This is a genomic window from Paenibacillus ginsengarvi (genome assembly GCF_003626695.1).
GTDB classification, from domain to species: domain Bacteria; phylum Bacillota; class Bacilli; order Paenibacillales; family NBRC-103111; genus Paenibacillus_AB; species Paenibacillus_AB ginsengarvi.
On sequence record NZ_RBAH01000004.1, the window covers coordinates 229,778 to 287,448 of the forward strand.

The window sequence follows — 57,671 nt, forward strand, 5'->3', positions numbered from 1 at the left end:
CGTCTCTAAACGCGACGACGAGCGTATCGCCGGCACCGTCGTATAAGCCGTACCGGTGTACCCAGGCATCTTGGGTCCAATTCGACGATCTGCAGTTCGTCATCTGGATGTCTCTAATATACTTGCCGGATTCAATTCGGAAATTATCGAACAAATTGCGGCCGTAACGGCCATTCCGGTGAGCCCAGCAGTTGGACAAGCGAATTCTCCACGGCGGCACGTCATTCTCCGGATCTTCCCGGGTAAACCAGAAACCGTGCCCGTAGTTGATATCCGCTCGGCAGTTGACGAAATTGTTATCAGGCCCGGCGATCATGACGCCTACGTCCGCCCCTTCGAAAACGCAATTCGCGAACATATTGCCCGCTGCGTTCTCCAGCTTAACGGCGCAGTTCGGTAAATTCACTTGATCCCCGGAGTAATCCCCGCCGAATTCCGTATTTGTAATCATATTGTCATGCCCGCTCAGGCGAACGGTCGCCCTTCGTCTCTCATCCGGAAAGGGAAAGACGCCTTTTCTGCTAACCCCGAAAATTTTGCAATTGTGCATACGCAGCGTCCCGCCGCCCTGCTGCCAAAACGCTTCGTGCTTGAACAGGAAAAAGTCGCAGTTGTTAATGATAACGCCGATTGACCAATGGAGCACGATGCCCTGCGTGTCTTCCGTGCCAAACGATTCCAAACCGACCAGGGTAAGGCCGTCGAACGTAATATTTTCTACCGTTGCCCCAGCCGAGAAAAAAATTTTACCAGCGCTCCATGACTTGATGACCGCACCCTTCCCCCGGTTCGCAAACCCCCAAACATTGTGCCCGGGCCCCCTTAGCGTAATAAAGGAGTATAGCTGCACGCCGGTCGCCCTGTAGACGCCTGTCGGAAAATACAGGCTGCCCCCGCCGATGCTGTTCAAATAATCGATTGCGGCCTGGATGGCTGCCGTATCGTTAGTGACACCGTCTCCGCGCGCTCCGAAATCTTTGACGCTGACCGATTCGCGCAACCGATCTCCTACGGTTCGTTCAGTCAAGCCGGCTGCAAGCCTATAAGAAATGTCGTCGGCATTGCAATCGCAATCGTTCCCGTAAACGCTGCCGGTAACGTTTTGCTCGGCGAACGTATGGGTGACGAGGCTTCCGGATACGAGGGCGGCTCCGGCAATGCCTAGCGAGGTCAACAGCTTTCTGCGACTGAATGTCTTGCCGCCCGACATTTCCGATGCGGCTGTATCCCGCTCAGTTTCGATCAACTCCACTGCCTGCTCTTGTCCATTGTCCGCACGTTCGTTTGGCTCATTCATCGTTATTCCTCCCCGCAATTGGCGAATGGATCACTTCGATTTGGCTTCCGCGAGCCCTTTCGTCGCCGCTTCGTCGGCTTGCCGCAAAGCGGTATTGACATCCTTTTTGCCGGTCAGCACATTCATCATCTCAGGCAGCAAATATTTATCCTGCACATTGACGCTGTTGACGAGGCCCGGCGCTCGGCCTTGCGGCTCGGGAGCAAACTTTAGATAATAATACGCCGGGATGTTCTTGCCCTTGTACAGCGGGTCGTTCTCCAAATAAGCTTTCTTGATCGACTGGTTCGACAGTACGGGGAACAAACCGTCCTTCGACATCTTCGTTTGATAGTCGTCCGACGTCATGTAAGCGGCCACCTGAAAAGCAGCCTTTTGATTTTTGCTTCCTTTGACTAGAAAGTTGTACCTCGGATTGGCCTGCATGCTTACGCCCGGCTTGTCCTTATAGATCGGAGTCGATACGATATCCCAGCCGAACGTCCAGGACGGAATATCGAGCGGCATAATCGTCATCCCGGATATTCCGGTTTGGAACAGCTTACGGTCGGCTTCCTTGGAGGCGGTCTTCTCGTCAAAGGTTAGGCCCGGAAGCGTGTAAAAGCGCAGCCAGTTATCGATCACCTTCCGCCAAGTTTCGTTTTGAAACGTCGTCTTCTCTTCCTTCGGGTCCAAATACGGCAGCTCGAACGGATTCAAGGCGAAAAAAGTATCGCCCCATCTGTCGGTGAAGCCCCGGTACTGAACGCCTTGATCTTGCCGGTTCAGCTTCTTCGCCAGCTCGTAAATATCGTCCCAGCTCATGCCGTCCTTCGGGTAAGAAACCCCGAATTTATCGAATAACGATTTGTTGTAATATAAAGCGTTTACGTTGATATTCAGCGGCAATCCGATGATGGCCCCGTTCGCCGTTTTTTTCATAATATCGATCGTGGCGGGATCGAGACGGTTCGTATCGTACTTCTCGCTCGTTACCAGCGAACCGATATCCTCGACCAGCTTCAGCGAGTTCATCTGATTCGGAATCGAGCCTTTCGTCCCGATAAAAATGTCCGGGATCGTCCCCGTTGCCACCAGCTCCTCGATATAGCTTCCTTTCGCCGCTGCTATGCCTTTGACGGTAATATGCGGGAACTTTTGCTTGAGCGGTTCTACGTAAAACTTATCGAATTCCGCCTGGCTGATGGAGTTCATGTAAAACATAAGCTCAACCGGCTTGTTCTCCTCCGCCTTGCCGCCGGCATCTTCGCTTCCCGTTCGGGCCCCGCAGGCAGAAATTAGCGGTATGAGCAGCATGGCGGCCAGAGCGCTAGTTTTTCTCGACATTCTGATCTTCCCTTTCCCCGTCGATTTGGTGGGTAAAGCGTACTTCCACAAACTCGCGTTCCTCGTCTTCGGCGATCAGGAGCCGGCATGCTCCGTCTTCAAAGCTCCATCCGTCCGCGGAAAGCTTGCCGCCGTTCACATAAACGGCTGCGGGAGCTTGCTCCGTATACATCCGCAGATCGAACGTCCTTGCAGCCGGCATTCCCTCGTAACTCCCTGACCGGCGGCCAATACGAACCTTCGTTTCGCTTCCTGTCGTACGGCAGGAGAATGTCGTCGTTGCCACCTCGTTTTCCAAATACCGATACGTTGTGCCATCGTCTTCGTACAGCCTGAACTCGCTATCCGCCCCGGGGTAGATGTGCACGCCGATCTGATTCACCGGCTTGTGTCCTACATAATCCATGTCCGGCCATGTCGGAATGACCGCTCCCGCCTTCACGAACAACGGCCCTCCCCGATCGTCCGGAACTTCGGCGGTAATATCCAGCGGTCCGGCGTACCTGCGCCCGCTCCAGTAATCGATCCATTCCCCTTCCGGCAGATGAACCTCCCTTGTAAAGGCCGCCACGAGCAAATAATCGCCGACCATATATTGCTGCAAACATTCGTCCGAACGAGGATCGTCCGGATATACGAGCGGCATGGCGCGGATGATCGGCATACCGGTTCGAACGGCGTTATGCGCCGCCGAGTACAAGTACGGGAGCAGCCGGTACCGCAGCTTCGCATAATAGGTGAACAGATGCAGCAGCTTTTCGCCGAGCAGCCACGGATGCCTCCAATACGCCCAGCTGTTCACCTGCGACCACGGCTGTAAAAATCCGAAATGAATCCCGTCCGCCGTAAAAACGTCCATATCGCAGCTTGCGTGCGGATGGCCGGATAAGCCGTGATTCAGCATCGACACTAGCGGTCTGGGACCGCCTCCCGTATCTCCCGCCCAAGTCGCCGCATATTGTTGAATCCCCACATATCCGCCGGACGAATAGATCATCGATCTTAGTCCCGTATGCTCCTTGAAGCCCAGGTGCATCTGCTTATTGAGCAAGGTCGGATAAACGTTATGGACCTCTTCGTCATCCATTCCGTTGCCCCATTTTCGATCGGGATGCTCGTTGACTTGTCTCGCGCCATCCATCTTGAATGCCCGGACGCCTTGATCGACGAACGGCTGCAAATGGCGGAACCACGGTTCGTCCCGTTTGGTGAGCGTGTCGGCGTATACGGGAGCGTGCGCGCGCTGGTCCTGCTCGAAGTCGTCCGGACTAAAATCGCCGTCGGCGGGTTGCGCTTGCCCCGCCTCGCTGCCGGAGGCGCTGGCCAGCCGCTCCTCCTGATACGTCACATCGTAATCGCTGCATAGCCACAAGCTCAGCTTGAATCCGAGCCGTTCCAGGGCGGCTATAAACGTATGAGGACCCTTCGGCGCCCATGATGGGATGTAGAAACGTTCCGGGTGCCACTTCTTGTCGACCGAATAATCGTAATGCTTCTGCATCCAGCCCGGCTCCAGCCCGATCAGGTCGCAAGGGATGCCGAGCTGCCGAAACCGCATCGCATCGTCCAGCATTTCCCGAGCGCTTTCCTGCTCGTTGCACACGAACGTAAGTCCGTACGCCCATAGCGGGAGCAGATGCGGCTTCCCCGTTATTTCGGTATACCGATCGAGCAGCTTCGCGTAATCCGGCCCGGCGATCCAATAATAGTCCAGCTCCCCCCGCTTGGCGGATACCCGCCAGCGGTCATCCCGGCTATGGCCCAGGTCGAAGAAGTGCCGCCAAGTCGTGTTCAGGAAAAATCCCCAGCCTCGGCTGCTCATCAGAAACGGAATCGGGGCATAACAATCGACGTTTTTCACCCACATTCGGGCTCTGCGCCCCCGCTTTTGCAGAACATCTCTGGATTCGTCCCCCAAACCGTACAGCTTCTCTTCTTCTTCCAGCACAAACTGCTGCGAAAAACCCGAGTTCCGATTCAGCTTCGGACCTTCCGCTTCACAAAGAATGCGCTTTCCTTCGCGATCGCGAAAAACGATCCCCCCATCTCCCCTGCTTATCGACAATTCGGCGTGCGATGTTCGAAATATAACCCGGCCGCCGCTTTCTTCCCGTGAAAAGTCCTTTTGCGGCCACTCGTTTTTGACGATGCCGTAGCGGATCATTGTCGCTTCCGGGAAGCTTTCCTGGAAGCCGTAGCGGATGCGGAATATAGGCCCGGATAAAGGCTCCACGCGAACGATCCCGCCGTTGTCCAGAACTACATCCGTTTGATGCTCGACCATGCGGTTTAATCCCCCCTTTATTTGGCTGTCTTTATTGTATAAAGCGCCATCCGGCCCCTCAAGGTGCGTACATTGCATGTTACGGTACGTGGATGACTGAGTTTGGAGCACTATGGTATGATTATTGCACGCGGTCCCGTTTACACCTTTTTCCTATACTGGAGGAGTGTTGAATTGCCTACTTCGCCGGATTATGTTCAGTTTCGTACCTTAGGCGGATCTTGGATTCGTGTCCATGTATGGAATGCCCACACGTTTCGCATCCGTATGAGCGAATGCGACGATTTCCCGGAGCCTGCTTTGAATCGTTATGGCATCCTCCCCTCTCCCGAGACCGCTGCAGCCTATTCGGCTCTCGATGAAAGCGTATTCCTAACGCTCCATTCCGAACTGGCCGCTCTCCAAATCGATAAACGAGACGGCACGATCGCGTTGTTGCGCCCGGATGGACAGCCGCTTTTGCAGCATGCCGCTTCGCCGATGCTATCCTCCGCTGACGGATATTCCATGCAGTTTGTACTCAGCGACGATGAAAAACTATACGGACTCGGCGATGAAACTCGAAGCCGGATTCAAAAAAGAGGCCATATTGCCTACATGCACGCCGAACCGCAGCACGCTTACGTGCCGGTCCCTTTTCTGATGAGCAGCCGGGGATGGGGGCTTCTCGTCAACACGACTTGGCGGCAATGCATCGACATCGGGGGCTCCGTCTCGGACCTGCTGCATATTAGGTGCGACGGCGGTGAACCGGACTTTTATTTGTTTGCGGGCGAACCGTACGCGCAGCTCTTGAACCGTTATACCGATATTGCCGGGAAGCCGGCATTGCTGCCGCTATGGGCGTATGGACTGACCTTCTCCTGCAATCAGCAGGCGAATGCCCGGGACGTAGTCGAGGACGCCCTGAACTTCCGCAGAGCCGGCATCCCGTGCGATACGCTCGGGCTGGAGCCGGGCTGGATGGAGACGTACTACGATCATTCCAAGGAGAAAAAGTGGCACCCCGAACGTTTTTCCATTCCCGCCTGGGCTTCGAAAGGGCCCCGAACGTTCTTCGGCGCTCTGGATCGCATCGGCTTCAAGCTAAGTTTATGGCTATGCTGCAATTACGATCTAAGCCGGCACGAGGAGTTGCTCTTAACCGGCCAAGCTGCGAGCGAGGAAGGACGGGAGGAAGCCTGGTATACCCATCTGGCCAAATTCGTCGAGCAAGGCGTATCCGCCTTCAAGCTGGACGGCGGCCACAGACCGATAGCCGAGCCGGAGCGGGAATGGGCAAACGGAATGAGTCCCGCCGAAATCCACAATCTGTATCATCTGCTGCTCGTCAAGCAGATGCATCTCGGGTTCAAGCAGCAAACCGGCCGCAGGGCGATGATTTATGCCATGAGCGGCTATACGGGAATCCAGCAGTATGCCGCAACATGGGCGGGAACCTCGGGCGGAGGGGCCGAATCGCTGGTATCGATGCTGAATCACGGCTTGTCCGGTCATATCCATACGACGTGCGATATGGATATTCACTCCGCCGAAGGCATTCACTTCGGTTTTTTGCAGCCGTGGTCTCACCTGAACAATTTCGCTTACTGGCAGCATCCTTGCCTGCTAAATCCGGAGCTGCTTCAGTTGTTCCGCAGTTACGCCAAGCTGCGCTACAGCCTCATTCCTTACTTGTATTCCGCTGCGCATACGGCGGTCCGCACGGGGATGCCGATCCTTCGCGCCATGCCGCTTTGTTTTCCGAACGATGCGAGAAGCGACGAGTTGTTCCATCAGTATATGCTCGGCGACTCCTTGCTCGTAGCCGCATTCGGCGAAACGGTATATTTACCGGCGGGAACCTGGATCGATTACTGGACGAGCGAGCGGCATACCGGGCCCAAGGAGCTCCGCTACACCGTTCCGAAACAAGCCGGAGGCCCTTTATTCGTGAGAGCCGGCGCGATTATACCCGTATGGCCGGAAGTCGAGTGCGTCGGGACCGTCTTGCCGGATAACATTGGCGTGCATCTATACCCTTGCGCTTCGGGGGAATTTACGCTTTATGAGGATGACGGGATTACCTACCGCTACCTGGAGGGGGAGCTGTCCGAGACGAAGCTGAGCATTCACGCTGGGGAGGAAAGCTTTACGGTGCAAATCGAGCCGAGATCGGGCCGCTTCGAAGGCATGCCGCAAAATCGCGGCTACCGGTTGTACGTTCACCTGGAGGGGAAGCCGTACAAGCTCTCGGTCAACGGACAACCGCTCAAAGAATGGAATCTTAGGCCGGACGGGGAGCATGTCCCGGGAGGCTGGTATTTCGACCCGGAGCTGCGGCAAGTCCATCTATTCGCGCAGGAAGACGAATCGAAGCAGGCTCCTCTCCGGATCGACGTATTGTTCGATGCAACCGAACGCAGGAGCTTTACGGCGGACGGGAAAGTGGCAGGCAGCCGCGCGGCGGATTCCAAATCCATATGGAGCGTGTGGGAGCGGGAGCTGGAAGTCGGTCTTGTATCGGGGGACCTGAGCCGACTGCACGATTCGCTTGATTCGATTTGGCAAAATCGTCTGGAACTCGGGTGGAACACGAACGAAGTGAAGGAGTATTTGCTTTATGTAAGCGGAACGTTGATCCGAATCGCCGAACGAAACGGCTGGAGAATGAAGGACGTAGCCGGAGACGATTATAACGAGCTGATCCATTTGCCTTTGCTGACGCTCAGCGAGGGAACCTTGTCTCTGCTGCGCCGTGTCTTGCAAAAGTTCGCCGATCAGTTCCGCGTTGGACCCGCGCCGGCGAAAAATCCGCTGATCCGGCAAGTAACGGCGCTTATCGAACAATCGCCGGCCCACGATATTCCGCTTCAGACCGTTGCGGAGTTATTGCATGTGAACTCGTCCCACCTCAGCCGCACGTTCCGAAAAGAGCTGGGGATGCCCTTCTCCGCGTATGTATTGGAGAAAAAAATGCAGCGGGCCAAACGGCTGCTGCTTGAGGGCGAACGGATTATCGAGGTTTCGGCGGCGCTCGGCTATAAGGACCCCAGTCACTTTATCCGGGTATTCCGCACGTACTGGGGGATTACGCCGGGCGAATTAATTGCCCCGATCAAAAAAACGAAAAATCAAAGGAAAACCACACTCCTTTAAGCCCGCGAACGTTACTAACCTGCCGTGTCAGCGAAATAGACTGCGGGCTCCCGCAGTCTCGCATGTTTCGCCAATCGCAGTCCCTTTTGCAACACCTCCCGGCCATTTCCTGCACATCCCCATCGCCATACCGAGTCCCTTCATGCCGCCCAGCGGCTCAAATGAGTCGCCACCGCTTTCACCGGACAAAATCCCATATAAAACGGACGTATCCCGTGACAGTTTCCCGTTCTTGTCCAGACGATGCCTTCAAGAAGAGGAGGATTTACAAAATCTTTAATTGTAATATTGTAGACAATATTACATATGGTTTCTATACTAGCCTATGTACGGCTATGAACGAAACTACTACTTGGAGGAATCAGAACATGTCTCGCAACTGGAAAATTGCAAGCCTCTTCCTCATGACAGCCTTGACCGCGGCATGCAGCGGACAGGGAGCCCAGGGAGTCGACGCCAAAACCGGAGATGCAGGGGCCTCGAATCCGCCGGCGGCAGCGAAGGAGCCGGTAGAGCTGACGTTTTATTACATGTACGCCGATTCGAATTACGAGGAATTTATGCGGGAGCACGGCAGACTGATCCAGAAAAAGTATCCGAACTTTACATTCAAATTCGTTCAAAATACGAAAGGGACGACGCCGGAAGATATCGTCGCCACGAAGATGGATGTCGACGTGTTTATTGCGATCAATTCGAGCATGATGACGATCAAGGACTTGAAGCTTGACAGCGACATTACCGATCTGGTCGCGAAGCACAAGTTTGACCTGGGCAGGCTCGAGCCTGCTGCTCTAAACGTACTTCGCAGCATCGGCGACGGAAAGCTCCCGGGCCTGCCGTTCAAAGTAAACTCGCTCGGCTTGCTGTACAACAAAGATTTGTTCGACAAGTTCGGGGTTCCTTACCCGAAGGACGGATGGACATGGGACGATGCGCTCGAGACCTCCAGGAAGCTGACCCGAAACGAAAGCGGCGTGCAATACCGCGGATTCGGCATTCGCCCGCTCGGCAATACGATGCTGCTCAACCAGTATTCGTACAATATGATTCAGAAAGACACCTTCAAAGCGACGATCAATAACGATCAATGGAAGGGGTACTTGTCGAAGCTGATCCCGATGTTCCAAATTCCCGGCTACGATCCGACGGCGGACAATATGGCCGACGCGAAGCAGGCGGACATGTTCTTCAAGGAGCAGACGCTGGCGATGCTCGTTACGATGAACTCGGACTTTCCGAAAGCCCATCAAAACTTGAATATCAATTGGGATGCCGCCACATTCCCCGTACTCAAGGAAAAGCCGGGAGTAGGCTCGGCCCCGGATATCGTCTACTACGCGCTATCGGCGACAAGCAAACACAGAGACGAGGCCTTTTTGGCCATGACCGATATTTTATCCGACGAAGTGCAAATGTCGCGAAGCAAGCTGGGCAACCCGACCGTCTTGAAAAACGAGGCGATCCGCGCCGCCTTCGGCTCGGAAACCTCTGACTTGAAAGGCAAAAACTCGAAAGCGCTCATCCCGCAAACGTATGCGGACCCTACCCTGTACACGAAATACAATACGAAAATCGTAGTTCCGCTCGTCACGGCCTACCGAAATGTCATCTTGGGGAAAGCGGATCTGAACACCGCGCTGCGGGAAGCGGAAGAAAAGGCGAACAACGACATTCAGGCGGTTATCGGTTCGACTGCGGCGAAATAATCGGGAGGAGGACTCTAATGACGGACATTCACATTCATCTGGGCCGCGAAAACGGACGAATCAGGCGCTTGCACGGGGTCAACAACGGGCCCGTCTGCTATGGCTCGCTGCTGGACGTAACCCATTACTACAAAAAAGCCGGTATTCCGCTCGTCCGGCTGCACGATCCGAACTGGCCGAACGCCCGCGAGGTGGACATTTACACGATCTTCCCCGATTTCAGCCGGGACCCGGCCGATCCGGCAAGCTACGACTTCTCGCGTACGGACGAATACATCCGTACAGTGCTGGAAACCGGAGCCAAAATCGTCTACCGGCTCGGCGTCAGCATCGAGCATACGAAACAAAAATATTACGTGGATCCGCCTGCGGATTTCGCCAAATGGGCGCAAATTTGCATCGGCATCATTCGCCACTACAACCACGGCTGGGCGAACGGATTCCGCTACCAAATCGAATATTGGGAAATTTGGAACGAGCCGGATAAACCGGTCGGTAAAACGAATTTGATGTGGGGCGGTACGTGGGAGCAATTTTACAAGCTGTACGGGACCGCGGCGAAGGCGATTAAAGAGTTCGATCCGAGCCTCAAGGTCGGCGGCTACGGGGCCACTTCCGTGAAAGTCAAATCGTTTATGGACGGCTTTCTCGCCTATTGCCGGGATCACGAAGCGCCGCTGGACTTTTTCTCCTGGCATATTTACGGCTCGGACTTAAACCGTTTCGCAACCGAATCGCGATACGCCCGGGAGGAGCTGGACCGGTACGGCTTTAGCCGAGCGGAGAGCCATCTGAACGAATGGAACTATTTCGACGGCGACTTCAAAACGATCTGGCTGCCGGAAAACGAGTTCGTCCGCAGAGGCGTGTTCGAACGGATGAAAAACCACATCGGTGCATCCTTCGTGGCGGCCGCCCTCATGCAGATGCAGGACTTGCCGATCGACGCGGCCAACTACTACGACGGCCAGCCAACCGCGCTGTTCTGCGGATTGTTCGACTATTACGGCGTACCCAAGAAAGCTTATACGCGGTCGAGGCGTTTGAGCAGTTGTGCGAGCACCCCAAACGCAAGGAGACGTCAATCGACGGTTCGCTCCCCGGCATCTATGGCTGCTCCGGAACAAACGACAACGGAGAGGCCGCCGCTCTAATCAGCAACGTAAACGGCCCATCCCGCCACTACACGATACGGGTAGAAGGGATCGACGATTCGCAAGACTTCATCTGCGAGCTGTTTGTTCTGGACGACCAGATCAGCATGCAGCCCGCCTATAAGCGTACGATTCGCTCCCGGGAACACGAGATTCGCTTGTTTCTGCCCTCCCATTCGGTGCTGCTGCTGAAACTGAGCCGCGACTCATAACCTGTACGCAAACCGGCCTCCCTGTGTAACGCTCCAAACGTTCACCGGGAAGGCCGGTTTGCCGTTTCTCCAAACGCTCGCTCCCTCATTTCAAAGCTGTGCCTTCCTCGCTGCTAATGGTATCCTTTCCCTTCGCCGCCCCAGAATGTGGCGATGTACCAATGGTTGCCGAACGGGTCCCGAACGCCACCGCTCCGCTCCCCGTACGGCATATCCGCAGGCTCATACAGCGAGACCGCCCCGTGCTCCAGCGCGCGGCGATAGATGTCGTCCGTATCGGCGACGAAAATATGCATCGTGGACGGCATGGCCGGGAATCTCTCGCTGCCGTCCGACACTTCGACGAGCGTATCGCCGATCAGCAGCTCGGCGTGCTGGATCGAGCCGTCCTCCCGCTGCGAGCGCTGCAGCTCTTCGGCGCCAAAAACGTTCCTGACGAACTCGATCCAGGCGGCCGCCCCCTCCACCTTGAAATAAGGCGTAACCGTGCGATAACGATGCGGCGTATAACCGTTCGACATGTTCTCTGCCTCCTTCAGCCGTTTGCGGCCTGCATATACTGTATATTTTTACCTTTTAATCCTACTACAAATAATCGCCTTTATCAAGAACGTACGTTCGAATCGTCTCAGAAGGGGCCAAACCAGACATACCGGACTTGCGATGGCTCATACATACTTAAAGTGCAGCATCAGAGATGAGCTTGTCCGATCTGAAAGGAGCATGCCAGAATGGACGATCGTTTACGCAAAAAAACGGGCGCCCCCCTTCCCCAGCCGATACGCGCCGACGGAGCCGGCGCAACCGATCCCGGGCCGCGCGACGTGCTCAGGGATGTGCAAAATCCCGATATGCTCGTTCCGCCCGTCACCGACGCGGGGACAATTCCGAACATGAGATTTTCGTTCTCGGACACGCATATGCAGCTTAATCAAGGAGGCTGGTCGCGGGAGGTGACGGTGCGGGAGCTGCCGATCGCAACTACGCTGGCGGGCGTCAACATGCGCCTGACTGCTGGAGGCGTACGGGAACTGCATTGGCATAAGCAAGCCGAGTGGTCTTACATGCTGCTCGGACGGGCGCGCATTACGGCGGTCGATCAGGACGGGCGGAATATGATCGCCGATGTCGGCCCGGGCGATCTGTGGTATTTTCCGCCTGGCATTCCGCATTCGATTCAGGGGCTTGAGGAAGGCTGCGAGTTTCTGCTCGTCTTCGACGACGGCAGCTTCTCCGATATCGACACGTTCTCCATCTCCGACTGGTTCGCCCATACGCCGAAGGACGTGCTGGCGGCCAACTTCGGCGTACCGGAGAGCGCGTTTGCTGGTATTCCGACAGAGCAGGTTTACATTTTTCAATCCGAGGTGCCCGGTCCGATCGAAACGCAGCAGGTAACCGACCTTTACGGCACCGTTCCGAAAAGCTTCACCCATCGGCTGCTCGCCCAGGAACCGATTATTACACCGGGCGGCTCCGTCAGAATCGTCGACTCGTCCAACTTCCCGATATCGAAGCGGATTGCGGCCGCGCTTGTGGAAATCAAGCCGGGCGCCATGCGGGAGCTGCACTGGCATCCGAACAACGACGAATGGCAATATTATTTGACCGGCAAAGGACGCATGACCGTATTCGCCGCGGAGGGCTCGGCCCGCACATTCGACGTCCGCGCCGGCGATGTCGGCTATGTGCCGTTCGCCTTCGGCCATTACGTGCAGAACACCGGCGACGAAAGCTTGTGGTTTCTGGAAATGTTCCAAAGCGACCGGTTCGCCGACGTGTCGCTGAACCAGTGGATGGCGCTCACGCCCCGCGAACTCGTCCGCGACAACCTGAACGCCAGCGAACAACTGCTGGACGCGCTCCGCAAGGAAAAGTGGCCGGTCGTCAAATACGGCCATGCCGTCAAAGGCTCCTCCGGAGGCAAAGACGAAGGAGGCCCGTCATGATCATACTGGCTGATGGAAGCGGCGGAATCGATCCGGCCGGCTTAACCGCCGTCGAACGAGACATCTACGAGCAAAAGACGAATAGCCCCACGCCGTTTCACTTCGAATCGGCAGAGGCGCTGCGGTTCGAACTGCGTTTGCGCGCGAATATCGTCAAAGCCGCGATCGCTCTGGAGAGGAGCCATGCCGGCTTCGCCACGTTCAGCAAATCCCGCGCCAACCGCAACTACTGGAAGCGGCTGGACAACGGCGGCTTTTTGCTCCATCCGAACGTGCTCCCGGCCGATGCGATCCGGGATATATACGAGAACGGAGACGCCTACGGCTTCGAATGCGCAACCGCCATCGTGATCGTTTTGTACAAGGCGGTGCTGGATACGATCGGCGAAACGGCGTTTAACCGGCTGTTCGGCAATTTGCAGCTGTATTCGTGGGAGCATGATTCCGACATGCCGCTCGTGACGCAGGACAATAACCACGAATCGTTTGCCGGAGACGTGCTGTATTACAGCAATCCGGACTACGATCCGAGAACGCCGCAGTGGCAAGGGGAAAATGTAGTGAAGCTGACGGGGGACCGGCTGTTCGGCCACGGCATCGGCATCGAAGCGGAGGATGTCATCATCCGGCATTTGAACAATCACCGGAGACCGGGAAGTAAAGTGTCGGCGTATTTGTTCGACCGGATCACGTATCCGGATTTTTACGCCATCTACCGCGAAACGAAGGCGGCAAATTCGGGTGCCCCCTACATACGGCGGTGGCCGGACGGCTGGATCGCCGGTCGGGTGGGCTCGAAAACGCAAGTGTTTACCGGACAGCCCCCGGTTCTGAACGCCTAGCCGGAACGGGTACAGCGCCGCTTCCTGCATCTGCACCCGCAAAGCCGGTCCGTCGCGTTAGTCAAGCCTTCGCCGCGTTGCGAAAACGGATGATCGAGAAGTCGATCGTGGAGGCAATGACGCTTTCCCGGATCGGGTGCAAGGATGAAGTAAACCGGACATCGAGCTTCGCCGCCAGCAGCTTGCCCAGCAGGTCGCCGACCAGCTCGACCTTTACCGGAACGACCGTTTCCCGCGAAACGTAGTAGCCGGCGGAGCCGTCCATCATCTCGAACGAATCGCCCGCGAACGTGTACATGTACAGCTTCGTTTCGCGTATCCGGTCCAGCCAGCCGCTTTCGACGACAACCACCTTCTCCGCGACCGTATTCGCCAGAAACGCCTTGGCATCCTCTTCGGTCGTCCAGTCGGCTTTCCAGTAGATCACCCTCGGGCAATCGCGGGGAAAAAAGTAATGCGGGCTGCGCTCCCGGTCGAGTGCGAACACAACCGGCGGCAGATGCGGAAACGCAGGCGCGGGTCTCGGCCGGAATACCTCGATATTCGGCTCTTCGCTGAAATGATACAACTCCACGGACATTCCTCCTTCGATTATGGGCATAGGCAACCTATCATACCCCGAATCCGGCCCCGAAGTAAGAGAAAAAATTGTTATATTGAGCCGTTCCCGAATAAAGCTGGGTCGGGTATCGGCAATTCGCGGACGCGTGATGCCGAACCGTCCGCCCCGAGCCCCTCCGCTTCTCCACTCGGCGGCCTACGGATTCATCGCCATGCCGCAAGCGTCCGCCGCCCTCCGGTATATGGTCTCCAGCTCACGAAGCTCGACAAGATCCGGATTATGCTCGAACGTCACATGAAACTCCGAATTGCGCTGCGCAAGGTATTGCAGGTAGCGGTAAGCGTCCCCGCAGCTTTCGTCCTCGTCATGGGCTTCCCGTACCGGAAGGTGATGCGTAAACGTATCGCCCTCGTAGCGCAAGTTGCTGTAATGGACCAAATACACGCTCGGCGCAAGCCGGTCCAGCCAAACATACGGATCGAAGCCATGAAAAGCTCTGTGCGTCAGGTCCACTCTCGCCGTATCAACGACCAGCCGAATGTCCGGATGCCGCAGGAACATTTCAATGAACACATCCTCATAATCGCCGAAAAAATCGTGCTCAAGCAAAATGCGCTGCTTGTACCGGTGCTGCAGCTGTCCCAGCTCGTGGAACAGACGCTCGGATATGTCGCGGAAGGCGGAGCGCGTCAGGGCGCCATACCCGTACCGGCTGGACGAATCCGGCATTTTCGCATACAGCTTGCGAATCGGCGGCTCGAAAATCGGGAAGAACGGGTAATGATACAAAAGGTAGTCGGCACCGTACCGGGAAGCAAGCTCCGTCTCTTCCTCTACCTGCCGCATTGCCTCGCGCCATTCAGCCGGATCCGGCGAATTGAGCCGGGGCAGCTTGTACCCGCGGCTGCCGAGTATCGGGCCATGAACGCCGTACTTCAAACCCCGCGCCGCGCAAAACGATTGCAGCTTCTCCAACTGGGCCTTGCCGGAAAACTGACTAATTTCCAGTCCGTTCAAAGCCCCCATGCCGTACTTCTCCCATCGCTCCTCGTTCAGCTCGTGCCACATGCCGAACTGCAATCGCCTCACAAAACCGCCCCCATCGCTTCAACTGAACAGCGTTTTCTTCATCAATTGGACGCGGCGGCTCGCGTTTTGGTTGAGTTACGATTGATGAAATCAATTCGAAACCATACTATGATAGAAATAACTTCCTGCTGTTGTGAACGAGCAAGAAATCACAGGGACACGGAAGTGTTGGAACAGGAGGAACCAGACATGAATCGCAACCATACCCATGTGCCTTACGGCTATGAACCGCCGGAGGAAACGGCCAAAGGCACTCTTTTCGTTTACGACAGCTTCGCCATTTCCGAAGAAGAGGGGCATCCTGCGGACGACGGGCTCGGCCTAAGCGGGCTGGAGCAGCTCGCCTCCTGGGCGGAGCGGCGCTTCATCTCCCGCATCGCGCTGTACGTTCCGCACGAGGAGACGCTGAAGCGGATGGGCGTCCGTTACCCGGAGCCGCTGTACAAACGTGAATCATCGCTGCGCGAAACGCTCGAAGGGCTGAACGTATCCGTTCCGGCCAGCGTCGATGTCTGGGAGCAAAAGCGCAAAAAGTACACGCCTATGGATACGGCGCTGCGCTATATGGGCGAGCGTTACGCAGCTCCTTACTTCGTCGGCTTGTCCGGGGAATACGCGAACCGGTTCGCCTCCTATCACGGTTTCGAGGAATGGATTCGCAAGCTGCGGCTTGTCATTGTCCACTCCGAAGCGGCGGGGGCGTTCCATCCCCATCCACTGCTGGCGAAGCACGAGAACCGCTGGAATCTGCTCCCCTGAAGCGGCCCGGCGCGGGCTACGGGAGGGTTGTACTAGCGCCTGGAGTCGCGCCGGACAGAGCCCTACCTTTACCGCGATGCCAAAAGACGCCTCCGGCCCGCTCGCAAGCGGTTCAGGAGGCGTCTTGGTTTTCATTATTACTTTTTGCTTTGAATCTCCGCCTCGATGGCAGCCTTGATTTCCTCGGTCGCTTCGCGCAGCGCCGTATTGACGTCCTTTTGGCCGAGCACATACTGCTGATATGCTTTGTTCAGAATCGGCCTCGCCTTCGATTCATATTTGGAGAAGGATGGAATCGGAGCGAGCTTGCTCACGTAGAACGCCTTCGCGTTTTTTCCTTTCAGGGGCGGCAAATCTTTGCCGATGTCCATTTTGATCGCATCGTTTTTCATCAGCGACGGCCGTCCGGTTAAAGCGCTTTCCTTCTGCACTTGATCCGCGAACATTTCCGCCACGACCTGGAAGGCAACGTCCTTGTTTTTGACGGTCGGCGAGATCATGAACAGCGGAGCGATCATCTGCGTTGCCGTCGCCGGCGCCTCCTTGAAGAAAGGCATGCTGACCATATCCCAGTTGAAGCCCGGGTCATTCGCCTGTTCGATCGCGATGACCAGATTGTTCGCCACATACATCGCTACCGTCCGATTTTTCATAAAATCGTTTTGACCGCTCCCGTACGTTTGCTCGGTCAGCGCATTGCCGGGAATATCGTAAAACCGTTTCCAATTTTCGAACAGCGACTTCCACTTGTCCGCCTGCTGCAGCGGCATATGGGTCGACGGGTCGAGTATATTCAGCGACAGCGGATTGGCGTCGAGCAGGAACGAATGGCTCATCTGCATCCCCCGGTACTGCGTTCCGTTGTGCACTCGCGTTACTTTTTTGGCTACTTCAAGCGCTTCGTCCCAGCTCATGCCGTCCTTCGGATAAGGAACGCCGAGCTGATCGAATATATCTTTGTTGTAATAAAGCGCGGCCGTGTTGTTATTGGCCGGGAGCCCGTAAATTTCGCCTTTCGGCGACAGCTTGCGGACCGAATCCATAACGCCGTCCTGGAAAATGCCGAGTTCGAACTTGTGCCGCTTGATCAGCTCCGTCATATCGTATTGAAGCCCAACGTCCACAACTGCCTGCACTTGAGTCGTCGTCGTATGGATCAGATCCGGCGGCGTGCCCGCCGCGAGCAGGTCGGCGAGCGACGTCCCCTTTCCGTTTTTGATATGCTTCAGCGTAATATACGGATACTTCTTTTTGATCGGCGCTTCGATCAGCGTTTCGAATGTCAAATCTCCAATCCCGGCCAGGTTGTAAAAGGTGAGCGTCACCGGCTCGGTGCTGACGGCCGGCGGCTTCTCGTCCGCCGCTTTCGTTTCGCCCGCGCCGTTCTCAGGCTTGGCGGAGCCGCAGCCCGCCGTTATCGCGAGCAGCGCAGCGAGCCCTATTGACATTGTCCTTTTCCGAATACGCATTGTCGACTTCCTCCCTCGATTGTTTTTTTGTCCCGCCGGCTTTGCCCCCATCAGCTTTCATAACAACGGATCTCGTACAGTTCGGCCGATGGCGATCCGTTTGTCGCCGTTATAACGATCTTCAGCCGATCCGTTCGCACCTTCGCCGCCAGCTTATGCCTGCGGTGACGCTGGTAATTGCCCTCGACTTGCAGCAGCTCGCGCCATACGCCATCCTGCCAAGCCCAAACCGCATAATCCCGCGGACATTCCGGAGCTTTGTACGCGGCCGGATAAAAGCGGAAATCGCGCAGCAGATGGCCGGGGAACGTCAGCTCGATAATCTGAAGCGTTGCCGGCTCCGGCCAGCGCAGCTCCACCCATCCCGGCAAGCCCGCCTCGGGATCGGAACGCCACAGATTCGTTGAGCGGTGAGGCCGGGTGACGCCGCTTATAACCTGCTCCGCCCGGTAACAGCGCTGGCCCGGCTCGATCCGCAGCGACATCGCGACGCCTTCCTCGAACCGGCGCATGCGGCCGCCTCCCCGCTCTGTGGCGGAAACGAGTCCTGGCTCCGGCCGCTTCGCCCGGTGCCAGACGAGGTTCGGGTTCGCCGCGGCATCGAGGCGGGCGTAACCTTCCGCCATCCAGCCTGCGGGCAGCCGAACCGGCCACTCGATCCACTGCCGTTCACCGGGCGGCACGGTCAGACAAGCCTCCGCAGCGGGGTTTTGCGGCCGAACGCGGTATTCCCAGATGTGCTCGACCGGTGTCAGGCAAACTTGCAGCGTCTGCTCCCGGTCGCTTAGGTTGCTGACGCAAACGGACAGCTTCTCCAGCTCGCCCCCGTCTACCGCAATCCACTGGCCCCGCCGCTCGCGCAAAACGTCCCGGCCGCTTGCCCCGTCATGCGTTTCCCCGGCGTCTGCCGGCAGCATCGCGGACATCACCGCTTCGCTGCTGGCGCTAACGCTCGCACTCCGGGCCAGATCGGACGGGTCCTCGTTCCGGCGGCCGGGCAGAAAGCAGCCGTCCCGCAGCAGCGTCTGCTGCACCTCGGCAATCGCCTCGGCGGTAAGCCGCTTGACCGGCTCTCCGCGCTTCAGGCTTACGGCAGCCGCCGTGCCGACGGCCTGCCCCATCAGCGCCGTCGTCCCCATCACCCGCACCGAGCCGAGCGCCACATGCGTGACGCTAATATTTCGCCCGGCCATCAGCAGATTGCTTGCATCCCTAGCCATGAAGGCGCGCAGCGGCAAGCCGAACGGCCCGACAAAGCTTTTGTTCATATGGACGGAATGCTCGTGTCCCGCAACGGCGGTAGGCTCGCTGACATCGGCCAGCAGTCCGCCGGGACTGTGCAGATCGATAAACCATCCGCCAAAGACAACCTCGTCCGCGAAGGCGGTAACGTTCGTCAAGTCGTGCTCGGTCACGATATATTCGCCCATAATGCGGCGGCTCTCCCGTTTCCCCGGCACTTGGCCGATCCAATCTATCGCGTAATTCGCCGCCTTCAGCTTCAGGCGCGGATCTTTGTTTTTGACGAAATCCCATACGCCGAGCAGATGCCGGGTCAACTCATGACGGATCGTTTCCCCGTCGTAGATCGTATGCCAAGGCACCCCCAGCTCGAGCCACCAGTAACCGCCGCCCGGCTCCGGAATGCGCCCTTTCTCGTAAAAAAACGAAGCGTCCTCGTACGAATGAGCCCATTCCGGCCGCTTGAACGGAGCCGGACGTCCCGTATCGACCGCGCGGAAATAAATCGAGCTTCCCATCACGTCGGCGCTCGGCAGCGCAGGAGCGTGCGGCTCCATGAATTCGTCTCTTCCTTCGCTGCCCATTCGCCATTCGCAGCCGGCCAGCTCGGCCACGATCCCGTCTCCGGTACAGTCGATGAACAAGTCCGCGTGCAGCGTCAGCTCCGTCTCGCTGGCGGCAACCCGCCCCGTCACCGAACGAATCGTTCGACCCTCCGCCACGTCCACAGACGCGATCGACGTATTCAAATGCACCGTAAGTCCGTCCGTACGCATCGCCATATCGTACAAAATCAGATCCCATACGCTGTTCGTCCATTGATGTTCATGGTTGGACGCCCGCTCCTCGATCAGCAGCTCGGAAATGATCCCGGTTTCCCTCGCATAGGCGTGAAAGTTCGCCGCTCCTTGCGGGCTCACCCGTATTTCCGAGGAGCTGTTGCCCCCGAGTACCGGGCGGTCTTGCACCAGGCATGTTTTTGCACCATGTCTCGCAGCGGCGACCGCCGCGCAAAAGCCGGCGAGTCCCCCTCCGCAAACGACCAGGTCGTATCGTTCCTCTCTCGTTCTCATCCGATTCCTCTCTTTTCTGTTCGGTGCCAAAAGCTCCGGTATGCTGGTTGCTCCGGGCATTGCGTCGGTACCGGTTCAGTCTCGGTTTCTCAGCAGCTGCCGGAAATCGGAAGGACTGCACCCGTTCTCCTGCTGAAACACCTTGCTGAAGTAATTCGGGCTCTCGAAGCCGAGACTGTAAGCGATTTCGGAAATCGACACCGACGTATCCCGGAGCATATGCTTGCTTTCCTGAACTTTCAAATGGCGCACGAACCGGCTCGGCGACATCCTGTAATATTTGTGGAACAGTCTTCGCAGATGGACTTCGCTGACCGACACCATGTCGGCGAGCTGCTTCACAGTCGGGAACCGGGCCGGATTGTCCTGCAGCATTTTCACCGCAAGTCCGAGCAGGTACGCCTTGTGATCGACATCGATCCACGCATCGGCCTGCTGCGGTTCCTTGTAATTGCCGGCGCGCAGAATATGGACGAGCAGGGATTGCAAAATGGAATTGGCCCCCATCTTGTACCCGATCCGCCGCTGTTCGATTTCCTCGACAACCTCCATCATATGGGTTTCCATAAAGCGCATGTCGAGATTGGACAGCATCGTCGGCACCCCCGGCAAGCTCCGGTACCGGTATCCGGTTCTGCTCTGAAGGGTGAACAGCACGCTCAGCAGATGAAGCTCGCCGGAAGCGACGCTGCGGAAGTGGACGCTTTCCGCCGCCGGAAATAACACAGCCTCCCCTTTCTTCACCGTATAGGGCTTGCCCTGGATGTTCGCCGCAACCTCGCCTTTTTGTACAACCCAGAGCCGGATATGCGGATTTTTTTTGTCCCGGAACGACCAAGTGTCCGGCAAATATTGCAGCCCTGCCCAGTACACATTCACATCGACATCCCACAAAAAGCTTTCTGCGCTCATCTTACCTCACTCCGATTTCAGTATAGGGCGATGCGGGCCAGACCGGAAGAAACAGAAAGAACCGGTTCGGGTAAAAAACGAACCTGTTTTCGTTCGTATTGTACATAAAATAAAAAAGTCGTGCCACAACCGAAGTCGTGACACGACCTTGATCCGCGCCGCTCTGCAGAGGCGCCGAACCGGACGTGGGCAGCCTTATGTTCCGGCAGCCCGCTTGCATATTCCTTATGTCAACTCACGATGCAGCAGTTCCTGAAGCACCGGAGTCAGCGTATCGGCCATCCGCAAAAAGCCGAGGTCGGTCGGATGCACCCCGTCGACCGTGCATTCATTGTAGCTGTCCGTCCCGAGCAGTGCGGTGCCGTCGAAGAAATGGATGTTCGCGTCACCTTGGCTGCGGTACATCTCTACCGTGTCCATCTCCACCTTCTTCATATCGAGCCGCAACCGCAGCAGCGCCGGCTCGAACCGTTCGCGGGCATATTGGATTTTGGAGACGACCAGGATCGGCACCCCGGGATGCGCCTCGCGGTAAATCCGGATAAATTCGGGCAGCGTCCGTTTCATAAGCTCCACACCGACGGCATTGGCCTCGTAATCGAGCACGAGCAGAGCGGGATCTTCGATCTCGGTCAGCACGCGCGCAACTTCGGGTTCTCCCCTGCCGTTTCCGGAGAAGCCGAGATTCACGAATTCTAGCGGAATACGGCGGCTCAAAATGTTCGTATAAGCCATCCCCGGCCGGGTCGCGCAGCCCCCTTGCGTTATCGACGTCCCGTACACGATCACTTTCTTGCCAGTGCGGTACGGAAGCGGCTCCTCGATCCGCGAGCCTGCAGCGATCCCGATCGATACTTCCTTTACGCCTTGATACAGAGGAAAGTTGAGCGTAACATGCCGCAGCTCCGTATTCGGAAACTCGTATAGAACGACTTCATAGGACAATTGCGTATGGTCGTAGCGCGTCGTGCCGAAATATTGCTGGTCGCCGGGCTCCCCCAAATAAATGTCGAAGCCGCATTGCCCGGTTGCGGGCATATGATACATGTTCGCTTTGCCCGTTAGCTCCACGCGAATGGCAAGACGGGGCGAATCCGTCCGGAACGCGATCTGTCCGCCCGCCGTCGAATTGGCCAGCTGGTTCACCGCCGGCGGCAGCTCGTGCTTGGGCTGTACGGGCATTCTCCGGTACACTCCGTCCTGATGAAACCACGGGAAGCCGGACAAGCGGAAAGGCCGCTCCTTCGGCGACAGCCATTTCAATCCCAATTCTCCCGTCTGCTCCAGCTTCATATTCGGGTCCAGCTTCTGCGCGTCCACCCGATTCGATTGAGTCGTTTGCTCCGCCATCGTTCGCGGCCTCCTTGGAATGATTGATCCGAGTAAGTTCCCAGGTTGTTGTTTCGGTTAGCGTTGTTTCCATCCCGATTCTACCATATCCTTTTATTAGAAATCGATTACAATTTAAAATTCAACGTCACAGAACCCCAGGAAAAACGAAAAGAGCCGGAAACCGGCTCTTGAGATTGTTGAGAAAGGCGCAAAAAGAGGTAGCGATGAAGGCAAGAGGTTGGGGAATGCGCTACGCTTTACGCACATTTCCCCAACCTCTTTTGGACTATTCCATTCTCTTTTTGACTCGAAATATTGCGCCTAAGGAGTCAGGCTTTCCACCAGCGACACGTCGTCAAGCCACGCCGGCCCGCTCGCGGACTGATTCATCCGGAAATTGACGTAAACTTGCGCCGTCCCGGCCGGGATCGCAAGCGGCACTTCGCGGTAAGTCCAGTCCGCGCTTGCCGGAACAACCGGAAGCTGATACGAGATCGTAGCCCCCGCGGCGTTCACATACCGCACCCCGAACGATATTTGTCCTGCTGAAGCTTCATGCTTCAGCCATCCCGACAATTTGTAGCTTTTGCCCGCAACGAGGGGAATCGCGGACGAGGCGATGAAATTGTTGGCATTCGCCGTATCCGGAACCAGCTTAACCGAACGGGCTCCCCCATGAGCGGAGGCATCGTCCCAGTAGCCTTTGCCCATACTCCAGCCGGCAGGCGAGCTGCCGTTCGCCGCAGAGGTCTCGAAGCCCGGATTGTTCACCATGTTTCGTTTGACGTTTACGGTCAACGGCCGCGTATTGAACAAGTGTCCGCCCACGCTCGACTGTATGGCCACCGTATAGGCGCCATCCGCCGTATTGGCCGATTTCAAGTATACGGAGCCTTGTACGGTAACGGACCCGTCGGCCTGAAGCTGGACGGCGGCAGGCAGGCTTAATCCGATTTCCGCCGGCACATCTGCGCGCAGTTCGGCCGTCACGGCACTGCCCGACCGGTTCGCAAGACGCACGCTGAACGGTACATTTCCGGGTCCGGTCACCGTTACGTCAGCCGGCACGAGTGCCGTTTCGAGCAGCGGCGACGTGCCGAATCCTTTCGCGGCACCGATATGCAGCCGCACGCCCCGGTATTGAAAAGAAACCTCTCCCTTAGCGTTATAAACCGCTTGACTTACCCCCGGCGGCACCGCGAACGTCAGCTCCTTCTCGTAAGTTTGACCGCTCTGAAGCGTACCGATCGCCCCGGAAGCAGAAGGAAGCTGGAATGACTCAGGGAACCGGATTGTCCACGCAACATCGTTTACGTCCGTTTGCCCCCTGTTGACCGCCCGAACGATCACCTTGGCCTCATTGCCGCCGATCGCCTCTTCCGGAACGATATCGAGCCGCAGCCCGACTTGTGCAGCCGCAAGGGGCGACATCTTCCCGATCGCTTGATTCAGTAAGCTGGTCATTGCGTCCCGATTACCGCCGAGCCCGGGATCGGATTGCCCTTCTATCCACGATTTCAGCTGCTCCATCGTTTTGACCGCTTTAGCCGCATCTGCCGCTATGTCGTTCAGATCGGACGCCGTCCCGGCCAGTTGTTCCGCTATCGTCTCCATATCCTCGGCCAGCCGCGAAACTTTATTCCGCCAATGCGGGTGCGAGGACAGCCCCTCCGCTTGCCCGAGCAGCGAAAAGGTCTGATCGGCCATTGTCCTGTAAGGCGTAAGTTTGTACACCGACGTTTGCCGGGCATCGAGCGTAACGTTCAATTGCCTCGTCGGATCGTCGTATGATGCCGGATAATCGCCGTACAGCAGCTCGGCATGGTAGCCGGTTTCGGGTAAAGCGACGGAAACGGCTTTCGTTTGATCGGTCTTGTTGACCGCAACGACATACAGCTCTCCCGCCTTGTCCCAGACCGCCCATTCCACGCCGTCCTCATTCCGGTGATCGGCAGGCGTCAGCCGCGACAAGTCCGCCATCAGCCCGAGCTCGGGAGCAAACCGCTTCAGCCCCGGCCACAGCGCCGAGTCCGCAAGGCTCCAGCCCGGATCGTTCAGCGCGTAATAGCCCAAACCGGTCGCCCCGGCAAGCAGCGATTGATACGCCATATTGCGCACTTCCGCGATCGTCGGCAAATACGTCCACGCCGACGGGGGCGGATAGGCGAACGTTTGCAGAATAGACCATACCGGTCTTCCCGCCTTCGCCGCTTCTGCCGCCCGCCGTACGTCGTCGCCAACGTTCGCGATCGGCCTGTTCGGCAAAGGGTACGAATCGACAGTCAGCACATCCGGCACGCGGCCGTAGTTGGCGTATTCATTTCGATCGCCTTCCACCGTATAGACCGGGTGCTTCGGATCGAGCGCGCGTACGATTGCGTAGGCCGCCGCCGTCTGCTCCGCGGTTACGCCGTTACCGCTTGGCTCATCGATCGTCATCCAGGCGAGAAGCGCTGGGTGGTCTTTGAACTCCGCGACGTATTGCGCCATTTTCGTTAAATCCTGGGTGATGTTCATGTAATAGTAGAGCGGGAACAATACTTTCAAGCCGTTCGCATGGGCGGCATCCATCGCCTGGCGGATCGCGGCGGTCGTACCGGCGTTCACGCCTTGGACCGTATTGACGCCAATTTCATGCAGCAGCGGATACTGCTCCACATTCGCATGATAAGCAATAACCGGGAAGAACGGCTCGCCGTCCACCCTTATAAGTCCGCCAGCCGGCAGCGTCGTCGGTCGGTTATACCGGTAAATGCGCGCCGATGCGCGATCTATGACGGTCTGATCCGAATCCGACAGCACCGTCTCCACCTCGTACGGCGTATTCAGGCTCATGCCGCGCGGATCGAAGGTCAGCGTCATGTCCGGCTGCGCCGCCATACCGTACACCGAATGGATCACCGTCCCGTTGACGGCATCCGTTATTCGAATTCCGATCGTTTTGCCCGTATAAACACCGTCCGTGAACCGGTTGCGGATTACCGCCTTGCCTTCCGTTACGTCCGAGTAGTAGACGATTTGGTCTGTCGACATCGTCAAATTGACCAGCTTTACGGCGGCATCGTCGAACAACACCGTCCCGGTCCCCCACAGCCGCAAGTACACGACAGCGACGACCGCCCCTTCCGGAGCTTGCAGGCGGAACTTGTACGGCTGCCAATCGCCGGTCGTTTCGCGAATATACGGACCGAATTTCTCGAATACCCAATTGGCCGAGCCGCCGGACTCGCTGCTGTAAAACTCGACCTTCAGCACGACTCCCTTGCCTTGTACGCCCGACGACTTGAACCAAGTCGAGAACTCGTACGTGCTCCCCGCTTCCACCGGCACCTTCTGCAGCACCCATGGATTCGTCAAAGCCCCCGAGCTGACGGATGCCGCCCGGGAACCGGAATGAGCTTGGGAAGAAAGTGCGACGCCGGAGACGCCCCAGCCTCCCATCGCCTGCCAATGCTCCGGAACGTTACCTGAAGCTTGCTCGAAGCCCGGATTTTGCATCAGGTTCGGATTGAGGTTTTCCGCTCCGGCCCGTTCCGGCCAGCCGAGCGATAGCAGCAACGATTGCGCCAGCAAGCAGACGATAAGGATGAGATTCGGCAGCCTTTTCTTCGGATAGGTCATGCTTTGCCCTCCTTCGAATTGTGAAAGTCTTCATTCGTTCACTTGCGCTGTTTGTATTCGGCTATTTTCTTCTTCGCGTCTTCCTCCGCCTGGCGAAGCGCCGTGTTCAGGTCAACCGTGCCGATCTGGGCCTTCGTTGCATATGAAGTATACACTCCGGCGAGCTCGGCTTCGATCGGCGACAATGCCGGAATCGGAGCGAATTTGTTGTGGAACACCGACTTCCAGTTTTTATCTTTGAAAGGAGACTCCTTGCCGAGCTGCTGGAGAACCGCCTGGTCCTTCAGCACCGGGATGAGACCTTTGCGCGCAAGCTCCGTTTGTAATTCGTCGGACGCCATATATTTGAGCACTTCCATGGCGGCTTCCTTGTTCTTCGCCATCTTCGTAATGCCGAAGTAGCTCGGGTAGGATTGCGAGCCTACTCCAGGCATCTCCTTGAAGGTCGGAAGCGAGACGAAATCCCAATCGAGTCCCTTGAACTGCTCCTCCCACGTTTGCACGAGATGGGACATGTAGCCGAACATCGCTACGTTTTTCGTTTTCACGAAATCGTTCGCATCGGGGATTTTGTTCGTTTTCTTCAAAGCCTCTTGGGCGCTCGGCTCTTGAACCGGATCGAGAAACGTGGTCTGGAACAACTTCTTCCAACGCTCATCCGTATTGATCGTCGGTGTATCCGTTTTCATATCCGTGGTTCCAAGCGACAGCTGGTTCATCCGGATCGAATGGTTGGGAGAGTGGGAATAGCCGATATACTGGGTACCCCCGTCGTTGCGCGACAGCTTTTTGGCCAGCTCGTTCACTTCGTCCCAAGTCATGCCGTCCTTCGGGTACGCAACGCCGAACTTGTCGAAAATCGTTTTGTTGTAATACAGCACCAGGTTCGTCGTCGTAATCGGCAAAGCATACAGCTTGCCTCCGGACGCCTGCTTGACCGCATCGATGACCGTCGGCTCGAAGCGCGATAAATCGACGCCGCGTGTTGCGATCAGCTCGGTCATATCGTACTGGATGTCGCTGCCGAACGCATAATTCTCGAAGTTGCCGATCGTCTGGAAAAAAATATCGAACCGGGTGCCGGCGGCAAGCAGGTCCGGCAAGTTCGTCCCTTGACCTTTCATAATGTACTTGATCGTATAATTCGGAAATTTTTTGCGCAGCGAGTTGCCGAACTTGTAATCGAAGCTTTCTACCGGGTCCCCGTTGTTCGAGTAGAATACGATCTCCGCAGGCTCGGAAGCGACGTCCGGCTTCTTCCCTTCCGATTGCGGCTGTGCTCCTTTGCTCCCGCCGCCCGTTCCCTCTCCCGAGCAGGACGCGAGTAGTGCGCCGATCAGAGTGAACGTCAGCAAAACATTCCAGCTTTGCTTCCTTTTCATCGAATAGCCTCCTTGGCATCATCATGTGAACTTGCGCTTTTTCATGCTTCCCCTTATATGCTGCATCCGCCGCTTTCGCGTTCCTTTACGGAACGTATCGTTGCTCACCCCCTTCGCGAAAACGGGCGACTTTAAACCGGAGCTCAAAGAAACGCAAAACATAGAAATCGATTTCTATCAGGACAAGAAGAGGTTTATTTCCCCTCCCAAGGAATCGTCCAGCTTCTCGCCGTCAATCGGCAGCGTATTTCTTCATCCAGCCACCGTTCGCCGTCGTCTCCATTGTCAATATGTCAAGTGTGCGTTTCGTCATTTGCTCGATCGAAGGCCCTATCGTCGTAAGCGGCACATCGAAAAAAATAGCCTGCCTCGTCTGCTCGCTCACTGCGGGCTCGTCGTTAAGCGCCCGGGAAACGGTTACATAAGTGACGCCGCCGATATGGCGATATCTTAATCGTGACCATGCCGCACGCTTCCTTCTCTGTTTGTATATACGAACAATTATAGATCTCGTTTACGTTTTTTTCAATATTTAAAGTTAAATTTATTGTTTTAACTTTAATAACTTAAACGTTTATTACCAAAAAAAGAGCCGGGTTTCCCCGACTCCGTTAATCCGCGCTATTCGTTTTGCATCATGAAAAATGAATGAACCAAAGTTCACTATTAGCGAACCTCATTGCGCCAATCTCTTGCTGGACGAGCGAACTCAGCTAATAGCCGAACCAATTTTCAGTATGAATAAACTTAAGTTCAGTAATAGTTACTTTTGGTTCGCTGTTTCTTCAACGGCCCGAGATTGGTCCCAAACAGCGCTGTGAAGTTCACTAATAAGCAAATTAGGCCGACACATCGATGCGCGCTTCGCTGATACGGCCCGCCTCGACGGCGGCGATCGCTTCGATCGCGCGGCGGAACGGCATGAGCTCCATGCCGTTAATGCGCTCCCGTCCGTGCGTAATCGTGGGAATCGGCGTCCGTATCGCCGTGGACGGGAAAATGCTTCGCGGTCGCGCTCCCGGATGAGGCGGGCGATATCCTCGCCCGCTTCATAACCGTGGAAGCCGCAATGAATCATTTGCCCGATCTTTTGCCGCAAAGTCATCGCGGATAAAGCTGACTGAGTCGTATCATTCATCCCCTGGACCCGCTTAGTTCTTAACGTGTGCAAACCGGCTGCATCGTTCGGCTTTCGTTAGGCCAGCTCGCGATGCAGCAGTTCATGAAGCACCGGAGTCAGCGTATCGGCCATCCGTAAAAAGCCGAGGTCGGTCGGGTGCACGCCGTCGACGGTGCACTCGTCGTAGCTGTCCGTACCGAGCAGCGCCGTGCCGTCGAAGAAATGGATGTTCTCGTCTCCCTGGCTGCGGTACATGTCGACCGTTTCCATCTCGACCATCTTCATGTCGAGCCTTTTTTGCAGCAGCTCCGGCTCGAAGCGCTCGCGGGCGAACTGGATTTTGGATAGCACCAGAATCGGCACGTCAGGGTGGACCTCCCGGTAAATCCGGATAAATTCCGGCAGCGTCCGCTTCATCAGCTCCACATCGACCGCATTTGCCTCGTAATCGAGCACGAGCAGCGCCGGGCGCTCGATCTCGCTAATGACGCGAGCCACCTCGGGCTCGCCCCGGCCGTTGCCGGAGAAGCCCAGATTGACGAACTCAAGCGGGAGACGCCGGCTCAAAATGTTTGTATAAGCCATCCCCGGCCGGGTCGCGCAGCCGCCCTGCGTAATCGACGTGCCGTAGATGACGACTTTTTTGTCGCTGCGGTACGGAAGCGGCTCCTTCACCTCACTGCCCGGCACAACCCCGACGTGCACCTCCTGCACCCCTTGGTACAGCGGGAAATTAAGCGTCACATGGCGAAGCTCGGCCTGCTTGTAATCGTACAGGACACACTCATACTCCGTCTGCGAATGATCGTACCGCACCGTCGCGAAATATTGCTGGTCGCCCTGCTCGCCGAGGTACATATCGAAGCCGCATTGTCCGGTCGCCGGCATGTGATACATCCCCGCCTTGCCGCTCAGCTTGACGCGGATCGCCAGCTTCGGCGAGTCCGTCTGGAACATGATCTGCCCGCCTGCCGTCGAATTGGCCAGTTGGTCTACTGCCCTAGGAAGCGTATGCTTCGGCTGCATAGGCAGCCTCCGGTACACGCCGTCCTGGCTGAACCACGGAAATCCGGACAAGCGCAGCGGCGCTTCCTTCGGCGACAGCCATTGCAATCCAAGCTCCCCGTGCTGTTCCAGTTTCATATTCGGATCAAGCTTTTGGGCGTCCACTCGGCCTGATGGGATTGTTTGTTCCGACATCGCAGTGACCTCCATAATTTGCATAGTAATCGTTTTCCCGTCCTTGATTGTACTACAGTCTCAGCCCTGCCATCGAGGTTTTTTTCGTACGATGCCGGTCATACGGATTTTGGCTGAGTGCAAATAAACAGTCCCGTTTGCTTCGTAATATGGATATAGCCTTGGTCGCTCTTCTTGGTTTCCAGAAATTCAAGGAAATTGGACAGCCGCCCATCGCGCTCGATCGCTTCCCTCAGATGGCTTCCGACGGAAAACATATAGGCGGCCAAATCAGAGGCGCTAGTCACATGCAAATCGGATTGGAACGGGAGCAGCCGGACTTGTCCAAAATGGCTTTGCAGAAGCGCGCCGCCGTTTTCCATGCCAAATGCGATCGCGTTCTCCGGCTTCGCGGAAGCGAGTGAAGAATCGAACTCGCGGACGAGATCGTACAATTCGATCATGTGGCGATGGCCGTTCGTAGCCGCATAAAACGACCCGGACGGTTTCAAAATGCGCCTCACTTCCGTAAGCGCTTTGCCGATCTCGGGCACGTGATAGAGCATATGGTTGGCTATGGCTATATCGTAAACGCTAGATTCAAGCTGCGTATGCTGAATATCCGCGATCCGGTATGTAAGGCGATCCTGATCCGCCTCGCCCACTGTTGCTTGCGCTTTTTGCAGCATTCCTTCAGACATGTCGGTCAGCAGCAGCTTCCAGCCGCCGTTCATTCGGCTTTTGTTTTTGCCCCAGAGCGCTCCGCTGCCGCAGCCAAACTCCACAATGCGGCTGGTCTCGCCGAATGCTATATGGTCAAATACCCACTCATGCCAGTCGGCCGAGTTCGTGCTATACATTTCGTGCAGCCGGATGCGGATGTCCAGATTGGAAGAATCGCCATACTGCTTGTTCAAAAACGACTTCGAATTGGTAATCATCAGTTTCCCCTCCCTCGTATTTCCAGCTTAACAAGGAAAGCGGGCGGGCGCAATGGTGCAACTCGGTATCGTCACCGCGTCTCAGCGCTCCTTCAGTCGTTACGAGTACGGTTACGCTGGCCGCGACCTGAATCGCCGAGTATAAAAATGTTTTTCCTCTACTTTTGCAAAAAGTGAGTGTGCTAATGAGTTAGAATTTAATAAGTGGACATCCGTTAAGAGAAGAGGAATAATGAACTTAACAAGGAGGCATTCACATTGGGTGAACAGCGACGACGGTATAACGAAGAATTTAAACAGCAAACGGTGAAATATATGCAAGATCAGGTGAAGAGCTTGCCGGAGATTGCGGATGAACTCAACATTCCGCTAAACACCTTGTATCAATGGAAGGCCAAATATCGTAAGTTCGAGAATAAGTCGGTCCCAGGCGCAGAGAGAATCCGCGAATTAGAACAGCTTCTCAAAGAGAAGGAGCTCGAGGTAACGGCCAAAGATCAGCAGCTCGCCGAAGTGGAGGAGCAACTGGCCATCGTAAAAAAAGACAGTGCCCATCTTCAGCAAACCAAAGAAGTAAGATTCCAGTTCATCGAAGCTCATCGTTCCGAGTTTCGAGTGGAGAAGATGTGCGAGGTTTTTGCAGTATCCAGGAGCGGCTATTACAAATGGATTCAGAGCAAAGCTAACGAGAACAGCTACAAGAAACGCAGGGCGCTGCTGCTGGCGAGAATCACGCGGCTGTTTCTGGACTCCAACAAGCGGTATGGGAGCCCGCGGTTGACGAAACTCCTTCAGCAAGAGGGCTGGACGGTATCCGAGCGTTTGGTCGGAAAGCTCATGAGGGAAAGCGGCTTGCATTCCTCCCTAAAGAATCGTGTAACCGCAACCGACTCGAACCACGATCGGCCGGCGCCCCCAACGTGCTGAATAGAAAAAGGAGCCCGGTTAACCCGAGCTCGCTCCATTATTTATACGAATCCGCTGGTTACAGGCACGCTGCCGCCACTACGTTGTGGAAGCAGCCCCGAAGTCTGGCGACGGATTTCTCCCTTCCGAAGTGAACCCGGTTTGTGAGCAAGACGGCGAAACAGTCCAGCGCCGGGTCCATCCAGATGCTCGTTCCCGTAAACCCGGTATGCCCGTAACACGAGGGCGACATCAGGTCCCCGGACGCGTCGAACGAATCGCCCTTCAGCACCCAGCCGAGCCCTCGCGCTGCCGGCAGCTGGTCCGTGCAGCTGCGGGTCGCCGCAGCGACGGACGCTTCGCTCAGCAGCCTGCCGGTGTCACCGATGCGGCCGCCTGCGAGCCACATGGCGGCATACTTCGCCAAGTCCTCCGCCGTAGAGAAGAGGCCGGCATGCCCGCTCACCCCGCCCAGCGCCAGGGCATTCTCGTCGTGTACCTCGCCTAATTTATGTCTGCCGAGCGCCTCATTGTACTCGGTCGCCGCAATACGCGGACGTTGCCCCTCGGCCTCCAGCGGCAGGAAGCGCGTATTGTTCATGCCGAGCGGAGCAAATACGTACTTGGCAGCAGCTGCATCAAGCGGCTCGCCCGTCAAGACCGATACGATTTCGCCGAGCGTGATGAAGCCGAGATCGCTGTACACCGCTTTCGTTCCAGGCTCGTAGTCGAGCGGTCGGGAAAACACATGCTGCTTGATCTCCTCCGGCGTCCATCCGTGCGAGTACATGTTGATATGGGAAATGAGGCCGGACGTGTGCGTCAGCAGCTGCCGGACCGTAACCGCTTCTTTTCCACCGGCCGCGAACGCAGGGATATACTCGGCTACAGGGTCGCTCAGCCGCAGAAGTCCTCGCTCTACGAGCTGAAGCACCAGCGGCAGCGTCGCCACAACCTTCGTCAGCGAGGCGCAGTCGTAGATCGTATCCGTTCGGGCCGGTATAACGGCCTCTCCCGCGTGGTCCGTCACCACCGCCGCAGTATGAGCTGCTCCTGTCGCGTACAGGCCCGCGATCCGGCCGTGCCGCCCGATAAGCGCTACCCCGCCCGGCGTATCGCCGCGTGTTACCGCGTCATCGAGCAGCCGGAAAGCGTCGCGCAGCTTTGGTTCGTCCATATTTGCAGCCGTGGCGCCGGGCTGGATTTTTTCCATCGACATATCAACCGTTCCTCCCATTGTTCGAGCACAGCCGTTCGCTCCGCCGATAGCTCAGCTTCATTCAGCCGAGTCCGTTCGGTGCGGTATACTGCGCTGCGCCTTTATATTCTCACTCGGCACGGCCGGAACTCCGTTATGTAATAACTGGAAAACCTGATGTTAATTTCTCGAAAACCCGTTGTTTATAGAGAATAGATGGAATTCCTCCCGCTATCGGAGGCTTTTGAGGAGCCCCCTACGAATCGGCGGTAATAGCGGGAGAACTCCTGTTACAACCAATAATCAAGCCACAGCCAACACCGTTACCCCGGCAGCGCCAGCTTGCCCATCACTGTCGGCACCGGCGCACCCGTCGCCGAAGGCAAATTGTTCGGCAAGCCGAACAGGAAGTTGTTAGCAAACAGCGCGAACGCTACCGCCTCCTTGGCATCGCTCGAAAGACCGAGCGCGTCGGACGTCGTAATCGTCTGCTCCGGCAGCAGTCCGGCCAGCATCGCCAGCAGCGTGCGGTTATGCGCCCCGCCTCCGGATACGATCACCTCGCGCGCCGGAGCGGCGGGCAGCACAAAGTCGCGATAGCTCTGCGCAATCGAATGCGCCGTAAATGCGGTAAACGTCGCCACAATATCCGCGTCGCTCCGCCCTTGCTCCTTCATCCGCTCCATCCACAACTGCGCGTACGCTTTGCCAAACACCTCGCGGCCGGTCGTCTTCGGCGGCAGCATGGCGAAATACGGATGGCTCATCATCTCCGCCACGATCCCCTCGTCGACGCTGCCTTCCTTCGCCCACTGCCCGCCGTCGTCATAGCTGCGCGCTCCGCCCGACAGCGTATAGACGGCCTGGTCGATCAGCATATTGCCCGGCCCCGTATCGAAGGCGATGATCTGCTCCGGCAGCCCGCCCGCCGGAATGGCCGTGCAGTTGCCGATGCCGCCGATATTTTGCAAAATGCGCCCGATCTTCTCGTCGCGGAACAAAATGAAATCGGCATATGGCACGAGCGGAGCGCCTTGGCCTCCGACCGCCATATCGGCGGTGCGGTAGTCGCCTACGACCGGCTTGCCGGTCCGTTTGGCTATCACCGAAATGTCGCCGATCTGTAGCGTCGAGCGCACAAGCGACCAATCGGCAGCATCCGCCACCGGAATATGCCATACGGTTTGCCCGTGCGAGCTGATTAGGTCGATGTCGTCCGGCGACAGCCCGGCTTCCTTGGCTGCCTTAAGCGCGGCTTCCGCAAACACTTCCGCGATGTAAAAGTTCATGCCGCAAACTTTGGCCACGTCCGAATGTTCGACGCTGCAAAGCTCCTTCAGCTTCTCGCGCAGCTTGTCGTCATACGGCGTCGACGTAAATCCGACGAGCTCCGCCTTTGTCTCCAGCCCTTTGCCGCTAACCTTCACCACGGCCGCGTCAACCCCATCCAGCGAAGTGCCGGACATCAAGCCGACGATGAGCCGGCTCTCCTTGCTTACGACGTTTGCAATCATGGCTTGTTCCTCCCCGATCCGACCGGATATGCAGCGGATATTGTCACCGGCGTACGGCCCTTCGCTTCGATTTGCCCGGCCAGAACCTTCGCTGCGGATTGCAGCGCAAGCGGCCGCGATTCATAAGCCGCCACATAGGCGGGCACTTCCGGAAACGCCGAGATGTCATAAGGGTTGCGCAGCGCGACGACAACCGGCTGAACTCCTGCTTCCAGCATACTACGAATAAGCGCAGATTGATCAGGACGGAAAGAGGCATTGTACGTACCGACGACGACCTGCGCGAATCCCGCAGCGCTGCGGACCAGCTCCTCCGCCTCGTCTCCGACCCGGTCCAGCGCTACCGTACGCTCCTCCACCGGCACGCCCAGCGCGGCTATAGCCTGTCCGAGCGTCACCGGCAGGTCAACCGACTCGTCGACCTCGGACACCGCCGACGCCAGCACGCTCACGACGAGCGTCCGCTCGCGGCGCAAAGGCAGCGCGTCCGCTTCCGCCTTGACGAGCGTCACGCCCGCTTCGCTGATGCGCTGCGCAATGTCGCGATGCTCGCGGCTGCCGACGCGCCGGAACGCCTCGCTCGCAGCCGTCGTCACCGACTCGGCCGTCACGCCGCGCTTCCGCTTCATCGCGAGCAGGCGCGTCACCGACTCGTCGATGCGCGCTTCGCTGATTCGGCCCGCTTCGACGGCGGCGGCGATCGCTTCGATCGCGCCCTCCTGCAAGTCGTGGCGGTGGCTGATCAGCACGCAGTCGGCTCCCGCCTCGACCGCCATAACGGCAGCAGCAACCGTGCCGTAATGATCGGCGATCGCCTTCATCTCCATACAGTCGGTCATGATGACGCCGTCAAAGCCAAGCTCCTCGCGCAGCAGTCCCGTCAGTACGGAGCGGGACAGCGTTACCGGCAGCTTCTCCGCCTCGAAAGCCGGAAAATAAATATGCGACGACATAATCGCGTCGATGCCGGCTTCAATCGCGCGGCGGAACGGCACGAGCTCCACGCCGTAAATGCGCTCCCGTCCGTGCGCAATCGTCGGCAGGTCGAGATGGGAATCGACGTCCGTATCGCCGTGGCCGGGAAAATGCTTCGCCGTCGCGCTCACGGCCGCTTCCTGCAAGCCGCGGACGGCCTGAACGCCGTACCCGGCGACAAGCTCCGGCGATTCGCCGTAGGAACGCACCCCGATCACCGGGTTGTTCAGATTAACGTTCACATCGAGCACGGGCGCATAGTTCAAGTTTACGCCAAGCGCACGCAGCTCGTCGCCGGTTACCCGCGCCGCGTCGTAAGCCGCTTGCGCTTCTCCCCCTGCGGCGATTGCCATATTGCCCGGCATCAGTGCGACGCCTTCGGTCAAACGGGCGACCATCCCGCCTTCCTGGTCGATCGCGATCGTCAGCGGCGACAGTCCCGCCTCCAGCGCGATCCGCTGCAAATTTGCGTTCAGCGCCGCCACTTGGCGGACGTCCCGCACATTGCGGGCGAACAGGATAACGCCGCCGATATGGCGCTCCCGGATGAGGCGTGCAATATCCTCACCCGCTTCGTAGCCGTGGAAGCCGCAATGAATCATTTGCCCGATCTTTTGCCGTAGAGTCATCGCGGATAAAGCTGGCTGAGTCGTTTCATTCATCGTCCATTCAACCTCTTCTCCCTGTAGTATGCATCCTAGAACAAAAACCGCCGAACAAGTTCGAGCGGTTAGCGTTTCTTGCTGTTTTTCTATGTTGGCTGCTCCGCTTAACGTCCAATCGCCGAGGCGGCTTCAAAACGCTCGCCCGGGCGCGTTCCTTCCTCGCTTTTTTGCGGCGATCCGCTCTCGCCGTCCTCTTCTTGTTCCGGTCCCGCCAGCACATTGGCCGTAACCAGGTTGGAGAAGATGCCATACATGCCGAGGAACAGACAGCCGAAGCCGACGACCGTAATGCCGAGCAGCGCGGACAAGCTGATGAGCTGCACGAACGCTCCGATCGTATAGCCGGGATGGCGGAGAAACAGCTTGACGCTGCGACCGATGGCGGCAAATACGCCGATCCGCTCCTGTACAATCAGCGGAAGCGCGTAAAGCTGCGAAACGAACACCATCGCTACGAAATACGTTTGGAAAATGGCGACGGCGAGGTGCAGCGTACCGCTTTTGCCCCCGTAATACCACCACGTCGACACGATAATGAGAATAAAGAGCGAGTAAACCAAAGCAAGCACCGCCGACGGGAGAAAAAACTTCGCCGCACCCGCAAACAGCTCCCGCACCTTCATCCGCCCGCCGGTTTTCGTCCGATGGCTAGCATACAGCGCCCCCGCGCAAAGCGGAACAAAAATAAACGGCAGCAAAAACAGCGAGATGCCGATCGGGATGAAAAATACGAACGGAACGAGCACGAGCGCTCCGACGATGCTGAGCAGCGCGACGGGCACAATATCCTCGTACACTCGCTTGGCGGACTGGACGACTACATAGCTTAATTTGCGCATTGCGATTCTCCCTTCGCGCGAGTAACTGGACTTCGTAATCGGTATGGACAAAGGCGGATCGGAAAAACCGACGGCAGGCGTTTATCGGTTTATCTCACCGTATCGCCTCGTTCCGAACATTCCCAAACCGCCCCGTTCCCATTAAACGATGATCCGCTCTTCCGTTTCCGGATCGAAGAAATGCATTTTGTTTTGGTCGAAAATGAACGTCATGTTTTGGCCAATCCGCACATCCGTTTCCGGATTGACGCGAGCAGTGACCATCCGGGCGCCGACACGGAAGTAAAGCAGCGTTTCCGCACCCAGATGCTCGATTACCTGCACGGTCGCATTCATCGCGTTTATTTTCGCGACAGACATTTTCTCCGCGAACACTTCGTCGTAAATATGCTCCGGACGGACGCCGAGCGTTACTTTTTTGCCTTCATACGCCTTCAGCGCCTTAACCATCGCTTCCGTCAGCGCAAACGAGGCGCCTTCCAGATGCACCTTGCCGCCCTCGACGGTTGCGTCCATAAAGTTCATGGCCGGGGAGCCGATGAAGCCGGCGACGAACATATTTTGCGGCTGGTTGTACAGAACGGACGGCGAAGCGATCTGCTGCACGCGGCCTTTGTTCATAACGATGATCCGCTCGCCGAGCGTCATCGCCTCCACCTGGTCGTGGGTTACGTAAACGATCGTCGCGCCGAGGCGCTTATGCAGCTCGGACAGCTCGACGCGCATCTGGATCCGCAGCTTCGCGTCCAGGTTCGACAGCGGCTCGTCAAACAGGAACACTTGCGGGTCGCGCACGATCGCGCGGCCTACCGCCACACGCTGGCGCTGCCCGCCGCTGAGTTCCTTCGGCTTGCGGTCGAGCATTTCGGTCAGCCCGAGAATGTTCGAAGCTTCCATCACTTTTTTCTCGATTTCGTCCTTCGGACGTTTCAAGTTTCTCAGCCCGAACGACAAGTTTTCCTTAATTGTCATATGCGGGTACAGCGCATAGTCCTGAAACACCATCGCGATGTCGCGGTCTTTCGGGTGCAGGTTGTTGACGATCCGGTCGCCGATAACAATATCTCCGCTCGATTGGGTTTCGAGACCGGCGATCATCCGCAGCGACGTCGTTTTGCCGCAGCCGGACGGACCTACGAAAACGACAAACTCTTTATCCTGAATGACGAAGTTCGAATTGGACACGGCCGTGAACGTTCCGCGCTTTTCGTCGTGATATTCCTTGACTACATTTTTAAATTCAACTTGTGCCATAGCTTGTTGCTCCCTTCTAAACTGCGATTAGCCCTTGACCGCTCCGATCGTAATGCCTTGCAGGAAATATTTTTGCAGCGAGAAAAACAAAACCATCATCGGCAGCGCGCCGATCGTAGCGCCGGCCATAATCGCGCCGTAGTCCGTCGCTTCCGCGAAACGGAAGCTGGCCAGACCGACCTGAATCGTTCGCATCGGGTCCGTCTGGGTGACGAGCAGCGGCCAGAAGAAATCGTTCCAGGTGGCCACGAAGGTGAAAATCGCCAGAACGGCAAGACCCGGCTTCGCCATCGGCAATATGATTTTGCGGAAAATGCCGAACTCGCTGCACGCATCGATGCGCGCCGCATGAATGAGCGACGTCGGCAAGGTGGACATGTACTGCTTCATCAAGAAAATGTTGCCTACCGTTACGATCGACGGCAATATAACAGCGGTATACGTGTTGGCCAGGTCCAAAACGTTGATGACCAGAACGTATAGCGGAATTAGCGTAACTTGGGCCGGAATCATCATCGTGCTGAGCAGTACCCAGAAGATGGTATTGCGTCCCGGAAATTTCAGCTTGGCGAACGCATATCCGGAAAGGGAAGCGAAAAAGACGTTGGTGACCGTTACAATCGTAGAGATGAACAAAGAGTTGAACAACCAGCGAAGCGCGTTCGTTTTCGTAAAGAACCGTTCATAAGGCGCGAGCGACCAGATGGTCGGCCACATTTGCGGCCGGAAAGAAGCCGACGATTGCGAATCCTGGAACGAACCGATAATCATCCAGTACAGCGGGATGATCGTAATTACGACCCATAACATCAGAACGGCCGCCGCGATGCTAATTAAAACGACTTTGGCTTGCTTGGACATAGCGACCGCCTCCTTAATATTCGATGTCCGACGAAAAATATTTGAACTGGATGACCGATACGAGAATGATAATGCCCGCCAGCACGAACGACTGCGCCGAGGCAAGACCGAAATCGTAGAAGTTAAACGCCGACTGGTAGATCAGGTAAGCGATCGTCGTCGTGGCGTAGTTCGGACCGCCGGAGGTCATCAAGTACACACTTATGAACACCTGGAACGACGTAATAACACCTGTGACCATCAGATACAGCGTCGTCGGCTTGAGCAGCGGCCACGTAATTTTGGTGAATTTCGCCCAGCCGCTGGCATGATCGATATCCGCCGCCTCATACAGCGACTTCGGAATGCCGCCCATGGCCGCAAGGTACAGGATAATGCCGCTGCCGTGCGCTCCGAGAATGTTCATCAGCATGAGCGAGTACAGCGCAATGTTCGACTGCCCGAGCCAAACGACCGGGTCCAGACCGAACATGCCGATCAGCCGGTTCATCAGACCGGACGAAGTCGGGTCGAAAATTGCCAGCCAGACGAGCGAGATCGTAACGCCGGACGCTACGGCCGGTAAGTATAACGAAGCTTTGAAGAACGTTTGCCAGCCGGTTTTCATCTGGAAGATGAAAAACGCCAAAATGAACGTGATGGCGATATTAAGCGGCACCGTGCCGATGGTGAAAATGACCGTATTTTTGATCGATTTCCAAAATACGTTGTCCTTGATCATGTAGGCATAGTTGTCGAACCCGATCCATTTGGACTGCATGACGTTATATTTTTGAAAGCTCATCATAAAGGCCGAAATGACCGGATAAAACGTAAACAGCAAAAACAGCAGCACCGGGGCTAAAATGAACAGATACGCCCAGCCGTAATCTTTCCAAAACTGAACGAATTTCGTGTTCGGCGCTTTCGGTCCCGGCATTACTCCGACCGATTTATTCTCCATCACTATCCTCCTAAATGGTCCCCCAAAAGTGAAGACAAGCTTCGCAGCTTATTCCGAATACTTTTGGGGGAGCCCCCATACCCCACCCCAAAAAGTGAAGTTTACTCTTGGTGCCGATTCCTAGTACTTTTCGGGGACCCCGGAAAATCAGCCCCCACTACTCCACCCCAAAAAGTGGAGCTACTTACTGATGCGTATTCCTTTTCGGCGCGTTACGAGAAACGCCCCATATGCTGCCATACAGGGCGTCTCCCACACGCTCGTTTTTTTCAATTAGCGCAGCATTTGCTGGCCTTTCGATTTCAGTTCTTCCACAGCGGCTTCCGGCGTTTTCTCGCCTGCGAGCAGCGCCTGGAATACCGGCTTCTCCACTTGCTCGCGGTATTGCTTCAGCTTCGCCGCTTTGTCCACGTCGATGCTCAGCGCCACTTGCGGAGCGAGGCTTTCGCGCATTTTTTTGGAAACCGTGAAGTTGATTTCTTTCGCGAGGCCTTTGCCTTCGAAAGCTTTCGCTTGCGATGTGCGCACGAACGGCAGAGCCAGCTCGTTAGCCGAGTTACCCGCTTGGGCGCCGCTCAAAGCTTCCATCACGAGGAATACATTCTTCTTGTGCTGCTCGTTGTTCGCGCCTTTTTGCGTGAAGGCGATGTAGCCTTCCCCGCCGCCGGTCGTTACGCCGTAACCTTTAACGGAAGCGGAATGCGGAACCGGAAGCTGGATGTATTCGATTTTCTCGCCTTGCACTTTGCCGGAGTCGATATCCTTGTTGCGGTTTGCGATCATCACGTCATAGTAAGGAATCGCTTTGCTGATAATCGCCGCTTGTCCGGCGTAGAACATTTCCGAACGTTTCGCCGGCTGAAGGGCGACCGTTTCCTTCGGCAAAATGCCGTCTTTGACCAGCTTATTAATGAAAGTAACCGCATCTGCAATTTTGCTGTCGTTCCAGATGAAGTTGCCTTTTTCGTCGACTGCGTCGACCAGGCCGGCGTTGCGGGTAATCATATCCAAAAAGTCGAGCGACGTGCCGTCGGTAACGAGCGCGTATTGGGTGTTGCCGTCAGGCAGTTTTTTGTTCAGCTTTTTGGCGGCTTCGAGGAACTCGTCCCATGTCCAGCCGTTTTCCTGGATTTTTTTGTAGTCGACGCCTGCTTCTTCGAGGATGCGTTTGTTCGCTCCCCAGCCCCACAGCGACTGGTACAGCGGCATGCCGTACTGTTTGCCGCCGAACTTCATCGTATCGAGCGTGCCCGGCAAAAAGTCTTTTTTGATGTCGTCGGTCAAGTAGCTGTCGATCGGCAAAGCCAGACCCGTGCTCACATATTGACCGTTCATGCCACCGAAATACAGATCGGGCGGATTGCCTGCGTTAAGCGCAACGTCGAATTTTTTCGGACCTTCGGCCCAGGACATCACTTCATATTCGACTTTAATGTTCGGATACGTTTTGTTGAAGTCAGCGACGAGCAGCTTGATATCGTCCTCGTACTTGCCGTGAACCGGATAAGTCCAAACCTTCACCGTATCGGGCGCGCTGCTCTGATTGTCTGTTCCCCCTGCATTTGGCGTTTCTGCCGCTTTACCGCATGCAGCCGTAACGGTTGCGATTACGGCTACCATCCCAATGGATAACCACTTGCCATATTTCATTGCTTTGTTCCCCCTTAGATGATGATGTAGCTTCGGCAGTTTCCATTAGTTTGCAACAAGAGCAGCTTGTTATTCAGAGAATGTTTCGCGTGAAAGTAAAGGCAGGCCGATTCGGCGCACCGCCTTGCACGATTTTTTCGAAAACGTTTTCTTCCAAGCCCTGTGAGCCGCCCGAAACCCGCTTGCTATAATGGACGAATTGCTGACTGATGGATCTGCCCGGGCCATCTGGAGATTATTATAGCGCCCAAGAAATAATATTTCAACAATAAATTAATATCAATAAATTTTATTTTACAAACCTTTCACATTCCCTTATACTTTATGTAAGATTAGGATTAAGTTCGGAGTAATCCGGAGATGTCATTCAAGTCATCGGGGTTCATGCAGAAGACGGTATTTTTTTACGTGCATATGCTAAATACCATATAAGAGCAGGTGAACAAGTTTGCGATACGTCATTGGGATCGATGGAGGCGGCACGAAGACGGAAGCTCTTCTGCTGGCGGAGGATGGCCGTGAATGGGGCGGTTTGGCAGTCGAATCGACGAATCCCCACGCCGTCACGTTCGAGCGGGCGACGCTTCATATGAGCCAGCTGCTGGACCGGGTATTTTCGCTTCCGGAAACGGCCGGCATGACATGCGCCGCGATCTGCCTCGGACTGGCCGGGGTAGACACCGATGAAGAACGAAGCCGGTTCCTTCAGTTTATGGAAACGTACCGCAATGAACACAGCCTTGTATTCGATACATTCATGAACAACGACGCCCAGATCGCCTTGATGGCGACGCTCTCCGACGACCGCGGCATTATCGCTATATCCGGCACCGGCTCGATCGTTTTCGGGCTTACCGGCACGCGCCAAAAGTATCGCGTAGGCGGCTGGGGCCACCTGCTCGGAGACGAAGGAAGCGGGTATGATATTGGCATACGTACGCTGCGGGCTGCGATGCGAAGTCACGACGGAATCGAGCCCCCGACTTCTCTTGCTTCGAGGATTGTCGAAGCTTACGGCTTCAAAGCCGTTACCGACCTTCGTACTTATATTTACCAGCCGCATCTGAAAAAACACGACATTGCGAAATTCGCGGAGCTGTGCATACGGGCAGACGAACAAGGCGATCGCACCGCCAGAGCGATATTGGAAGCCTCGGCTAACGATCTCGCCGATGCGGCTGCCGCGCTCGTGCGCAAGGACGCTTGGTTCGAGAGCTGCGATCTCGTCACTACCGGCTCGATCTTCCGTTATTCGAAGTCGTTCGGAGACAGGTTCCGGCACAACTTGCAGCTTCACGCGCCGCACGTCCGCATTCACCCTTCTGCGAGGGAGCCGGCCTATGGCGCAGCGCTTCTGGCTTGGCGGCAATTGCGACAAAACCAACCAAAGGGGTCATCCTGATATGAGCAATCTACTGAATCAACTGACTACGGAACAGATGAACGAACGGACGAAACATATAGACCGTCTGCCTACAGAAGAGATCGTGAAGCTGATCAACAACGAAGACCGTTTGATCGCCGAGGCGCTTACCGCCTTGACGCCGCAAATCGCCGCGTCCGCCGATCTGATCATCCGTTCGTTTCAAAACGGCGGAAGGCTGTTTTATGTCGGAGCGGGCACGAGCGGCCGCCTCGGCATTCTCGATGCCAGCGAATGCCCGCCGACGTTCGGAACGAATCCGGCGATGGTGCAAGGTTTGATCGCGGGCGGCTTCCGTGCGGTAAAGGACGCCGTCGAAGGAGCCGAAGACAATGCTGAGCTCGGCGCCTCCGATATGGATGAGCATCAGATCGGTCAAAACGACACTGTCGTCGGCATCGCCACCAGCGGCCGAACGCCTTACGTGCTCGGCGCCATGAAGCGCGCCAAAACACTCGGCGCTTCCGTCGTCGGCCTCTGCAACAACCATAATACGCCGATGGTCGGCATCGCCGATCTGATGATCGAAGCGGTCGTCGGTCCCGAGGTCATTCTTGGTTCGACCCGGATGAAGGCGGGCACCGCCCAGAAGCTTGTACTGAATATGCTGACGACGACGGCGATGATCCGGATCGGCAAAGTGTACGGCAACCTGATGGTCGATCTTCAGCCTACGAACGAGAAGCTCGTGTACCGGGCCAAGCGCATCATCCGCATGGCAACCGGCGCTTCGCAGGAGCAGGTCGACGAAGCTTACCTGCTCGCGGGCGGCCATGTGAAAACGGCGATCGTCATGATCCTTGCGGGCGTAAACCGCGCGGAGGCAGGCGAGCTGCTGCAGCAAAGCGGCGGCTTCGTGAGCGGAGCGATCGATCCGGCGGCGCAAAAAAACTGATTTCTCTCGGTACAAGGGCATGTTTGCAAACCGCGTCTCCTTGGCCGGTTACCGGCTTTTGCAAATAGATAGCAGCCGTTTCGGACTCTTATTTCGCCTACCAATCGTCTTTTTGAAAAAAATAGAAGGCTTCGAGGCCGCTTATTCCCATCCAAACCTTCACGTAAAACGATTTCAGCGTATAATAAAAGTCTCCAGAGGCTGTTATTCTAAAGTCACCATGCAACCAATGAAAATAACAGTCCTCAGAGACTCTTATTTTCGTTTATCCAAGCCAGCATGCACCCCTGAAATGGGGTGAGCATGCTTAGGCTAACAAAAAACCTTCGATTTCTCGGCTGCTACCCGGCAGCGAAAAAATCGAAGGTTTTTTTGCAAGTTGCCCAGACCTGGGTTCCCGCACTACAGCAGCTTGATGCCGCTGATCAGGATGAGCGATGCCATAATGGCGCGAAGCGGTTTCACCGGCACTTTCGCGCTTAACGAGCTGCCGATCCATACGCCCGGAACGGAGCCGATCAGAAGCTTGAAGGCGAGCATATAATCAACATTGCCATAGCTGGCGTGCAGGAAGCCTGCAGCCGTTACGAGCAGCAGCGCGTGGGCGATATCCGTGCCGACTAGTCTTGCAGAGGAGATACGGTACAAGTACAAAAGCGCGATAGCGAACAGCGAACCGGAACCGATCGAGGTCAGCCCGACGATAAAACCGAGTACGAAGCCGATAAGTACCGTAATCGCCTTTTTTTGCTCGAGCGGCTTCTGCTGGATCCGATTCTCCTTGCCTTTACGGTCAAACAAAAGCTTGGCTAGCGTGAGCGCAGCTACTATGATGAGCATGAAGCCAAGCGCCGTGCGGACAATCTGCTCCTGCCGATGATACAATGCTTCGAATTGATGCAGTGCGGCAATGGAAATGATCGCTCCCGGGATGCTGCCTGCCGCCAAGTACAAGACGAGCTTCATTTCAACCGTTTTCTGGCGCATATGCTGAATCGTCCCGAACAGCTTCGTGATCGAGTTATAGAACAAGTCGGTGCCTACCGCGAGCGTCGGCTGAATGCCGACCAGCACGAGAATCGGCGTCAGCAGTGAAGCGCCCCCCACCCCGGTCAGCCCGACAAGAAAGCCGACAAGCAGCCCCAGGAGCGAAATGCCCCAATCCATCTCCATCGTGTTACGCCTCCATGACCAACAATCCCGATAATCATACTAGGATTATAGGAGATATACGAAAACCTGTAAAGAACTTTATTCAAATTTGGCAAAAACAGTTTCTTATCTCCCCATAGTACGCCCAATAACGCCGTTTCGTTTCTTCATAGCTGAAAAAAGATCAGGCCCCCACCCCAATCCGCCGCCGCATGGCAATCATTTTGAAGTTAAGTGGAGGTAATTCATTATGCTATAATGGGGCAAAGCCCGTCCCTATACGAATAACGAGGAAGTGAATGCAATTGGATTGCGAAGTGCTCGCCGCCGGCTACTCCTACCATACGAAGCCGTTCGTGTCCACCCAGCCGGTACTCCCCCAATATTTAATCCGCTTCCAGTCCGAGGGCCGCTGCAAAGCATTCATCGACGGGGAGCTGCGGTCGGTGGAGGCAGGCGATCTGATGTTATTCAAGCCCGGCGATCCGTATGAGCTTCGCGTCGAACCCGAGCTTCAGCCGTCCGGCGAGATGGCGGTCGCAAGCGGCGACTACTACTTTTTTTGCCGCGGATCGTGGCTTGACGAGTGGTGGGAGCAGCGGCGACGGCCGACGATCGTGAATATCCCGCTGCACGACAACGTCCTTTCGATTTGCCGGCAAATCGTGCTCGAGCATTACCGCGGCAAACGAAAGTACAAGCAAATCGCCGATTATTATATGCGCATCTTCTGCATAACCGTTGACCGGGAAATGACCGAGCATACGGCCCCCGGCGGCGGAACTCGATCGTTCCTCGCCCAACGGATGCGCAATTATGTAGAGGAGCACGCGCCCGGGGCGTTCAAGCTGGAAGACGTCGCCCGCAGCGTCGGGCTCAGTCCATCTCGGGCCGTCCACCTGTTCAAGACCTGCTTCGGTCAGAGCATCATGCAATATGCGCTGCAAATCCGCCTCTCCATCGCAAAGGAGCGAATGCTGTACAGTCCGATGTCGCTCGAGCAGATCGCCGAGCTGTCCGGCTTCAGCAGCTACTCGTATTTCCACCGTATGTTCCGGGCGCACTATGGCATCTCCCCGAAACGATATCAGCAGCAAATGCTGGGCCAGAGCTTTCCGGCTGCGGATGCAGATACATCCGTGAGGTCCTGATTCGACTGGCTCGCACTTGCGTGCCGCAACGAGGCCGCCTTCTTTTTGGAGCCAAAGGAAAGACCGCTTCAGCCATTAGACGCTTTCCGGTACTACCGCTGCTCGTGCAGACCTTGTCTGCCAAGCGGCGGTATTTGGTTTCGGAAAGCTGCCTAACGGCCGAAACGGTCTATTGTTGCGTCTGGAGCCGGTATACGGCTCTTGGACTGCACCTTCGGGCTATTATACCAGCCCGTTTTCCTTGATCCACTTCATGCTGTTCGCCATGGCGACGAACGGTGCATTCTGGGTGTTATCCTGCTCGTAGATCAGCCATTCGGTGCCAGCGGCAGCCGCGGCTTCGGCAATGGCATTCAGATTCACTTCGCCGGTGCCAAGCTCCACTGTCAGCCATTTGTCGTCTTCCCCGCGGCGTACGTCCTTGAAGTGCACGAGCGGAACGCGGCCGCTGTATTTGCCGAGGTATTCCACCGGGTCGTAGCCCGCGACATAAGCCCAGCAAGCATCGAGCTCCACCTTCACGCTATCCGCGGAAGCGGCGGCGAACAAAGCGTCAAACGCCGTGCCTCCGTCCACCTGATCCTGGAATTCGAACGAATGGTTGTGGTAGCCGAACACGAGTCCGGCTTCGCCGCATTTGCGGCCGATTTGCTCCAGCAGCGCGAACGTTTCTTTCCACGCCTGCTCGCTGTCCCGATACTCCTTGCCGAGTCCCGGGCATACGATATATTTGCTGCCGATCGTTTTATTAAACGCGATCTCCTCATCCAGCGCTTCGCGCAGACGAGCGATGCCGACATGGCTGCCAAGCGACACGATTCCCAGCTCGTCCAGCAGCTCCTTGAGCTTGCCCGCCTCCATACCGCCGTACCCGGCAAATTCGACACCGGCGAATCCGGCTTCCGCTACTTTGCGCAGCGCACCCGCGAAATCTTTGGACGTTTCATCGCGAAGCGTATACAATTGAATCCCGACTTTGCAGGAACCCATAACTCGCTCACCTCGTTTAGTAGTATTCGTTTCCATCTAAACATAAGTAGGCACGGCGAGTCCATGCCGGATCGCTCAAAAAGTTGGCGAATCTGGCTATTATACCGCCGAGTTCGCACGAATAGCCGCATTGATCCGTTCGCGGCAAGCAAGCAGCCATGCCGCATCCTGCGGATACACGTCGAACGTAATCGGAGCTTCCGCCCCTTCCTCGATCAAGGCGACCGTCTTCTCCCGGCCGATGAGCGATTCGAGCAGCGTCAATGCGCGCAAATCCTGGAGCGCTTCGCGGAACACTTCGAAGCGGAGCGACTCGACCGGCTTTCCGTCCGCGCCGGGGTAAACGACGAACGGGTCGCCCGCCGGGAACGCAAAGTTCGCATCCGTATTGCGGTAAGGATCGATCGGGAAGCGCGAATATTGGGCGTACCAGAAATTGTACCCCCAATGCAGGAAGCCGGCGATCCGGAACTTGTACAGCTGCAAGCCGAGTACCCGGTTGCGGGCGGACGGCATACACATGAACCGGTTGGCCACCTTTTTGTACTGCGAGCAGCAGTAATAGGTCCACAGGTCCGGCACGCCGCCGTCGAGAAACGGCTGAATATGATTGCTGGCCGGAATCGGATTCGGCACAAGCCCCTTCTCGTAAAATTGATAGCTGGACAGCGCGTCGATGGTTGGAAATTCTCCGACAAACTGCTTCAGCCAGCTGCTGGCGCTTTCGTACCACGGCAGATGGTCCGTATGCGGCTCGTCGGATACGTGGAAATATACCCGGTCCGAAAGGCCGTTCTGTTTTATAAAACCGACCAGCTGCGGTAAAAACTGCCCCAGGAAGCTTTTGTATTCGTCTCCCGTCGCATCCGTATCCCAGCCAAAAATCCGCTTCGTTTCGCCGTTCTCCGCGGCAACGATCTTGGGAGCGTGCTTGGCGCCCCACTGCGTGAACAGATGGGACATCTCGAAGTATACCACGCCGCAGCGGTCGCACATGTCGACCCAACGTTTTAATTTATCAAAGCCGAACCGGTATTCGGACCCGGACTTCTCCACATCCACAAGCTGGACGGTCGGCCGCTCCCCGCCCACCTGCGTATCGAGCGGCGGTGTAAACAGCGGGGTCAGCAGCATGTTGATGCCGTGGCGGACAGCCGTGTTCACGTAGTGCTCGACGATCTCCCAGTAACGTTCACTGAATACTTCTACCTCGTAGTAGGTAGCAAGGCAGTCCGTATGGAACCACTCCGTATGGATCAGCTTCTGCTTCGGCAGCTCCAGGGCCAGCACATCCAGCTCGAACGTTTCGCGGGACAGCTCTTGATCGTTCGGGTTCAGAAATACGAGTGTAATCGGGTACGTTCCCGGAGCTACATCGCCGTCCAAATCTACCGTCACCCACACCGAGCGCCACTGCTTCGGATAGCCGGTTACGCCCTCGGATTCGGTGAGCGGCATAAGCGGGTCAGGATACAAGCCCGGCTCGGAGCGCAGCACGTTGTCGTCGTGATCGTGGTAAATCGGCATTTCGGCCGGCACGAGCCCGACCGTTCTTACGGTCACGCGGGAAGCAAGGTCCGATTCGACGCGCAGCTTCAGATGTTTGGCGAGCCGCTCGCTGCGGTACGCCACTTGATATGAAAACGTTTCCCCACGAAGCGCGGATGCGCGCGTATAGCCTTCTGCCTGCAGAGGCTCATCGGCAAATACTTTTTCCAGCGAGCTTAAGCTTCGGGTCATAAACGGTTGTTGGACGATGGTCATGGGTAGCCTCCTATGTTTTTCAATTTGCTCTTAATAATCAAACTCGACAACAAACGAAACAAAATGAAACTAAAGGATACAAATCACACATTTATCATAGCAGAGCAAAGTCGGTTTATCTAGCATTTGTTCAAACAAGGATGGCGATCAGAGCAGCGACTCCTCCAAAAAATAGTTTGACAAATGCGAATGTTGTGAATACTATAGGAGAAACAACTAAAACGATGAACCGGAGCAGTACCCGGAGCAAGCTGCGCACAGAGAGCCGTCCCTAGGCTGGGAGGATGGCGGCGGCGGCCGGAGAACGACACCGGCGAGTTCCGCCTGAACGCTTGCTTCCCGCGAGCCAGTAGGCGCGGACGCCTTCCCCGCGTTACGGGGTTTGAGCCGATTGCGCCGCAAGCGCGATAATCAGGGTGGTACCGCGAGTTTTCAACCTCGTCCCTATCAGGGATGGGGTTTTTCTGTTTTTATTGTAGCTTTTCTTCACTTTTGGGGGACCAGGTTTTCGGGGCTCCCCAAAAAGTATTAGAAATACGCTTCAGAGCTGCTCTTCACTTTTTGGGGGACCTATAAGGAGGTGATGCACATGGACGATGGCGACGATGATGATGACGATGACAACAACAACTTCATTGCATGCAACAACCAATTGAATAAGAGGAGTGTTTACTCATGGAAACTCATTCGCAGCAGCAAGTCCGTGTGCTTTGCTCCCGCGTCCCTGAACACGCCGGACATCCCGTAACCGTCAGCGGCTGGGTCCGCAGCATTCGCCATCTCGGCCGGCTTGCCTTCGTACAAGTACGCGACAGGAGCGGAGTCGTGCAGTGCGTCCTGGAAGGCGAGCTCGCCGCAGCGCTGCCGAATCCGGAATCGGTCGTTACCGTTACCGGCACGGCTTCCCTTTCGCCGAAAGCTCCGGGCGGGGTCGAAATTCACGCCCGCGAGCTGCGCTGCATCAGCGCCGCCGCGCCGCTGCCCTTCGAAATTAACAAAGAGACGATTGCCGCGAGGCTCGATACGGTACTGGACCATCGGGTGATTGCGCTACGGCATCCCCGCCTGCATGCGACGTTCCGCATCCAGTCCGCTTTGGCGGGAGCGTTCCGCGAAGGGTTGCGCCGGCGCGAGTTCACGCAAATTTTCACGCCGAAAATCGTGGCCTCCGGCACCGAAGGCGGCTCGAACCTGTTTCCCGTCGATTATTTCGGCCGGCAGGCGTATTTGGCGCAGTCGCCGCAATTTTACAAGCAGATGATGGTCGGCGCCGGCTATGAGCGGGTATTCGAGATCGCTCCCGTTTACCGGGCGGAGGAGCACAACACCTCCCGCCATCTGAACGAGTACGTGTCGCTTGACGTCGAGATGAGCTTTATCCGCTCGGAGGAAGAGCTGATGGATTTGGAGCAGGAGCTGCTCGGATCCATGCTGGAGAAGGTGGCGGCCGAATGCGAGTCGGAGCTGGCCCTGCTCGGCGTGGACCTCGCTCTACCGTCCGACATCCCGCGGATTCCGATAGCGGAAGCTCAGCGCATCCTCGAACGAACGTACGGCAAAACGTCCCCCAAGGGCGACCTCGACCCGGAGGGAGAACGGCTCCTTTGCCAGCATGTAGCCGAGAAGGGCAAGCCTTCGTTCGTGTTTGTCACCCGTTATCCGCGGGACATTCGCCCGATGTACGCGAAGCCCGCTCCCGAAGACAGCGCGCTCACCGCTTCGTTCGACCTGCTCTGCAACGGTCTCGAAATTACGACCGGCGGCCAGCGCATTCACGACTACGACGAGCTCGTCGCCTCGATCCGCGGCCGGGGAATGAACCCGGACCACTTTACGGGCTATCTCGATGTTTTCCGTTACGGCATGCCGCCGCACGGCGGATTCGCCATAGGTCTCGAGCGCCTCACCTCGCGTCTGCTCGGCCAGTCGAACGTGCGCGAAGCTTCCGCGTTTCCGCGCGACCGGATGCGGCTTACCCCTTAAACGGGAACGACGCCTTGACAATAGCTTAATAGCGAGAGATCGGCTCCCTTATGGTATAATAAGGGAGCTGATCCTCATTCCAAGTTAAAGGAACTCGCTATGATGATAAAAATAAACCGAACGCAAACAGAAGCGGAGCTGCGGCAATTTGTCGGAACGGATGCTTACGTGCACAGCGAGGCAACCTCCTTCGTGTTCGTCCGCAACTTCAAAGTGCGGGTGACGCACGCCTACATCGCCGGAGAAGGACCGTATCGCGCGGCGCTGCGGTTCGACGGGCACGGATGGCTGAGAATGGAAGCGCTCACCCATTACGAAACGGACGGAAGCGGACGGCTGCTGCTGGCCGGTTACGACGACCGGGGGCGGATGAACGTCGCGCTTCATCTCGGAAAGGAGCCGTTTCCCGAATGAAAGATTCCAGCCAGCACCAAAAACGCCGGATGCTCGTGGTATTCGCGCATCCGGATGACGAATCGTTTATTTGCGGCGGGACGCTGGCGAAGTATGCAGGCGAAGGGGTCGACATCACGCTCGTTAGCGCAACGCGGGGCGAAATGGGCCGCCGCATGGGAAACCCGCCCTATTTGAACCGGGAAACGATAGCCGCCGCCCGCGAGGAGGAGCTGCGGCAGGCTTGCGACTGCTTGGGCATCCGCAACCTGATCTTCCTGGACATTCGTGACAAAACGGTTGAATTTGTAGACGAGGAAGCTTTGACCGCACGAATCGAAGCGCTCGTCCGCGACATTTCGCCTGACGTTATCCTGACGTTTCACGAGAAGCTCGGCGGTCATCCCGACCATTGCGCCATCGGCAAAGCGGCGACCGCCGCTTGCGAGCGCGCCGGCCGGAAGCCGTCCCTGTTTTACATTTCGTTCGGCTCCGCTATGGAGCATCCCGAGCCGTACGGATATACCCGGGACGATATCGTCCGCATCGACGTATCCGCTCACTTGAAAGCGAAGCTTGCCGCGTTCCGGGCCCACCGCTGCCAGTCCGAGATCGAGGAATGGGTATGGCTGCCCGACCGAGAGGCGATCTCGCGCTTTGGCCTTCATGAATATTTTATACGCGCCGTCCGTACGCTACCGCAGCGAAGCGGCCACGATTTGTTTGCCTGAACCGCTCCCACGCACGCCTCCGCTCCTCCTTTGCCTCGCAAAGAAGGGAGTCAGGGGGCTTTTATTGTTCCAATCCGCTCTACTCCAGCGGAATGCGATTATAATGCTCAACGGTCGGAAACGGATCGTAGTAATGATGCAGCAAGCTTTTCCACTCCGCATACTCGCTGGAGCCCCGAAAACCGACCGTATGGTCCTCGAGCGTATCCCACTTGACGAGCAAAACATACCGGTGATCGTCTTCCAGGCAGCGCTGCAGCTCGTGGCCGCGATACCCTTTCATCCCGGATATGATCCGCGATGCCCGCTTGAAGCTCTCCTCGAACGAAGCGGTCATCCCCGCCTTCACTTGCAAAATCGCTACTTCCAATACCGGCTCGTTCATCTCAAGTCGCTCCTTTGTCCCATGCAAGGTAAATCAGATGATTATACAGCCTGCTTCCGGGGCGGTCAATAGCGGTAAAACACCACCTCGAAGGGCGATCCGGTTTTTCAGGTATAAATGAAGATTATTTGGCCAAATCGTTTCGCTTGTCCACGTGAAGGGAGCCATCCCTTTGCAGCTCGGCATAAAAAATACGGTCCAGTTGAGACAGGGCGTTCCCTGTCTTTCGCAACTCCGTCTCAAGCCATTCCATGCTAAGATTCAGCTCGTTCAAATTTCGGGTCACTACGGCACCGTCCACAATGATTTCTGTTGGCATATATAGATTTGGAGGAAGGGGGACTTGCATATCTTTTTTAGTTACATTTTCATGCTCCGCTTTTTTTAGGACGCTTAGCTCCCCATGCGGCTCAAGAATGGCATAATCGACTTCGCTGATCGAGAATACATTTTTCTCTCGAAGCAGCATGCTTACGTCATCCATATTCAAATGCATGGATGCCATCGCCTTTTCAAGTATTTTCCCGTTCTTAATGATGATGGTCGGCTCGCCGTCAAGCATAATTCGGGCCTTCGGATACTTTAGGGAGAGTTTTCCGACACAGAAGGTAAGAACAGTCCAAAGTACCAAGCTGATTAACCCATTTTTGGCGGGAATTTGCGTATCTACTGCGGTTGACGCCGCGATAGAGCCGAAGGTGATGCCGGTAATGTAATTGAACAATGTAATGTGACTGATTTGCTTCTTACCGAGAAATCTAGTGAGAATAAGCAAAAAAACAAATGCAGCTATCGTTCGAATGACTATGTCCAAAACGCCCCCACTAGTTAATGGGAGTTTCCCCTCATTTTGGAAAATTCATTCCATATTATCATCGTAAATTTTAAAAGTTTCATAGTCTTTCTCGGGTAAGAATAATCGGGTACACCGTATTTCATACTATAGGAATTGAACACACCTACTAAATGGAGTGAAGCCCGGTGAATTTCACACCGATTATATTAAATGAAGAACCAGCGCCCTCACATGCGGTGCATTGCAAGAATTGCGAGCTCTCCAAATATCGGAAACGCGTGGTTTGGGGAGAGGGAAATCCTAATGCATCGATTTTTATTGTTCTGGACAACCCCGGTTTACGCGAAGACAAAGAAGGTAATTCTTTCGTATGCGGCACGCGGGAAACGCTTCAGCGCGGGTTATTGGAGTCCGGATTTCAATTGAATATGGTTTACGTTAGTTATTTGCTGAAATGCCGGCCGGTTCGCGCCTATAATAAACCGCTGGCAAGAGATGCATGCTCAGCCCATTTCCAGCTGCAGCTGGAAGAAAAAAAGCCGAAATTGCTGCTAGGGTTAGGCAATGTCGTGGTCGAATCGTTATTTCCTGAACTAGACACCGATGTGAAAACGATGAGAGGGCGGTGGCATTCCTATCAAGGCATTCCGTCAACCTTCTCCTACCATCCGCTGGCCGTACGCCGGAGACCCGTATTATGGAAATACTTTGTTGAAGACCTCAAATTCGTTTTGCAAAAAGGTAAAGAGCAGGGCTTGTACGATTCGTCGCTTGAGTAAAACTTTTCTCAATTGGGCTGTAGCCGCTTCGTGACAAACATGGATTTCCATACAATGCTCTCATACATGGCAACAGCCTAGAAAGGAGCAAACCATGAAAATTCCTGTTACCGGATTCGTCATGGATAATGGGGATAGCGATACCCATCACTCTCACAAGCTATATATAACGTCTTGGAACGGTAGACCTGTCCATGTTCATGCCTTCTCTGGCGTTACTTCCGTTAATGACGGACATTCCCATCAATATGCGAGCTGGACCGCACCGGCCCCTACCGGCATGTCTCATGTGCACAGCTACCATACCGTTACTTCCCTTGACTTCGGTCATACTCACATTATTCAAGGAACAACCGGCCCTGCCATTGAACTCCCTGGCGGCGGACACTACCACTTATTCGAGGGATATACGACAATCGACGGAAGCCAACCTCATTCGCATTCCTATGCAGGCCGGACGGGCAACGAAATGAGCAGTATGCAATAAATGTCCAATAGGAAGGGCGTACTCTCCGTACGCCCTTCCTATTGTTCCTGTCCGGCGATGCCGTAGCAGCCGGTTACCCCAAGTAATAATCAACAGCTCGGATCATATTGTTAAAAGAAGAGCTTCCGATCGAAAAGGAGGAAAAATGAATTGACCAAAGTTAGTTTGAGGCCCCTTGTTACTAAACTAAACTTACCTACTGTTTTGAAAACAGCCGTACTTCCGGGCGACTCCATCGAAAGATTATTTATTGCAACCCAAGTAGGGGAGATCTTTTACATAGGAAACGGAGTGATAACTACCTTTTTAGACATTCGCTCGCAAATCCTAAAACTAGGTGCTTCCAGCGGCGGATATGATGAACGGGGATTGCTAGGACTAGCCTTTCATCCCGAATTTAATTATAACGGTCTGTTTTATCTCCACTACTCCTTAGCCGGAAGCCAAGGACCGGGCGCTCTTACCGGCGCCTTTGAATCCTTTAAGCCTAATCCGTGCGATCCCGCAACGTTAAATCTGAAGTGGACAAACCGAGAAATTCAATACGACCACATAGATACCGTCGAAGAATGGATTTGGCAATCCAATGGCCAACCTCAAAAACGGCGGACCTTACTCCGTATAAGAAGGCCGTTTTTAAACCATAACGGTATCAACAGCTTAAATTTTTCACCTGAAACAGGAAACCTTGTTTTAACAACCGGCGACGGCGGATCAGGCTATGATCCGTTTAATTTAAGCCAAAACGATATGGAAATAGCAGGGAAAATCATTGAAATCGATGTATCAATGTATGCATCTATCGGGAATCCCCCCGTCGTGACACGTTTTCATGAGCTGCCCGTGCCTATCCAGGAGACGCTTACGGTAATGGCCAAAGGAGTTCGCAATATACCGGGCATTTCCTACCAAAGGTATTATAATCAATATATCAAATACGCAGGGAATGTCGGACAAGATCTCGTTGAGTCGATTTTTTCTTTCATTCCATATAAACGCATACCGGTTACTCAGCTTGTCCAGGCTTTTGCAAGGAATGCCGAACCTGATCAGGAAGGTTTTATTAACTTTGGCTGGCGAGGGTGGGAAGGGGCTTTTCCTACTTCGTTCTTAACAGGCTGCTCTGCCAATGAGGCTTTGACTGAGAAAACATTCGCTTATTACGATGAAGCCGTTAAAACTTTAGTAAAACGTCTTCCGCCTTTACTTAGTTATTTTCATGAAGATCCCCGGACCGATACATTTAGAGCAACTGCTCTTACAGGAGTTCAGCCCTATATGGGAACCGAAATCCCTGATTTATCAGGAGCCGTTGTGTTTACAGATCTGGCCCGCAATAAAGAACAGCCGGCCAGAGGGGTACTTGCATGTACCAGGGGAAGAGCAGATTGCAAACCAAGTGATTTCAGTGTAATTGAAACCGATTATGATTTTGGCTCTCAACCGGCTTTTTATGTCAGCTTAGGGACGAATCTAAATCAAACGAAACTATATTTAGGGGTCTATGGTTCTATGAAAGTGGCCGATCCTAACCTGGGTACTGTTTTTGAAATAGCCCCATAAGTGCTGATCTAAGCCAAAACTCCCTGCAAAAAATTACACATTGTATAGGGACCGCCTCCGTTGTATGGTGGACAAGGGAGGGGTTCGTGTGTTCAGAAAAATAATATCGCGTTATAAATGGAGAAAGCTAAGGCTGCTCGTATGGAAAAAAAGACTGCTCCGCCAACTGGCTTCTATTTCCCCCCAAGCGCCTGCCCTACTATGCTCGCTTCGTCTTTCATGGGGACCTTTTTATGGCGGCTCGGTTATATTGGACCGAAAAAAAGAAAAAGCCAAGATTTATATACAAGTTCCTTATGACCGTTACGTTACGTCAGACGAGATACAAGTAATGTCCGAATATAAAATACCTGCAAGAGCTCTTCCCTACTTTATATTATTTCATGAATGCTATCACCTGATCGACGCTTGCTGTTATTTACGGGACAACGAAGGGAAGGACCTGAATGCGTATCAAGCCGCACTCCTCGGAGCCGTCGCAAAATCGACGGATTATCGGCGGCTCCATGTCGAACAATGTGCGGACGACTTTGCCTATCGGCAATACTTGGCATGCGTGAAAAGGGCCGTTAAACCGACCCCGATAATTCAAGCTTCTTCGCTTTTTCTTTAATATAATCCGCCGTTCTTAATGCCAGCGACATCACCGTATTCGTCGGATTGCCTGCACCCGAAGTGACAAACATGCTCGCATCGCATACAAACAGGTTCGGAATGTCGTGGGTTTGTCCATACGAGTTCACGACCGAAGATTCGGGATCATTCCCCATCCGGCAGCCCCCCATCATATGCGCTGTATCTGGAATGACGTATTCGACTTTCCCGCCCGCCGCCTCGAGAATAGCGCTCATATTGCCGACAGCATGGTCGATGAGCTTCCTGTCGTTATCGCCGTAACCGAACGTCACTTTGGCGCGCGGTACGCCGTACTCGTCCTTTTCATCCGTCAGCGTTACCCGGTTCGCCGGATTGGGCAGAACCTCTCCGACTAACGTGACTCTTCCGTAATGGTTATAATTCAGCATAGTCTCTCGGAATCGCTCTCCCCAAACGGGACCTCCTTGCGCTTTCGAAATTCCGCTCGCAAATTCGACCGGCCTGGCTCCATGCGAATGAAGCGTGTACCCGCGAACGAAGCCGTTTCTCGGATCGGTTCGGTAAAATTCCTGGGTCGTCGCCAGTACGGGCGTCCCTTTATAAAGCCTAATTTCCTCATTGAATTTGGCATAGACGTCTTGGCTGCTGTGAACCATGATTGATTTTCCGACCATACCGCTGCTGTTGGCGAGCCCATCCGGAAATTGGGCGTTTGCGGAATTAAGCAGCAGCCGCGGCGACTCCACTACGAAAGCGGACACGATCACGACTTTGGCCTTCTGTTCATAAGTCCTTCCATCATGTACGAAAGCGACCCCTGTCGCTCTTCCGTCCTTCCCCATCAGCACCTGTGTTACCATACAATCGGCAAGCACCTCGGCTCCGGCTTTGATTGCCTTGGGAATATGGACAATAAGGGTGCTGAATTTGGCGTCGGGCATACATCCTTGATTGCAAAATCCCCGGTTTATGCAAGGCGGACGCCCTTCAAACGGTGCGGAAAGAATCGCAAGCGGAGCTACGGAAGACGTAATCCCCAGCTTCTCGCACCCGTTCATAAACATATAGGCGTTTGGGCTAAGAGGTTCGCGTTCCGGATACGGATAAGGGCCTTGGTAATTCCCCCAAGGAAAATGCTTTGGACCGGAAACGGCAATTTCTTTCTCGATTCTGGCATAATACGGC

Annotated in this window: 46 protein-coding genes and 1 other annotated feature (2 of these 47 running past the window's edge); of the genes, 16 read left to right on the plus strand and 30 right to left on the minus strand. The window is 55.7% G+C overall.

Translation table 11 applies throughout. The features are described 5' to 3' along the window. The 3 genes in view from D7M11_RS36870 to D7M11_RS07715 are tightly spaced (at most 30 nt apart) and all read right to left on the minus strand, a layout consistent with a single transcriptional unit that may run on beyond the window. Window positions 1-1,297: the 5' portion of a glycosyl hydrolase family 28-related protein gene (locus D7M11_RS36870; protein ID WP_240040994.1), read on the minus strand. It extends 332 nt beyond the left edge of the window; 1,297 of the gene's 1,629 nt are visible here — the first part of the coding sequence; its start codon is at window positions 1,295-1,297; its stop codon lies off the left edge, out of view. Window positions 1,298-1,327: 30 nt separating this feature from the next. Further along, window positions 1,328-2,623 (minus strand): ABC transporter substrate-binding protein, encoded by a 1,296-nt coding sequence (locus D7M11_RS07710; protein ID WP_120746587.1) that lies wholly within the window; start codon window positions 2,621-2,623, stop codon window positions 1,328-1,330. Next, complete coding sequence (locus D7M11_RS07715; protein WP_158606500.1) at window positions 2,607-4,907, minus strand: glycoside hydrolase family 31 protein; 2,301 nt, start codon at window positions 4,905-4,907, stop codon at window positions 2,607-2,609. Before D7M11_RS07715 ends, D7M11_RS07710 begins: the two co-directional genes overlap by 17 nt. 117 nt (window positions 4,908-5,024) lie before the next feature. On the opposite strand from D7M11_RS07715, the gene D7M11_RS07720 reads away from it, so the two are divergent. From D7M11_RS07720 to D7M11_RS07730, 3 genes are all read left to right on the plus strand, one after another. Next, window positions 5,025-8,045 carry a TIM-barrel domain-containing protein gene (locus tag D7M11_RS07720; RefSeq protein ID WP_120746589.1) on the plus strand — a complete coding sequence of 1,007 codons (3,021 nt, stop codon included), beginning with the start codon at window positions 5,025-5,027 and terminating at the stop codon, window positions 8,043-8,045. A gap of 368 nt (window positions 8,046-8,413) precedes the next feature. Continuing rightward, window positions 8,414-9,754, plus strand: a complete 1,341-nt coding sequence (locus tag D7M11_RS07725) for an ABC transporter substrate-binding protein (protein ID WP_158606502.1) — start codon at window positions 8,414-8,416, stop codon at window positions 9,752-9,754. Between the two features lie 17 nt (window positions 9,755-9,771). Next, window positions 9,772-10,908 carry a GH39 family glycosyl hydrolase gene (locus D7M11_RS07730; protein WP_120746591.1) on the plus strand — a complete coding sequence of 379 codons (1,137 nt, stop codon included), beginning with the start codon at window positions 9,772-9,774 and terminating at the stop codon, window positions 10,906-10,908. On the opposite strand, the gene D7M11_RS07735 is transcribed toward D7M11_RS07730, so the two are convergent. Together D7M11_RS07735 and D7M11_RS07740 are read right to left on the minus strand one after the other, a co-directional pair. Continuing rightward, entirely contained in the window at window positions 10,905-11,084 is a 180-nt protein-coding gene (locus tag D7M11_RS07735) for a hypothetical protein (protein WP_120746592.1), read from the minus strand. The genes D7M11_RS07730 and D7M11_RS07735 overlap by 4 nt on opposite strands. 149 nt (window positions 11,085-11,233) lie before the next feature. Then, window positions 11,234-11,641 (minus strand): VOC family protein, encoded by a 408-nt coding sequence (locus tag D7M11_RS07740; protein WP_120746593.1) that lies wholly within the window; start codon window positions 11,639-11,641, stop codon window positions 11,234-11,236. A 210-nt stretch (window positions 11,642-11,851) separates the two neighbouring features. Here D7M11_RS07740 and D7M11_RS07745 point away from each other — a divergent pair, with 210 nt between their 5' ends. After that, the gene (locus D7M11_RS07745; protein WP_120746594.1) at window positions 11,852-13,069 is read left to right on the plus strand and encodes an oxalate decarboxylase family bicupin; all 1,218 of its coding nucleotides are present in this window, start codon (window positions 11,852-11,854) and stop codon (window positions 13,067-13,069) included. Then, on the plus strand, window positions 13,066-13,911 hold the full coding sequence (locus D7M11_RS07750; RefSeq protein ID WP_120746595.1) for a protein-glutamine gamma-glutamyltransferase: 846 nt from the start codon (window positions 13,066-13,068) through the stop codon (window positions 13,909-13,911). The genes D7M11_RS07745 and D7M11_RS07750 overlap by 4 nt, the downstream gene beginning before the upstream one ends. A gap of 61 nt (window positions 13,912-13,972) precedes the next feature. Here D7M11_RS07750 and D7M11_RS07755 read toward each other — a convergent pair whose 3' ends face one another. After that, window positions 13,973-14,485: a DUF6886 family protein gene (locus tag D7M11_RS07755; protein WP_240040995.1), complete on the minus strand. Its 513-nt coding sequence runs from the start codon at window positions 14,483-14,485 to the stop codon at window positions 13,973-13,975. A gap of 183 nt (window positions 14,486-14,668) precedes the next feature. Then, window positions 14,669-15,562 (minus strand): sugar phosphate isomerase/epimerase family protein, encoded by an 894-nt coding sequence (locus D7M11_RS07760; RefSeq protein ID WP_240040996.1) that lies wholly within the window; start codon window positions 15,560-15,562, stop codon window positions 14,669-14,671. Window positions 15,563-15,751: 189 nt separating this feature from the next. On the opposite strand from D7M11_RS07760, the gene D7M11_RS07765 reads away from it, so the two are divergent. Then, on the plus strand, window positions 15,752-16,321 hold the full coding sequence (locus tag D7M11_RS07765) for a hypothetical protein (protein ID WP_120746597.1): 570 nt from the start codon (window positions 15,752-15,754) through the stop codon (window positions 16,319-16,321). Between the two features lie 137 nt (window positions 16,322-16,458). On the opposite strand, the gene D7M11_RS07770 is transcribed toward D7M11_RS07765, so the two are convergent. The 9 genes from D7M11_RS07770 to D7M11_RS07815 form a co-directional block, all read right to left on the minus strand. Further along, window positions 16,459-17,769, minus strand: a complete 1,311-nt coding sequence (locus tag D7M11_RS07770) for an ABC transporter substrate-binding protein (RefSeq protein WP_193556136.1) — start codon at window positions 17,767-17,769, stop codon at window positions 16,459-16,461. Window positions 17,770-17,840: 71 nt separating this feature from the next. After that, complete coding sequence (locus D7M11_RS07775) at window positions 17,841-20,105, minus strand: FAD-dependent oxidoreductase (protein ID WP_120746599.1); 2,265 nt, start codon at window positions 20,103-20,105, stop codon at window positions 17,841-17,843. A gap of 75 nt (window positions 20,106-20,180) precedes the next feature. Further along, the gene (locus D7M11_RS07780; protein ID WP_120746600.1) at window positions 20,181-21,017 is read right to left on the minus strand and encodes a helix-turn-helix domain-containing protein; all 837 of its coding nucleotides are present in this window, start codon (window positions 21,015-21,017) and stop codon (window positions 20,181-20,183) included. A gap of 225 nt (window positions 21,018-21,242) precedes the next feature. Continuing rightward, complete coding sequence (locus D7M11_RS07790; protein ID WP_120746602.1) at window positions 21,243-22,367, minus strand: SGNH/GDSL hydrolase family protein; 1,125 nt, start codon at window positions 22,365-22,367, stop codon at window positions 21,243-21,245. 303 nt (window positions 22,368-22,670) lie between these two features. Next, entirely contained in the window at window positions 22,671-25,970 is a 3,300-nt protein-coding gene (locus D7M11_RS07795; protein ID WP_120746603.1) for a carbohydrate binding domain-containing protein, read from the minus strand. Window positions 25,971-26,008: 38 nt separating this feature from the next. After that, complete coding sequence (locus D7M11_RS07800) at window positions 26,009-27,352, minus strand: ABC transporter substrate-binding protein (protein WP_120746604.1); 1,344 nt, start codon at window positions 27,350-27,352, stop codon at window positions 26,009-26,011. A 232-nt stretch (window positions 27,353-27,584) separates the two neighbouring features. Then, a complete protein-coding gene (locus D7M11_RS38025) occupies window positions 27,585-27,857 on the minus strand; it encodes a LacI family DNA-binding transcriptional regulator (protein ID WP_120746605.1) in 273 nt (90 codons plus the stop codon). Window positions 27,858-28,547: 690 nt separating this feature from the next. After that, a complete protein-coding gene (locus tag D7M11_RS07810) occupies window positions 28,548-29,672 on the minus strand; it encodes an SGNH/GDSL hydrolase family protein (RefSeq protein WP_120746606.1) in 1,125 nt (374 codons plus the stop codon). A 98-nt stretch (window positions 29,673-29,770) separates the two neighbouring features. Next, the gene (locus D7M11_RS07815) at window positions 29,771-30,592 is read right to left on the minus strand and encodes a class I SAM-dependent methyltransferase (RefSeq protein WP_120746607.1); all 822 of its coding nucleotides are present in this window, start codon (window positions 30,590-30,592) and stop codon (window positions 29,771-29,773) included. Window positions 30,593-30,850: 258 nt separating this feature from the next. Here D7M11_RS07815 and D7M11_RS37265 point away from each other — a divergent pair, with 258 nt between their 5' ends. Further along, window positions 30,851-31,519 carry an IS3 family transposase gene (locus D7M11_RS37265; RefSeq protein WP_120746608.1) on the plus strand — a complete coding sequence of 223 codons (669 nt, stop codon included), beginning with the start codon at window positions 30,851-30,853 and terminating at the stop codon, window positions 31,517-31,519. Window positions 31,520-31,577: 58 nt separating this feature from the next. Here the strand turns inward: D7M11_RS37265 and D7M11_RS07825 are convergent, their stop codons facing one another. The 8 genes from D7M11_RS07825 to D7M11_RS07860 all read right to left on the minus strand — a co-directional run bounded on the left by D7M11_RS07825 (window position 31,578) and on the right by D7M11_RS07860 (window position 41,397). Then, window positions 31,578-32,717, minus strand: coding sequence for a serine hydrolase domain-containing protein (locus D7M11_RS07825; protein WP_240040998.1), 1,140 nt, complete (start codon window positions 32,715-32,717; stop codon window positions 31,578-31,580). 302 nt (window positions 32,718-33,019) lie between these two features. Beyond that, window positions 33,020-34,210: an anhydro-N-acetylmuramic acid kinase gene (locus tag D7M11_RS07830; RefSeq protein ID WP_120746609.1), complete on the minus strand. Its 1,191-nt coding sequence runs from the start codon at window positions 34,208-34,210 to the stop codon at window positions 33,020-33,022. Further along, window positions 34,207-35,847, minus strand: coding sequence for a beta-N-acetylhexosaminidase (nagZ, locus tag D7M11_RS07835; protein WP_120746610.1), 1,641 nt, complete (start codon window positions 35,845-35,847; stop codon window positions 34,207-34,209). The genes D7M11_RS07830 and nagZ overlap by 4 nt, the downstream gene beginning before the upstream one ends. Window positions 35,848-35,954: 107 nt before the next feature. Continuing rightward, entirely contained in the window at window positions 35,955-36,689 is a 735-nt protein-coding gene (locus tag D7M11_RS07840) for a DUF2189 domain-containing protein (protein WP_120746611.1), read from the minus strand. A 141-nt stretch (window positions 36,690-36,830) separates the two neighbouring features. Next, window positions 36,831-37,943, minus strand: a complete 1,113-nt coding sequence (locus D7M11_RS07845; RefSeq protein WP_120746612.1) for an ABC transporter ATP-binding protein — start codon at window positions 37,941-37,943, stop codon at window positions 36,831-36,833. A 27-nt stretch (window positions 37,944-37,970) separates the two neighbouring features. Continuing rightward, window positions 37,971-38,804, minus strand: coding sequence for a carbohydrate ABC transporter permease (locus tag D7M11_RS07850; protein ID WP_120746613.1), 834 nt, complete (start codon window positions 38,802-38,804; stop codon window positions 37,971-37,973). A 13-nt stretch (window positions 38,805-38,817) separates the two neighbouring features. Further along, a complete protein-coding gene (locus tag D7M11_RS07855) occupies window positions 38,818-39,723 on the minus strand; it encodes a carbohydrate ABC transporter permease (RefSeq protein ID WP_120746725.1) in 906 nt (301 codons plus the stop codon). A 297-nt stretch (window positions 39,724-40,020) separates the two neighbouring features. Beyond that, complete coding sequence (locus D7M11_RS07860; RefSeq protein WP_120746614.1) at window positions 40,021-41,397, minus strand: ABC transporter substrate-binding protein; 1,377 nt, start codon at window positions 41,395-41,397, stop codon at window positions 40,021-40,023. Between the two features lie 448 nt (window positions 41,398-41,845). On the opposite strand from D7M11_RS07860, the gene D7M11_RS07865 reads away from it, so the two are divergent. Together D7M11_RS07865 and murQ are read left to right on the plus strand one after the other, a co-directional pair. Then, window positions 41,846-42,799, plus strand: a complete 954-nt coding sequence (locus D7M11_RS07865; RefSeq protein ID WP_120746615.1) for a BadF/BadG/BcrA/BcrD ATPase family protein — start codon at window positions 41,846-41,848, stop codon at window positions 42,797-42,799. A gap of 1 nt (window position 42,800) precedes the next feature. Continuing rightward, complete coding sequence (gene murQ / locus D7M11_RS07870; RefSeq protein WP_120746616.1) at window positions 42,801-43,715, plus strand: N-acetylmuramic acid 6-phosphate etherase; 915 nt, start codon at window positions 42,801-42,803, stop codon at window positions 43,713-43,715. A 402-nt stretch (window positions 43,716-44,117) separates the two neighbouring features. On the opposite strand, the gene D7M11_RS07875 is transcribed toward murQ, so the two are convergent. After that, on the minus strand, window positions 44,118-44,882 hold the full coding sequence (locus D7M11_RS07875; protein WP_120746726.1) for a sulfite exporter TauE/SafE family protein: 765 nt from the start codon (window positions 44,880-44,882) through the stop codon (window positions 44,118-44,120). A 284-nt stretch (window positions 44,883-45,166) separates the two neighbouring features. On the opposite strand from D7M11_RS07875, the gene D7M11_RS07880 reads away from it, so the two are divergent. Continuing rightward, window positions 45,167-46,018, plus strand: coding sequence for an AraC family transcriptional regulator (locus D7M11_RS07880; protein ID WP_120746617.1), 852 nt, complete (start codon window positions 45,167-45,169; stop codon window positions 46,016-46,018). Window positions 46,019-46,240: 222 nt separating this feature from the next. Here D7M11_RS07880 and D7M11_RS07885 read toward each other — a convergent pair whose 3' ends face one another. Further along, window positions 46,241-47,008: a sugar phosphate isomerase/epimerase family protein gene (locus tag D7M11_RS07885; protein ID WP_120746618.1), complete on the minus strand. Its 768-nt coding sequence runs from the start codon at window positions 47,006-47,008 to the stop codon at window positions 46,241-46,243. A gap of 99 nt (window positions 47,009-47,107) precedes the next feature. Further along, window positions 47,108-48,772, minus strand: a complete 1,665-nt coding sequence (locus D7M11_RS07890) for a DUF4091 domain-containing protein (RefSeq protein WP_120746619.1) — start codon at window positions 48,770-48,772, stop codon at window positions 47,108-47,110. Between the two features lie 215 nt (window positions 48,773-48,987). Then, window positions 48,988-49,221 (plus strand) — a binding site (T-box leader). Window positions 49,222-49,447: 226 nt separating this feature from the next. Between D7M11_RS07890 and aspS the strand changes: the two genes are divergently transcribed. From aspS to D7M11_RS07905, 3 genes are all read left to right on the plus strand, one after another. After that, entirely contained in the window at window positions 49,448-50,755 is a 1,308-nt protein-coding gene (gene aspS, locus D7M11_RS07895) for an aspartate--tRNA(Asn) ligase (RefSeq protein WP_120746620.1), read from the plus strand. 99 nt (window positions 50,756-50,854) lie between these two features. After that, window positions 50,855-51,169, plus strand: coding sequence for a DUF1806 family protein (locus D7M11_RS07900; RefSeq protein ID WP_240040999.1), 315 nt, complete (start codon window positions 50,855-50,857; stop codon window positions 51,167-51,169). Next, window positions 51,166-51,879, plus strand: coding sequence for a PIG-L family deacetylase (locus D7M11_RS07905; protein ID WP_120746622.1), 714 nt, complete (start codon window positions 51,166-51,168; stop codon window positions 51,877-51,879). The genes D7M11_RS07900 and D7M11_RS07905 overlap by 4 nt, the downstream gene beginning before the upstream one ends. Window positions 51,880-51,958: 79 nt before the next feature. On the opposite strand, the gene D7M11_RS07910 is transcribed toward D7M11_RS07905, so the two are convergent. Both D7M11_RS07910 and D7M11_RS07915 read right to left on the minus strand, forming a co-directional pair. Further along, window positions 51,959-52,264, minus strand: a complete 306-nt coding sequence (locus tag D7M11_RS07910) for an antibiotic biosynthesis monooxygenase family protein (protein ID WP_120746623.1) — start codon at window positions 52,262-52,264, stop codon at window positions 51,959-51,961. Between the two features lie 124 nt (window positions 52,265-52,388). Further along, window positions 52,389-53,078 carry a DUF421 domain-containing protein gene (locus D7M11_RS07915; protein ID WP_338042482.1) on the minus strand — a complete coding sequence of 230 codons (690 nt, stop codon included), beginning with the start codon at window positions 53,076-53,078 and terminating at the stop codon, window positions 52,389-52,391. Window positions 53,079-53,245: 167 nt separating this feature from the next. Here D7M11_RS07915 and D7M11_RS07920 point away from each other — a divergent pair, with 167 nt between their 5' ends. From D7M11_RS07920 to D7M11_RS07930, 3 genes are all read left to right on the plus strand, one after another. Then, window positions 53,246-53,839, plus strand: coding sequence for a uracil-DNA glycosylase (locus D7M11_RS07920; protein ID WP_120746624.1), 594 nt, complete (start codon window positions 53,246-53,248; stop codon window positions 53,837-53,839). Window positions 53,840-53,933: 94 nt separating this feature from the next. Further along, a complete protein-coding gene (locus D7M11_RS07925) occupies window positions 53,934-54,326 on the plus strand; it encodes a YmaF family protein (RefSeq protein ID WP_120746625.1) in 393 nt (130 codons plus the stop codon). 150 nt (window positions 54,327-54,476) lie between these two features. Beyond that, entirely contained in the window at window positions 54,477-55,889 is a 1,413-nt protein-coding gene (locus D7M11_RS07930; protein WP_120746626.1) for a PQQ-dependent sugar dehydrogenase, read from the plus strand. A gap of 569 nt (window positions 55,890-56,458) precedes the next feature. Here the strand turns inward: D7M11_RS07930 and D7M11_RS07935 are convergent. Continuing rightward, window positions 56,459-57,671 carry the 3' portion of a GMC family oxidoreductase gene (locus tag D7M11_RS07935; protein WP_120746627.1) on the minus strand. It continues 374 nt past the right edge of the window, so only the last 1,213 of its 1,587 coding nucleotides appear in the window; its start codon lies beyond the right edge, outside the window — the gene reads right to left on this strand; the stop codon is at window positions 56,459-56,461.

Coding starts and splice junctions, on each gene's coding strand:
- D7M11_RS07710 (WP_120746587.1), bottom strand. CDS start 2,623: ATGTCGAGAAAAACTAGCGCTCTGGCCGCCATGCTGCTCATACCGCTA.
- D7M11_RS07715 (WP_158606500.1), bottom strand. CDS start 4,907: ATGGTCGAGCATCAAACGGATGTAGTTCTGGACAACGGCGGGATCGTT.
- D7M11_RS07720 (WP_120746589.1), top strand. CDS start 5,025: ATGATTATTGCACGCGGTCCCGTTTACACCTTTTTCCTATACTGGAGG.
- D7M11_RS07725 (WP_158606502.1), top strand. CDS start 8,414: ATGTCTCGCAACTGGAAAATTGCAAGCCTCTTCCTCATGACAGCCTTG.
- D7M11_RS07730 (WP_120746591.1), top strand. CDS start 9,772: ATGACGGACATTCACATTCATCTGGGCCGCGAAAACGGACGAATCAGG.
- D7M11_RS07735 (WP_120746592.1), bottom strand. CDS start 11,084: ATGGGAGGGCAGAAACAAGCGAATCTCGTGTTCCCGGGAGCGAATCGT.
- D7M11_RS07740 (WP_120746593.1), bottom strand. CDS start 11,641: ATGTCGAACGGTTATACGCCGCATCGTTATCGCACGGTTACGCCTTAT.
- D7M11_RS07745 (WP_120746594.1), top strand. CDS start 11,852: ATGGACGATCGTTTACGCAAAAAAACGGGCGCCCCCCTTCCCCAGCCG.
- D7M11_RS07750 (WP_120746595.1), top strand. CDS start 13,066: ATGATCATACTGGCTGATGGAAGCGGCGGAATCGATCCGGCCGGCTTA.
- D7M11_RS07765 (WP_120746597.1), top strand. CDS start 15,752: ATGAATCGCAACCATACCCATGTGCCTTACGGCTATGAACCGCCGGAG.
- D7M11_RS07770 (WP_193556136.1), bottom strand. CDS start 17,769: ATGTCAATAGGGCTCGCTGCGCTGCTCGCGATAACGGCGGGCTGCGGC.
- D7M11_RS07775 (WP_120746599.1), bottom strand. CDS start 20,105: ATGAGAACGAGAGAGGAACGATACGACCTGGTCGTTTGCGGAGGGGGA.
- D7M11_RS07780 (WP_120746600.1), bottom strand. CDS start 21,017: ATGAGCGCAGAAAGCTTTTTGTGGGATGTCGATGTGAATGTGTACTGG.
- D7M11_RS07790 (WP_120746602.1), bottom strand. CDS start 22,367: ATGGCGGAGCAAACGACTCAATCGAATCGGGTGGACGCGCAGAAGCTG.
- D7M11_RS07795 (WP_120746603.1), bottom strand. CDS start 25,970: ATGACCTATCCGAAGAAAAGGCTGCCGAATCTCATCCTTATCGTCTGC.
- D7M11_RS07800 (WP_120746604.1), bottom strand. CDS start 27,352: ATGAAAAGGAAGCAAAGCTGGAATGTTTTGCTGACGTTCACTCTGATC.
- D7M11_RS07810 (WP_120746606.1), bottom strand. CDS start 29,672: ATGTCGGAACAAACAATCCCATCAGGCCGAGTGGACGCCCAAAAGCTT.
- D7M11_RS07815 (WP_120746607.1), bottom strand. CDS start 30,592: ATGATTACCAATTCGAAGTCGTTTTTGAACAAGCAGTATGGCGATTCT.
- D7M11_RS07825 (WP_240040998.1), bottom strand. CDS start 32,717: ATGTCGATGGAAAAAATCCAGCCCGGCGCCACGGCTGCAAATATGGAC.
- D7M11_RS07830 (WP_120746609.1), bottom strand. CDS start 34,210: ATGATTGCAAACGTCGTAAGCAAGGAGAGCCGGCTCATCGTCGGCTTG.
- nagZ (WP_120746610.1), bottom strand. CDS start 35,847: ATGAATGAAACGACTCAGCCAGCTTTATCCGCGATGACTCTACGGCAA.
- D7M11_RS07840 (WP_120746611.1), bottom strand. CDS start 36,689: ATGCGCAAATTAAGCTATGTAGTCGTCCAGTCCGCCAAGCGAGTGTAC.
- D7M11_RS07845 (WP_120746612.1), bottom strand. CDS start 37,943: ATGGCACAAGTTGAATTTAAAAATGTAGTCAAGGAATATCACGACGAA.
- D7M11_RS07850 (WP_120746613.1), bottom strand. CDS start 38,804: ATGTCCAAGCAAGCCAAAGTCGTTTTAATTAGCATCGCGGCGGCCGTT.
- D7M11_RS07855 (WP_120746725.1), bottom strand. CDS start 39,723: ATGCCGGGACCGAAAGCGCCGAACACGAAATTCGTTCAGTTTTGGAAA.
- D7M11_RS07860 (WP_120746614.1), bottom strand. CDS start 41,397: ATGAAATATGGCAAGTGGTTATCCATTGGGATGGTAGCCGTAATCGCA.
- murQ (WP_120746616.1), top strand. CDS start 42,801: ATGAGCAATCTACTGAATCAACTGACTACGGAACAGATGAACGAACGG.
- D7M11_RS07875 (WP_120746726.1), bottom strand. CDS start 44,882: ATGGATTGGGGCATTTCGCTCCTGGGGCTGCTTGTCGGCTTTCTTGTC.
- D7M11_RS07880 (WP_120746617.1), top strand. CDS start 45,167: ATGCAATTGGATTGCGAAGTGCTCGCCGCCGGCTACTCCTACCATACG.
- D7M11_RS07885 (WP_120746618.1), bottom strand. CDS start 47,008: ATGGGTTCCTGCAAAGTCGGGATTCAATTGTATACGCTTCGCGATGAA.
- D7M11_RS07890 (WP_120746619.1), bottom strand. CDS start 48,772: ATGACCATCGTCCAACAACCGTTTATGACCCGAAGCTTAAGCTCGCTG.
- aspS (WP_120746620.1), top strand. CDS start 49,448: ATGGAAACTCATTCGCAGCAGCAAGTCCGTGTGCTTTGCTCCCGCGTC.
- D7M11_RS07900 (WP_240040999.1), top strand. CDS start 50,855: ATGATGATAAAAATAAACCGAACGCAAACAGAAGCGGAGCTGCGGCAA.
- D7M11_RS07905 (WP_120746622.1), top strand. CDS start 51,166: ATGAAAGATTCCAGCCAGCACCAAAAACGCCGGATGCTCGTGGTATTC.
- D7M11_RS07910 (WP_120746623.1), bottom strand. CDS start 52,264: ATGAACGAGCCGGTATTGGAAGTAGCGATTTTGCAAGTGAAGGCGGGG.
- D7M11_RS07925 (WP_120746625.1), top strand. CDS start 53,934: ATGAAAATTCCTGTTACCGGATTCGTCATGGATAATGGGGATAGCGAT.